The sequence below is a fragment of the Flavobacterium lindanitolerans genome (assembly GCF_002846575.1).
GTDB classification, from domain to species: Bacteria; Bacteroidota; Bacteroidia; order Flavobacteriales; family Flavobacteriaceae; genus Flavobacterium; species Flavobacterium lindanitolerans.
In genome coordinates this window covers 2073783-2131453 of record NZ_PJND01000007.1, presented here as the reverse complement: position 1 = coordinate 2131453, position 57671 = coordinate 2073783, and the positions used below count along the sequence as shown (strand labels likewise).

53 protein-coding genes and 1 tRNA gene (1 of these 54 only partly in view) are annotated in these 57671 nt (G+C 38.4%); 37 read left to right on the top strand and 17 right to left on the bottom strand.

Features of this window, described 5'->3' with window-relative positions; genetic code table 11:
* A protein-coding gene (locus tag B0G92_RS09510) for a hypothetical protein (RefSeq protein ID WP_101471925.1) crosses the window boundary here: on the top strand, positions 1-237 show its 3' portion. The gene continues 192 nt to the left of window position 1, outside the view; only the last 237 of its 429 coding nucleotides appear in the window; its start codon lies beyond the left edge, outside the window; it ends in the stop codon at positions 235-237.
* A gap of 302 nt (positions 238-539) precedes the next feature.
* On the opposite strand, the gene B0G92_RS09505 is transcribed toward B0G92_RS09510, so the two are convergent.
* From B0G92_RS09505 to B0G92_RS16685, 3 genes are read right to left on the bottom strand one after another with little or no spacing between them, the layout of a single operon-like run.
* On the bottom strand, positions 540-923 hold the full coding sequence (locus tag B0G92_RS09505) for a YchJ family protein (RefSeq protein WP_101471924.1): 384 nt from the start codon (positions 921-923) through the stop codon (positions 540-542).
* On the bottom strand, positions 913-1131 hold the full coding sequence (locus B0G92_RS09500; protein ID WP_056071190.1) for a hypothetical protein: 219 nt from the start codon (positions 1129-1131) through the stop codon (positions 913-915). The genes B0G92_RS09505 and B0G92_RS09500 overlap by 11 nt, the downstream gene beginning before the upstream one ends.
* 1 nt (position 1132) lies before the next feature.
* Positions 1133-1285: a hypothetical protein gene (locus B0G92_RS16685; RefSeq protein WP_180326420.1), complete on the bottom strand. Its 153-nt coding sequence runs from the start codon at positions 1283-1285 to the stop codon at positions 1133-1135.
* 146 nt (positions 1286-1431) lie between these two features.
* Here B0G92_RS16685 and B0G92_RS09495 point away from each other — a divergent pair, with 146 nt between their 5' ends.
* The 6 genes from B0G92_RS09495 (at position 1432) to B0G92_RS09470 (ending at position 6966) form a co-directional block, all read left to right on the top strand.
* Positions 1432-1953 carry a DinB family protein gene (locus tag B0G92_RS09495; protein WP_101471923.1) on the top strand — a complete coding sequence of 174 codons (522 nt, stop codon included), beginning with the start codon at positions 1432-1434 and terminating at the stop codon, positions 1951-1953.
* A gap of 100 nt (positions 1954-2053) precedes the next feature.
* Positions 2054-2344, top strand: a complete 291-nt coding sequence (locus B0G92_RS16785; protein WP_310793709.1) for a DoxX family protein — start codon at positions 2054-2056, stop codon at positions 2342-2344.
* A 97-nt stretch (positions 2345-2441) separates the two neighbouring features.
* A complete protein-coding gene (locus tag B0G92_RS09485) occupies positions 2442-3236 on the top strand; it encodes a HipA family kinase (protein ID WP_101472069.1) in 795 nt (264 codons plus the stop codon).
* Entirely contained in the window at positions 3214-3597 is a 384-nt protein-coding gene (locus tag B0G92_RS09480; RefSeq protein WP_101471922.1) for a DUF3037 domain-containing protein, read from the top strand. The genes B0G92_RS09485 and B0G92_RS09480 overlap by 23 nt, the downstream gene beginning before the upstream one ends.
* A 145-nt stretch (positions 3598-3742) precedes the next feature.
* Complete coding sequence (locus tag B0G92_RS09475) at positions 3743-6580, top strand: PAS domain S-box protein (protein ID WP_101471921.1); 2838 nt, start codon at positions 3743-3745, stop codon at positions 6578-6580.
* Positions 6577-6966, top strand: coding sequence for a response regulator (locus B0G92_RS09470; RefSeq protein ID WP_101471920.1), 390 nt, complete (start codon positions 6577-6579; stop codon positions 6964-6966). Before B0G92_RS09475 ends, B0G92_RS09470 begins: the two co-directional genes overlap by 4 nt.
* A gap of 41 nt (positions 6967-7007) precedes the next feature.
* On the opposite strand, the gene B0G92_RS09465 is transcribed toward B0G92_RS09470, so the two are convergent.
* Complete coding sequence (locus B0G92_RS09465) at positions 7008-8975, bottom strand: endonuclease (protein WP_101471919.1); 1968 nt, start codon at positions 8973-8975, stop codon at positions 7008-7010.
* Between the two features lie 168 nt (positions 8976-9143).
* Here B0G92_RS09465 and B0G92_RS09460 point away from each other — a divergent pair, with 168 nt between their 5' ends.
* The 5 genes from B0G92_RS09460 (at position 9144) to B0G92_RS09440 (ending at position 13423) form a co-directional block, all read left to right on the top strand.
* On the top strand, positions 9144-9929 hold the full coding sequence (locus B0G92_RS09460; protein WP_101471918.1) for a sulfite exporter TauE/SafE family protein: 786 nt from the start codon (positions 9144-9146) through the stop codon (positions 9927-9929).
* 20 nt (positions 9930-9949) lie between these two features.
* Complete coding sequence (locus B0G92_RS09455) at positions 9950-11362, top strand: MBL fold metallo-hydrolase (RefSeq protein WP_101471917.1); 1413 nt, start codon at positions 9950-9952, stop codon at positions 11360-11362.
* A gap of 82 nt (positions 11363-11444) precedes the next feature.
* On the top strand, positions 11445-12593 hold the full coding sequence (locus tag B0G92_RS09450) for a TlpA disulfide reductase family protein (RefSeq protein ID WP_180326419.1): 1149 nt from the start codon (positions 11445-11447) through the stop codon (positions 12591-12593).
* Positions 12594-12748: 155 nt separating this feature from the next.
* Positions 12749-12829, top strand: a tRNA-Tyr gene (locus B0G92_RS09445).
* Positions 12830-12949: 120 nt separating this feature from the next.
* Complete coding sequence (locus B0G92_RS09440; RefSeq protein ID WP_101471915.1) at positions 12950-13423, top strand: GNAT family N-acetyltransferase; 474 nt, start codon at positions 12950-12952, stop codon at positions 13421-13423.
* Positions 13424-13504: 81 nt separating this feature from the next.
* Here the strand turns inward: B0G92_RS09440 and B0G92_RS09435 are convergent, their stop codons facing one another.
* Complete coding sequence (locus tag B0G92_RS09435) at positions 13505-14191, bottom strand: SIMPL domain-containing protein (RefSeq protein WP_056071473.1); 687 nt, start codon at positions 14189-14191, stop codon at positions 13505-13507.
* Between the two features lie 202 nt (positions 14192-14393).
* Positions 14394-15017: a rhomboid family intramembrane serine protease gene (locus B0G92_RS09430; protein ID WP_101471914.1), complete on the bottom strand. Its 624-nt coding sequence runs from the start codon at positions 15015-15017 to the stop codon at positions 14394-14396.
* Between the two features lie 105 nt (positions 15018-15122).
* On the opposite strand from B0G92_RS09430, the gene B0G92_RS09425 reads away from it, so the two are divergent.
* Positions 15123-16004, top strand: coding sequence for a lysophospholipid acyltransferase family protein (locus B0G92_RS09425; RefSeq protein WP_101471913.1), 882 nt, complete (start codon positions 15123-15125; stop codon positions 16002-16004).
* Here B0G92_RS09425 and B0G92_RS09420 read toward each other — a convergent pair.
* Complete coding sequence (locus tag B0G92_RS09420) at positions 15997-17487, bottom strand: aminotransferase class V-fold PLP-dependent enzyme (RefSeq protein WP_101471912.1); 1491 nt, start codon at positions 17485-17487, stop codon at positions 15997-15999. The two genes, B0G92_RS09425 and B0G92_RS09420, sit on opposite strands and share 8 nt — an antisense overlap.
* A gap of 322 nt (positions 17488-17809) precedes the next feature.
* Here B0G92_RS09420 and B0G92_RS09415 point away from each other — a divergent pair, with 322 nt between their 5' ends.
* Together B0G92_RS09415 and B0G92_RS09410 are read left to right on the top strand one after the other, a co-directional pair.
* Complete coding sequence (locus tag B0G92_RS09415) at positions 17810-19111, top strand: cytochrome ubiquinol oxidase subunit I (protein WP_101471911.1); 1302 nt, start codon at positions 17810-17812, stop codon at positions 19109-19111.
* Positions 19112-19116: 5 nt separating this feature from the next.
* On the top strand, positions 19117-20145 hold the full coding sequence (locus B0G92_RS09410; protein ID WP_101471910.1) for a cytochrome d ubiquinol oxidase subunit II: 1029 nt from the start codon (positions 19117-19119) through the stop codon (positions 20143-20145).
* 94 nt (positions 20146-20239) lie between these two features.
* Here the strand turns inward: B0G92_RS09410 and B0G92_RS09405 are convergent, their stop codons facing one another.
* Positions 20240-21877: an NADP-dependent glyceraldehyde-3-phosphate dehydrogenase gene (locus B0G92_RS09405; RefSeq protein WP_218971851.1), complete on the bottom strand. Its 1638-nt coding sequence runs from the start codon at positions 21875-21877 to the stop codon at positions 20240-20242.
* 221 nt (positions 21878-22098) lie between these two features.
* Between B0G92_RS09405 and B0G92_RS09400 the strand changes: the two genes are divergently transcribed.
* From B0G92_RS09400 to B0G92_RS09355, 10 genes are all read left to right on the top strand, one after another.
* Complete coding sequence (locus tag B0G92_RS09400; protein ID WP_101471909.1) at positions 22099-22911, top strand: response regulator transcription factor; 813 nt, start codon at positions 22099-22101, stop codon at positions 22909-22911.
* A gap of 45 nt (positions 22912-22956) precedes the next feature.
* Positions 22957-23250: a c-type cytochrome gene (locus tag B0G92_RS09395; protein ID WP_101471908.1), complete on the top strand. Its 294-nt coding sequence runs from the start codon at positions 22957-22959 to the stop codon at positions 23248-23250.
* A gap of 11 nt (positions 23251-23261) precedes the next feature.
* The gene (locus B0G92_RS09390; protein WP_101471907.1) at positions 23262-23786 is read left to right on the top strand and encodes an anthrone oxygenase family protein; all 525 of its coding nucleotides are present in this window, start codon (positions 23262-23264) and stop codon (positions 23784-23786) included.
* A 14-nt stretch (positions 23787-23800) separates the two neighbouring features.
* Positions 23801-24901 (top strand): DNA alkylation repair protein, encoded by a 1101-nt coding sequence (locus B0G92_RS09385; protein ID WP_101471906.1) that lies wholly within the window; start codon positions 23801-23803, stop codon positions 24899-24901.
* Between the two features lie 223 nt (positions 24902-25124).
* The gene (locus tag B0G92_RS09380; RefSeq protein WP_180326418.1) at positions 25125-26642 is read left to right on the top strand and encodes a hypothetical protein; all 1518 of its coding nucleotides are present in this window, start codon (positions 25125-25127) and stop codon (positions 26640-26642) included.
* Positions 26643-26658: 16 nt separating this feature from the next.
* On the top strand, positions 26659-28491 hold the full coding sequence (locus B0G92_RS09375; RefSeq protein ID WP_101472067.1) for a T9SS type A sorting domain-containing protein: 1833 nt from the start codon (positions 26659-26661) through the stop codon (positions 28489-28491).
* Between the two features lie 75 nt (positions 28492-28566).
* On the top strand, positions 28567-29220 hold the full coding sequence (locus B0G92_RS09370; protein WP_101471905.1) for a DUF6624 domain-containing protein: 654 nt from the start codon (positions 28567-28569) through the stop codon (positions 29218-29220).
* 112 nt (positions 29221-29332) lie between these two features.
* Positions 29333-30292: a DUF6624 domain-containing protein gene (locus tag B0G92_RS09365; protein ID WP_101471904.1), complete on the top strand. Its 960-nt coding sequence runs from the start codon at positions 29333-29335 to the stop codon at positions 30290-30292.
* Between the two features lie 154 nt (positions 30293-30446).
* Positions 30447-31475: a serine hydrolase domain-containing protein gene (locus B0G92_RS09360; RefSeq protein ID WP_101471903.1), complete on the top strand. Its 1029-nt coding sequence runs from the start codon at positions 30447-30449 to the stop codon at positions 31473-31475.
* A gap of 89 nt (positions 31476-31564) precedes the next feature.
* Positions 31565-31756 carry a hypothetical protein gene (locus B0G92_RS09355; RefSeq protein ID WP_056071122.1) on the top strand — a complete coding sequence of 64 codons (192 nt, stop codon included), beginning with the start codon at positions 31565-31567 and terminating at the stop codon, positions 31754-31756.
* Positions 31757-31803: 47 nt separating this feature from the next.
* On the opposite strand, the gene B0G92_RS09350 is transcribed toward B0G92_RS09355, so the two are convergent.
* Entirely contained in the window at positions 31804-32706 is a 903-nt protein-coding gene (locus B0G92_RS09350) for a magnesium transporter CorA family protein (protein WP_147433812.1), read from the bottom strand.
* Positions 32707-32848: 142 nt separating this feature from the next.
* Here B0G92_RS09350 and B0G92_RS09345 point away from each other — a divergent pair, with 142 nt between their 5' ends.
* Complete coding sequence (locus B0G92_RS09345; protein ID WP_101471901.1) at positions 32849-34846, top strand: ATP-binding protein; 1998 nt, start codon at positions 32849-32851, stop codon at positions 34844-34846.
* On the opposite strand, the gene B0G92_RS09340 is transcribed toward B0G92_RS09345, so the two are convergent.
* Positions 34847-35809: a GlxA family transcriptional regulator gene (locus tag B0G92_RS09340; protein ID WP_056071112.1), complete on the bottom strand. Its 963-nt coding sequence runs from the start codon at positions 35807-35809 to the stop codon at positions 34847-34849.
* A gap of 161 nt (positions 35810-35970) precedes the next feature.
* Between B0G92_RS09340 and B0G92_RS09335 the strand changes: the two genes are divergently transcribed.
* Genes B0G92_RS09335 through B0G92_RS09320 form a run of 4 tightly spaced genes read left to right on the top strand, consistent with a single transcriptional unit; the run spans position 35971 to position 37752 of the window.
* Complete coding sequence (locus tag B0G92_RS09335; RefSeq protein ID WP_101471900.1) at positions 35971-36474, top strand: DinB family protein; 504 nt, start codon at positions 35971-35973, stop codon at positions 36472-36474.
* A 17-nt stretch (positions 36475-36491) separates the two neighbouring features.
* A complete protein-coding gene (locus B0G92_RS09330; protein WP_101471899.1) occupies positions 36492-36875 on the top strand; it encodes a VOC family protein in 384 nt (127 codons plus the stop codon).
* Positions 36876-36916: 41 nt separating this feature from the next.
* The gene (locus B0G92_RS09325; protein ID WP_056071103.1) at positions 36917-37336 is read left to right on the top strand and encodes a VOC family protein; all 420 of its coding nucleotides are present in this window, start codon (positions 36917-36919) and stop codon (positions 37334-37336) included.
* 11 nt (positions 37337-37347) lie between these two features.
* Entirely contained in the window at positions 37348-37752 is a 405-nt protein-coding gene (locus B0G92_RS09320; RefSeq protein WP_056071101.1) for a VOC family protein, read from the top strand.
* 393 nt (positions 37753-38145) lie between these two features.
* On the opposite strand, the gene B0G92_RS09315 is transcribed toward B0G92_RS09320, so the two are convergent.
* On the bottom strand, positions 38146-38589 hold the full coding sequence (locus B0G92_RS09315) for a hypothetical protein (RefSeq protein WP_101471898.1): 444 nt from the start codon (positions 38587-38589) through the stop codon (positions 38146-38148).
* Positions 38590-38885: 296 nt separating this feature from the next.
* Positions 38886-39560 (bottom strand): SRPBCC family protein, encoded by a 675-nt coding sequence (locus B0G92_RS09310; protein WP_056071095.1) that lies wholly within the window; start codon positions 39558-39560, stop codon positions 38886-38888.
* Positions 39561-39855: 295 nt separating this feature from the next.
* Here B0G92_RS09310 and B0G92_RS09305 point away from each other — a divergent pair, with 295 nt between their 5' ends.
* From B0G92_RS09305 to tamL, 7 genes are all read left to right on the top strand, one after another.
* Positions 39856-40371: a lipocalin family protein gene (locus tag B0G92_RS09305; RefSeq protein ID WP_143395013.1), complete on the top strand. Its 516-nt coding sequence runs from the start codon at positions 39856-39858 to the stop codon at positions 40369-40371.
* A 168-nt stretch (positions 40372-40539) separates the two neighbouring features.
* The gene (locus B0G92_RS09300; protein WP_101471897.1) at positions 40540-41175 is read left to right on the top strand and encodes a YciE/YciF ferroxidase family protein; all 636 of its coding nucleotides are present in this window, start codon (positions 40540-40542) and stop codon (positions 41173-41175) included.
* 16 nt (positions 41176-41191) lie between these two features.
* Positions 41192-41494, top strand: a complete 303-nt coding sequence (locus B0G92_RS09295) for a hypothetical protein (RefSeq protein WP_143395012.1) — start codon at positions 41192-41194, stop codon at positions 41492-41494.
* A 130-nt stretch (positions 41495-41624) separates the two neighbouring features.
* A complete protein-coding gene (ku, locus tag B0G92_RS09290; RefSeq protein WP_056071085.1) occupies positions 41625-42416 on the top strand; it encodes a non-homologous end joining protein Ku in 792 nt (263 codons plus the stop codon).
* Positions 42417-42458: 42 nt separating this feature from the next.
* Complete coding sequence (gene ligD / locus B0G92_RS09285; RefSeq protein WP_101471895.1) at positions 42459-45068, top strand: DNA ligase D; 2610 nt, start codon at positions 42459-42461, stop codon at positions 45066-45068.
* A 127-nt stretch (positions 45069-45195) separates the two neighbouring features.
* Positions 45196-50277: a translocation/assembly module TamB gene (locus tag B0G92_RS09280; protein WP_101472066.1), complete on the top strand. Its 5082-nt coding sequence runs from the start codon at positions 45196-45198 to the stop codon at positions 50275-50277.
* A complete protein-coding gene (gene tamL / locus B0G92_RS09275; RefSeq protein ID WP_101472065.1) occupies positions 50267-52576 on the top strand; it encodes a translocation and assembly module lipoprotein TamL in 2310 nt (769 codons plus the stop codon). Before B0G92_RS09280 ends, tamL begins: the two co-directional genes overlap by 11 nt.
* Before the next feature lie 69 nt (positions 52577-52645).
* Here tamL and B0G92_RS09270 read toward each other — a convergent pair whose 3' ends face one another.
* From B0G92_RS09270 to B0G92_RS09250, 5 genes are all read right to left on the bottom strand, one after another.
* Positions 52646-55147 (bottom strand): AsmA family protein, encoded by a 2502-nt coding sequence (locus B0G92_RS09270; RefSeq protein ID WP_218971850.1) that lies wholly within the window; start codon positions 55145-55147, stop codon positions 52646-52648.
* Between the two features lie 232 nt (positions 55148-55379).
* On the bottom strand, positions 55380-55886 hold the full coding sequence (locus tag B0G92_RS09265; protein ID WP_056071076.1) for a pyridoxamine 5'-phosphate oxidase family protein: 507 nt from the start codon (positions 55884-55886) through the stop codon (positions 55380-55382).
* A gap of 19 nt (positions 55887-55905) precedes the next feature.
* Positions 55906-56283, bottom strand: coding sequence for a SpoIIAA family protein (locus B0G92_RS09260; protein WP_101471894.1), 378 nt, complete (start codon positions 56281-56283; stop codon positions 55906-55908).
* 101 nt (positions 56284-56384) lie between these two features.
* Positions 56385-56876: a GNAT family N-acetyltransferase gene (locus B0G92_RS09255; protein ID WP_056071071.1), complete on the bottom strand. Its 492-nt coding sequence runs from the start codon at positions 56874-56876 to the stop codon at positions 56385-56387.
* A 5-nt stretch (positions 56877-56881) separates the two neighbouring features.
* On the bottom strand, positions 56882-57574 hold the full coding sequence (locus B0G92_RS09250) for a DUF421 domain-containing protein (RefSeq protein WP_101471893.1): 693 nt from the start codon (positions 57572-57574) through the stop codon (positions 56882-56884).
* Positions 57575-57671 lie beyond the last annotated feature (97 nt).

Below are 57671 nucleotides of genomic sequence, written 5' to 3'. Positions count from 1 at the left end.
GTTACTAAAGTGGATGGCAGCCATTTAAAAATTACTCCAAAAAGCGGGGAGCCATATTCAAACTATACTTCAAAAACAATGAAAGTATACAATAATAGTAATCAAGCTATCTTTGGTGATGGTAATATTCCTGAAGGTACATTTAGCTACACTATAAGCAGTAAAACACTATTAGTACAGACAAGACAACAATCTGCTACAGATCTCACTTATACCTTCCAGGGAACTAAACAATAATTCATATTTTTACTAGTTTATACATTGGCTCCTGAATTTATTATTGGGTTATAAACAGGAGCCCCTTTTTTTCAAAAAAAAGCACCCTAAGACCTTAAAATAAGAGGGGGTTATTTTGAGAGTTAGTAATGTCCTTCAACTTTTGAAGGGCATTTCTTTTTTAGCAAAAAACTTAAACAAATCTCGGGAAGTTTTTCGCCAATTAACAATATTTAAATCTCTTAGCGCCTCTGCGACTTTGCCTGAAAATAATTGCTCGCAAAGTCGCAGAGGCACTATATTTCTAACTTAATACAACTTTATTAAAAAAATTCACCATCTACATAAAACCAACTGTCTTTTTCTTTCCTGAAAAATGATTTTTCATGGTGCATTTGCGCTTTGAGGCGACTGTCTAAAAAATAAGCCTTAAACTCTACTGTATTTTCCGTGGCTTCCACTACTTCCAGTTTCAGCCAATGGTTGGATTTGGACCATTCCAGTATAGCTGATTTTGAATGATTCCTTCTTGTGGAAATATGTGTAGTAACGACAAGATAATCTACGGCCTGAACAACATAAGCGCTATATCGTGACCGCATTAGTTTTTCTGCAGTTGGAGGAGTGCTGTTACCTTTGATAAAAGGTTCGCAGCATTGGGCAAATAACAATCCCGAACCGCATGGACAGTTTAAATTATTCGGCATTGATTTTTTGGTGCAGCTGGTTCAACAATACCATATAACGTCCTAGTTCTACAAGCTCTTCATCTTCTTCAGCATGGTCTAATAGTTCGTCTAAAGTTTCGCTTACTTCAACCAGTTTGTTATTAGCTTCCTTATTCTGCTTGCCTGCTATCAGGTCAATGATTTCCTGTACGTCTTTTTTTAGTTCTTCGTAAACTTTACTGTCCATTTTATTCTGTTTGGGCTTCGTTGGAAGCATTATTCATTTTGATAATTTCTTTCAGTTTATTTTTCCTAAGCTTTTCAGCCTTTTGCTCCCGTTTCTTTTTCTGGTCTGTTTTCTTTTTATGTTCCAGCCTGTTTGTTTCATTGCGTCTTCCCATAAATAAAGGTTTTATGACCGTACAAAGATAACGAATTCAAAAAAACGACAGCTTGTCGCAATTTCCCCTTCCTATTGTCTTTTTCACACAGCATAAAATTGCAATACCAGAACTAATTTTGGATAAAATAATAAACAATAGAAACTATGACTAACAACTTTGATACTGCCGCACTCATTGCAGAAACCAATGCCACTTATGAAGGCATGGAACAACTGCTATTAACTATTGATAGCAGCTTGTGGGATAAAAATCCTGCTGAAAACAGCTGGTCTGTTGGCCAGGTAATGGAACACATCCTCAAAGCAAATTCCGGGCTCAAAAGCCTGTTTATAGAAAACATAGGTGAAACCAACCGACCAGTAGACGAAAAAGTACCCGTTATCAAATCGGTATTTTTAGATTTCAGCACCAAACTGGATGCACCTGGTTTTATTATCCCAACAGAAAAAACACATGACAAGCAACAGCAACTGGACAAAATGAAAGCCTTAAAAGATGGCACCTTACAGTTGATTGGCTCATCAGATTTGTCAAAAACCTGCAAGGGTTTTGAATTGCCTGTTTTTGGCTATCTGACACGTCTGGAATGGATTCTTTTTACACTATTCCACGCCCAAAGGCACACCAATCAAATCAAAAATATTATTACTGTTATCGATAAATAAAACCAAACATTAATCAAACAACTATGAAAAAACACAAAATCATCTTTTGGATTACTACTATCCTGATTTTTTTATTTGAAGGCGTAATGCCTGCACTCACATCACAGACCGAAATGGCCAAAGAAGGCATTCGCCACTAGGATATCCGGAATATTTTGGCGTTATCCTTACCGTCTTTAAAGTTTTAGGTGCCTTAGTGCTTATTATTCCTGCAGCCCCAAAACGGCTAAAGGAATGGGCCTATGCCGGATTTACTTTCGATTTCCTTGGTGCTTCTGCCAGCCATGCTGCAGTAGATGGCTTTGGATTTGAGGCTGTTTTTCCTCTTATTGTATTAGGAGTACTCCTGCTTTCTTATGTGAGTTATCACAAACTAAATTCACAAGATTAAACAGACAAACTGCTCTTTAACGGACAACTTAAAATATATTTTCAAAAAAAATGGCGCATCCGTTCCGATGCGCTATTTTTGTGTAAAAGAAAAACTCATGGATAATCCATTTTCGTTACGGACAGTTAACGTCACCCGATATATCGCTCCGTTGAGAGAAGGAGGTTCGCTTCCTGCTCTTGCCGATGCAGACGACGGTTTTAAATATGTATTGAAATTTAAAGGTGCCGGTCATGGCGTCAAAGCACTGATAGCCGAATTAATTGGAGGCGAAATTGCCAGGGCGCTTGGATTGGCAGTACCGGAATTAGTATTTGCAAATCTTGACGAGGCTTTTGGAAGAACTGAAGGCGATGAAGAAATCCAGGACCTGTTGCAGGGAAGTCAGGGACTGAATCTTGCCCTGCATTTTCTTTCCGGTGCCATTACTTTTGACCCGGTTGTGACAGAAACAGATGCCACTCTGGCTTCAAAAATAGTATGGTTGGATGCCTTCATTACGAATGTAGACCGCACATTCAGAAATACCAACATGCTCATCTGGCATAAAGAATTATGGCTTATTGACCATGGTGCCTGTCTGTATTTTCACCATTCCTGGAGCAATTGGGAAAACAGTGCCAAAAGTCCGTTTGCTTTGATTAAAGACCATGTTTTGCTCCCTAAAGCTTCCCGACTGGAAGAAACCGATAAAGAATTCAAATCACTCCTTACAGAAGATACGATTCTTTCGATTGTAAACCTGATTCCTGAAGAATGGCTACAATGGGAAGGTTCTGAAGAGACACCGGAACAGATACGAAATACCTACGCCTCTTTTTTGATTACGCGTTTAGCCCATTCAGAAATTTTTATAAAAGCTGCTCAAGATGCAAGACAAACACTTATATGAATATGCCATAATTCGTATCGTGCCCAAAGTTGAGCGCGAAGAATTTGTCAATACGGGAATCATTGTCTTCTGTAAAAAAGAGCAGTACATCAAAGTTCTTTACAAGATAGACAAAGCCAAGCTTCAACTCTATTCTGATGAACTTGATTATGACCAACTGGAACAAAATCTGCAGGCATTTGTAAAAATTGCCCAGGGAGCAAAAGAGGGAGGTCCAATTGCAGCATTCGATGTGCCTTCCCGCTTCCGTTGGATGACCGCTGTAAGAAGTTCCGTAATCCAAACCTCAAGGCCACATCCGGGTATGTGCAGTAATTTGGAAGAAATTTCTGAACGCTTGTTTTCAGAACTGGTTTTATAAAAAAAGCTAATTAACTTAGTAACAAAAAAATAGCCTCCGGGCTATTTTTTTATTGTCTTTCTATTAACAGAATTCCTGCTAATCGCTTCAAAATTAAATATTAATTTATATTTTAGTCACCGAAATAAACAGATTCCAGCCCAGAATGAAAATAGAGAACAAATGGTCAAAAATCACCGGCTGGTTTATATCAAGGCCTAGATTAAGCACCTTTATAGTATTCCTTGCGCTACTTGTTTTAATCTGTCCGCTTGTTTTGCAACGCTATGAAATTATCAAGGAAAACAGGGAGCAGGAAATGTCGAACATCCTCCATGTAGTTCAGCAAAATCTGAATCATTCTCTTAAAAACTGCTATACCACCACTATTTCCTTAGCCATGATTGTTAACGATAATGGCGAGCCTGAAAATTTTGATGCGCTGGCGAAAGTTCTGGTTGAATCGAATCCAACTATAGATGCCGTTCAATTAGTTCCTAACGGAATAATCAAATATACTTATCCAAATAATCCAGACTTAATTGATTTTGATATATTAAATACAAAATCTGTCAGGGAGGAAGCCCTTGAAACCATACAGAAAGGAAAAATCCATTTTGCGGGACCTTTAAAATTAAAACAGGGCGGACTCGGTGTCATAGGTCGGCTTCCTATATATAGAAAAGGTAAATTCTGGGGTTTTTCTGCGGTTATGGTGCGCCTTGAAACCTTATTCAAATCTTCGGGAATAAATTCAATCAAGGACTCCCGTTATTATTTTCAGTTTTCAAAAGAGAATCCAAAAACGGGCAGAACTGAATTTTTCCTTCCCAATAAAGAAAACTTTGCCGACAAATATTTTCAGGTCTTGTCAATTCCCGACGGTAACTGGAAAGTATATCTTATCAGCAAAAACAAATATGGGCTTATTTCTGAAATACGTCCTGCTTTGGTACTAACCGTATTATTCTGTTTTATCTTCTCGCTTTTTTTAACAAGCCTGCTCAAAAAGCCTGCAGAATTACAACTCCTGGTGCATGACCAGAAGAATAAAATCCTCAATGACGAAATAAAATTCAAATCTATATTTGACCATGCTGCCGTAGGCATTGCACATGTTGACTCTAGGACTGGATGCCTCATTGAAGTAAATGACCAATACTCACGTATGCTGGGCTATACGTTTGAGGAAATGAGAAATATGAGCTTCCGTGATATTACCTACAAAGACGATCTGGAAGAAAACCTGAAACAGCTCGAAAGGCTTAAAAGCGGCGAGATTAGAGAACTTACTATTGAAAAAAGATACATCCATAAAAACGGTAATCTTATTTGGGTAAATATCGCCTATTCCCCACTTTGGCAAGAAGGAGAAGAGCCAAGTTCCCATATTTCTATTGTTGAAGATATAACGTCAAAAAGGGAAGCTGAGGATGCTATCCGAAAAAGCGAAATACGTTTCAAAAGTCTTTTTGAAGATTCGCCAATTGCTTTGTGGGAAGAAGATTTTTCTTATTTGAAAAACTATCTGGAAGAAACGGGCCTGATTGGAAAAAACAGAGAAGAAGTAAAAGCTTTTTTTGATACCAATCCCGAAGTAGTCCAGAAATGCATTTCTCTTGTAAAAATTATCAATGTAAACAATGAGTGCCTGACATTGCATCATCCCAAAACGAAAGAAGACCTGATACAACGGTTGGGAGATGTGTTAAACAACGACTCCATGGATTCTTTCAAGGCACAGCTGGTCGCAATCACCCAAGGTGAAACACGACTAACTATCGATTCAAAAGTCAAAAAAACTGATGGCGAATATCGTGACATCAGCCTACGCTGGAGTGTCATGCCTGGTTATGAAGAAACGCTCGAACGGATAATTATATCAACAGAAGATATCACGGCACGAAAGATATCTGAAGAAATTGTCATACAGTCACAGAAAAAAATGGAATCGCTCATTAATACGATTGACGGAATCGTTTGGGAATGCGATTACAATACCTATATCTTTACCTATGTCAACCAAAAAGCCGAAGAAATTACGGGATATACCCGAGAAGAATGGTGCAGCGATGGTAATTTCTGGGCCAATACAATCCATCCGGACGACAAAACCCGGGCAGTAAATTATTGTGCAATTGAGTCTAAAAAAAGCCAACAATATGACTTTGAATACAGAATGATTGCCAAAAACGGTTCAGTATTATGGATTCGGGATATTGTGAATGTGATACATGAAAACGGCAAGCCGGTTTCTTTAAAAGGTATCATGATTGATATTACGAAAAGTAAAGAAGCAGAAAAAGACCTGAGCAACTCACTGGAACTCGTTACAGAACAAAATAAAAGGTTACTGAATTTTTCCTATATTGTTTCCCATAACCTTCGTTCACATACCAGCAACATACAATCCATTTCCACGCTGATTGAAACTGCAGAAACAGAAGAAGAACGTAACGAACTGGTCAAAATGCTGCAAAATGTTTCCAATACGCTAAACGAAACCATGCTCAATCTGAACGAAGTGATTAATATCCAGACCAATATCAACCTGATTATTGAAAATCTGAATATCAAAGACAATATCGACAGGATAATCAACATTGTTTCTGAACAGATAGCATTTAAAAAAGCCGTTATAAAAAATAACGTATCGCCGGAAATCTTTGTCAAATACAATCCCGCCTATCTTGAAAGCATACTGCTTAATTTTATTTCCAACGCTATCCGCTATTGCCACCCGGAGCGGAATCCTGTCATCATCCTGAGCAGTTATATCGAAAATGATAAAACCATTTTGGAAATTGCTGATAATGGCCTTGGAATAGACCTGACAAAATATGGCGATAAATTATTCGGGATGTACAAAACCTTCCACGAAAATCCGGATTCTAAAGGAATTGGACTTTTTATTACCAAAAACCAAATCGATGCTATGGGCGGAACCGTAACCGTTGAAAGCGAACCCAATATAGGAACTACCTTCAAAATCTACTTTAAATGAATCAGATAATTTGTCTTATCGATGATGACCCTATTTATCAGACGATAACCAAAAAAATCATCCATAAATCCGAAGCCGCAAGCAAAATCCTGTCATTTCCGAATGGCGCAGAAGCTATCGACGGATTAACAAAATTAGTACAGCAGCCTGAGGAATTTCCGGACATCATCATGCTGGATATTGAAATGCCTGTTATGGATGGATGGAATTTTATGGAACACTTCCAGAAAATAAAAACCATTTTCCCAAAAGAAGTATCGGTTTATATTGTGAGTTCTTCCATTGCCTGTTCAGATAAGGAAAGGTCGAAATCCTATAACGGAATTCTGGGTTATTTTACAAAGCCGGTTACGCTTCAGAATGTCCTGGAAATAGCAAAGAGCTAATGGTTTGTTTCCATTAGCTCTTTGCCTATACTTTTTTCCGCTTACTGGATTACTATTTTACGAACAGCCGTTTTTCCTTCAGAAAAGATTTTAGCAATATACAATCCCGAAGCAAGATTAATTTGCAGGGTTGATGTTCCTGAAAAGTCTTTCGTCAGAAGCTTTTGCCCTGAAATTGAAAACAGTTCGATAGTAGCCTGATTATTTAAACCGGCAATTGTAATATGGCTTTTTGCAGGATTGGGATAAATGGATACTTTAAGTTCTGAAAATTCCGGAGCCGAAAGAGAAAAGGTCTCTCCTGCCCTGCTTCCCCAGATATAATCCGCGAGGTAAGGATAATCAATAAACGGATTCCTGTTTTGCTGCCACGTATAAATATAATTGTTCCTGTTCATTTCAAAATCATCGGCAGGGTCATTAACGTTCCATTGCAATAATGTGGCAAGGTCTCCCAACTGTCCAACAGTAGAATCCGGCGGATTTCCGTTTACAACATTCAATCCGTTATATCGAACGCACATATAAAACACAGCACGGGCAACATCACCTTTCCAGCTTCCTGCATTTCCTGCAAATCCGTTATAATCTGTCAGTCCAAAATCTTTATTGTTACGGGAACTGTTTTCCGGGCCGTCTTCTGCTCTTAAATGGTGGGCGTCAGCATGACCATGGTTTAACATATTGGCATTGGAAGGTTCCCATACATTAATACCATCCGGAGTGTCAGAGGTTCCATTCGTAAATCCGCCTCTTGATTGCGGGTAAATATGCTCACGGTTCCATCTTCCAACACCACTTCCCGAATCCTGAAACAAATATTTGGAACGACTTACTTCTTTATACATCAACCAAACCTCATTGCTGTTCAGCGGATTTTGGTCGGCTGTTTTCAAAATAGTGGTAATATCGCCATAATTATGCGCCCTTACTACTGCCGGATTGGCAATAATGTCCTGAACAGCCTGTTTCAAAGCAGCGCCTGATTTTCCTTCAAGAGAATCATAATATCCCGGAGGAGCTGTACTTGCCACTGCTCCATGTGTCGGATTTAATGGTGTTCCCCACGGCGAGACTGTAAAATCATTATCTATAATCCTGACTTCAACATTGTCATTGAGCCTTACATAGCCGGCGGGTAACGTTCCAAACCTGATTTTCATCACTTCGTCTCCCTCATCTATCGCATCATCAATAAGCTGGATGGTAGTTGTAAAAGTTGAAGAACCGGCAGGAATCAACACATTGGTATTGGCTGTAAAATCAGAAGCATTAAAACTCCCATTTGCCAATGTATAGTTAAAAGCCAAATCACTGGTTACGGCTGTCCGTGTTGTAAAAGTAATGGGAAAGCTATCCCCTTCTGTATATAGCAGCGAAGGAACGCTTATGGATATTCCGTTAAAGATAATGCCACTTCCGTCGTTATTAGCTCCCGGAGTAGGCGCCTTAACTTCATATGTTCCGTCAGGTTTTCTTTGTATGGATTGGGTCGTTCCTAAACCATTTTCATCTTCATTAATCTGTATTGTCAGTCCCAATAATCCCATAAGCTGTGTAGCATCAGGGTCGCTGGTATCATAGGCCAAAGCATCAATTAAGTTAGTTGTTGTTGCCAAAGTACCATCAGGAAAATCTGCCGCAGAACCCAAATAAACAGCTACGGCATCGGCACCATTCTGGATTAGATTATCGGCAATAATCTTTTGCGGAACTGGAGAAACCGCATTGCTGCCAATCACAACCAATCCGTTGACATCAGTAACAAGACCGTTTAGCGAAATAGTGAGATAGCTTTTATTACCTGTACTCGCCGATTCAGCATTTCCATTGAAAAAGACAAGTACATAGCCATCAAGCAAAAAATTTGGCGTTGCCGATTTGAGCTCAACAAATTCCTTATCGTCAATACCGGGCGTATCAGAATCAAGTTCGTTAATAACTAACTGCCCATAAGAAAAGTAAGTTGAAAAGAGTAAGAATAAAACAGAAAAATATTTTTTTATCATGCTAAAAATGGATTAAACAATCAAAATTAAGCATTTAATATTATGAAATCTCCTATTTAACACTAAATACGACCAATGCCTACTAATTAAAACAGTGTAAAATTTAGGTTCTGTAAAGAAATACAGAATAGTTTTGATATATTTACGGGATAGTTTCAATCTTTTGTAATGGACGCATTTTTTGGCTATTTGGGAGCGCTCGTCATTGGGCTGGTCCTTGGCCTGACAGGTGGAGGCGGTTCTATCCTCACAGTTCCTGTACTCGTTTATCTTTTAGGAATTAATCCCGTTACGGCTACTGCCTATTCTCTTTTTATTGTGGGAACTACTTCCGCTTTTGGAACCATACAGAATTACAGAAAAGGATTCGTGGATGTAAAAACCGGATTAAAATTTGCGCTTCCCTCCTTAACTGCTATCTACCTCACCCGAAAACTCATCGTTCCGAAAATTCCTGAAATTTTATTTTCGATTGGTGAAATTGCCATCACAAAAAATCTGTTTATCATGATTTTGTTTGCCATAGTAATGCTGATGGCAGCACTTTCTATGATTCAAAATAAAAAATCTGAAAAATCAAACATTCCTCCCAATCCTGCCATAACCATCATACAGATTTTTATGGTTGGCGTTGTTATAGGATTGGTGGGTGCCGGTGGCGGCTTTTTAATCATTCCGGCTTTGGTCTATCTTGCCAGGCTGCCAATGAAAAAAGCTGTTGGCACGTCAATATTTATTATTGCTATTAATTCACTTATCGGATTTACGGGCGATATTGGCAACATTGCTATTGATTGGAGGTTCCTATTTATTTTCTCTTTTATTTCAATTTTAGGTATCTTTGCAGGGATATACCTCAATAAGTTCATCAACGAAAAAAATCTGAAAAAAGGCTTTGGGTGGTTTGTACTAACCATGTCAATACTAATACTGACTAAAGAGCTGTTATTTTAGATTCTCAAATAATAAAAATTATGAAATTAGAACAAATTTATACCGGCTGTATTGCCCAGGCGGCCTACTATCTGGAAAGTAACGGCGAAGCTGCTATTTTCGACCCTTTACGTGAAGTACAGCCCTATATTGACCGTGCAACTAAGGATAATGCTAAAATAAAATACATTTTCGAAACCCATTTCCATGCTGATTTCGTTTCGGGCCATTTGGACCTTGCAAAAAAATCAGGTGGTCAGATTGTGTATGGTCCTACAGCAAAACCTAATTTTGAAGCCATCATCGCTGAAGACGGACAGGAATTTAAAGTGGGAGCCTATACCATAAAGGCAATCCATACACCGGGACACACGATGGAAAGTACCTGTTATCTGCTTACGGACGAAAACGGAAAGCAACACGGCATCATTACCGGTGACACCCTGTTTATTGGTGATGTGGGGCGTCCTGATTTGGCACAAAAGATGTCAAGCGACCTGACCCAGGAAAAACTGGCTTCCCATTTATACGATTCGCTTCGAAACAAAATCATGATACTTCCTGATGACTTGATTGTTTATCCAAGCCATGGAGCCGGCAGTGCCTGCGGAAAAAACATGAGCAAGGAAACTACAGACACGTTAGGGAACCAGAAAAAAACAAATTATGCTTTAAGGGCAGACATGACCCGTGAAGAATTTACAGCCGAGCTTCTTGACGGATTGGGAATTCCACCGGCTTATTTTCCTCAAAATGTAATGATGAATATTCAGGGTTATGAAAGTCTTGACAACATATTGGAAAAATCATTCAAGCCACTAACTCCGAGAGAGTTTGAAGCTATTGCCAACCAGTCCGAGGCGCTGATATTGGACGTTCGCCATGAAGATGATTTTGTAAAAAGCCATATCCCCGGTTCTATATTCATTGGCATCCAGGGAGGATTTGCACCGTGGGTTGGTGCTTTGATTCGGGATGTAAAACAACCGTTGCTGCTAATCACCCCGGAAGGAAGAGAAGAAGAAACCATTACCCGACTTTCCAGGGTTGGTTTTGACAATTCATTGGGATACCTGAAAGGTGGCATTGCCGCCTGGAAAGAAGCCGGCTTTGAAACAGACAGTATTGAATCAATTTCTCCGGAACAATTTGAATCCGAAGTAAACGAGAAAAGCATTATTGTTGATGCCCGCAAACCGGGAGAGTTCAATGCAGAACACGTTGAGAATGCCTTAAATATTCCTTTGGATTTTGTCAACGAGCAATTAGCTGAAGTGCCAAAAGATGAAAACTTCTATTTGCACTGTGCCGGAGGTTATCGTTCAGTTATTATGGCATCCATACTAAAAGCAAGAGGCTACCACAACATGATTAATGTGGAAAAAGGAATAGCCGGTATTAGAAAAACAGGCCTGCCAATGACCGCATTTGTCTGTCCGTCAACCAATAAATAATTCTTAAAATTTAGGCAGTTTGCCATAATCCGATTATAATTTTAAATACTTTTGCTAACTAAATTCAAAAATGAAATTAAAAATGAAAAAAATCCTTTTATTGCTTTCTGTTACGGCATTCATGGTTTCCTGTAACAAAACAGGTGATGGCGAATATATCATTACAGGTACAGTAACCGGTGTCGAAAATGGAAAAACCGTAATTCTTCAAAAACAGGATGAAGAAATCATGGGAAAAATGATTCCTGTTGATACTGTAAAAGTTGAAAATGGAAAATTTGAACTTAAAGGTACCGCTACAGAACCATCTATCCACTCTTTAAGAATAGAAACAAAACAAGGAGAAATTGATTTCGTTCTTGAAAATGGTAAAATTAATATTGCTGTTGACAAAGATACGCTTGGAAAATCAAAAGTTACCGGAACGTATAACAACGAAGAATTAACGAAGTTCAAGACAGATACTCAGGCTATCCAAAAAGATATTCAGAAAAAAGCTATGGCTTTCCAACAGATGAATATGGAAAAAATGACGGCTGCACAACAAGCAAAAGATACTGCGGTAATCAACCAGTTGATGAAAGAATACGGAAAAATTCAGGAGCCGCTTATCGAGAAGTATTACTCTTATTCTGAGAAAAATCCAAAATCATTCATCAGTGCACTGATTACGCAAAGCCTTTTCAATACACCTGAGCCTGATTTCGCAAGAATCCAGAAAATATACGATGGCCTTACTTCTGAATTAAAAAACACGAAGCCGGGAAAAGCAATCAAGGAAAAATTAGAGAACCGTCTGGCAGTTGAAATTGGTAAAAAAGCACCTGATTTCTCAGCTAAAAACCCGGAAGGAAAAACAGTTTCCCTTAAAGAATCTTTAGGAAAAGTAACCATCATTGATTTTTGGGCTTCATGGTGTGGACCTTGCCGTCAGGAAAATCCAAACGTTGTGGCATTATACAATGAATTCCACGATAAAGGATTAAACATCATTGGAGTATCTCTTGACAGAGAAGGTGAAGCAGAAAGCTGGAAAAAAGCTATTGAGGCTGATAAATTGACCTGGACACACGTTTCAAACCTGAAATTCTGGCAAGACCCTATTGCTAAGAAATACAACATTACTTCAATTCCTGCAACTTTCATCCTTGATGCTTCAGGAAAAATTGTAGCAAAAGACCTTCGTGGAGAAGAATTGAGAGCAAAAGTAAAAGAACTTTTAGGCGCTTAATTCATATTCCGAAACAAATCATAAAAATCTCCCTTGTGGAGATTTTTTTATTTTATTCATTACCAATACATTAAAATTTTGTTGTAAAATATCTACAAAAAAGACTTGCATAAACTAAAAACAGTGCTATATTTGCAACCGCAATAAGCAAGGCGGGGGGGATACTCAAGCGGCCAACGAGGACGGACTGTAAATCCGTTGGGAAACCTTCGCAGGTTCGAATCCTGCTCCCCCCACAACAAATACAAAACCTGTAAATTTAGATTTACAGGTTTTTTTGTTTTGTAGCAAATTTAAAATACTACCTGACTTAGTTCGCGCCAAAACAACATCAATCATCATCAACTAATATAGAGATGCAAAATCATTATACAATCAGGAAAGGAAGTTTAAACGACTTAGCTGAACTACAAAGATTGTTTGTTGAAACTATAACCACAGTTTGCACTGCAAACTATGACGAACAGCAAATCAAGGTATGGGCTTCAAGCGTTGATAACAAAAAACGCTGGCACGAAGTCATGACAAAACAATTTGTTATAGTTGCCCAATACGGAAATAAAATTACTGGCTTTGCTACACTAGATAACGGAAACTACCTCGATTTTTTATATGTTCATAAAGATCATCAACGGCAAGGCGTTGCACAGCTACTGCTCGATACAATTGAAGCCGAAGCAAAACGATTAAATCAAAACATTATAAGATCTGATATTAGCAAAACCGCAAAACCTTTTTTCGAAAGAAATGGATTTAAAACACTTAAAGAGCAGACAAACGTAAGACAAGGAATTGAAATCATAAATTATAAAATGACTAAACAACTATAGTCGTAAAACTATCTATGTTAACTGACACTTATAAAAAAGCCCGGAGAAATCCCCAGGCTTTTTTATTAATTTTTTCAGCTATTATTCCAAAGAGAAGCTTATTGTTACGTTGGCCGTAATTTCTATTTCTCCAATTGCCAAAGTTTCTCTTGACATTGCATCACCGGCAGCTTCTGCTTTCATTGCATACATTACCGGAACCGGATAGTGTGTTTGAGAGTTGTCAGAAACCATGATAGCCTTACCTACTTTCTGGTTCAATGCAGAGGCATAATCCATCGCTTTAGTTTTTGCATCGGCTACAGCTGCTCTTCTGGCTTCAGATTCAAGCTGTGCTACTTTTGTAGACTTGAATTCTACTCCATTAATGTTGTTGATTCCGGTATCAACCAATCCCATCATTAAAGTATCATACTTAGACAGGTCCTTAAGTGTCACCGTAATCTGTTGTGATGCTACAAAAGTGTTTTTCTTTTTGTTATAATCGTAGCTTTTGTGCAGGTACACCTGTTTTGTCTGGTAGTCTGATGCAGGCAATTTAAAGCCTTTTAAGTATTTGATTACTGCATCAACTGTTGCATCATTTTTCTTTTTAACTTCTGCTGCATCAGCCCCTGTGTTTTCAACACCAATCGAAATGATAGCATAGTCTGGTGTTACTTTAATTTTTCCTTCCCCAGAAACGTTAATCTGTGGAACTTGCTTAATTTCTTGCGCCTGTGCGGCTGTTGCGAAAATGGTCATCAGGATAAAAATTGTTTTTTTCATAGTGTTTGTATTTATTTTTTTTTGAGTATTTCCAAATTACGTGCCAATATCAGAATTGCCTTCTTTTTTTGGTCATGTTTTTTGCAAAACCAGTATAAAAATACAGGTTTTTTAAATAAATAACTAATTATTTTTAACACTAAAATACTGAAAGCTAAGCCTTATAAATTACAGGCCGCTGTAAAAAACATTTTTTTAAAAATTACAATTTTCCTGTCTTAGCCATGATAAAAAGTATGACAATAGGAACAGCAAGTATGATTACCGTAAAAGTGTTTTCGGAAATAATAACAGGCGCACGTGACAGAGTAATGATATAGCCACCAATAGCCCCTCCAAAATGTGCCGTATGCCCAATATTATCACTTTTGGATTTCATTCCGTAAATCGAATATAAAAGATAGATAATTCCAAAAATATAACCCGGCATAAAATAAATTTCTAACGCGGGCTGTACCAGAATAGCAGCATAAACCACTCCTATTACCGCTCCTGATGCTCCCACTGCCCTGTAGCTATAATCATTTTTATGTAAAGCCATAGTCAACAGATTACCTAAAATAAGACTTCCGGCATAAATCATAAGGAAAGTAAACGAACCCAATCCTGCAATTACATAAGGAGCAAACAAATAAAGCGTCAGCATATTAAATGCCAGATGCGCAATATCTACATGAAGAAATCCTGAAGAAAACATACGAATCTGTTCACCGGCACGAATGCTGCCTACATGGAATTCGTATTTTCTGAAAAAAGACAAATCGTTGAATCCTTTGAAACTAACAATCAAATTCATGGCAATAATAACGATAAGAAAAATATTCATAAGAGGTAATTTGAGCGTAAAAATACAAACCCTTTCCTTATCAATTGTAAAAGCACTATACTATTTAACAGCATTAGCCTTATATTTGCATAAAATATTCCTCGAATGCAGTTACTACTTTTTATTATTCTTTATCCGTTCTTGTGGCTGATGTCAATATTGCCTTTTAGAGTACTTTATTTTTTCTCTGATTGTGTTTATATTCTGGTTTATTACATTATCGGTTATAGAAAAAAGACGGTTAGGGAGAATCTTGATATTGCCCTTCCCCATCTTTCCAAACAGGAAAAACGCATTGTTGAAAAGAAATTCTACCATCATTTCTGCGATAATTTTGTCGAAATGATAAAAACAATGACCATTTCGGATTCGGAAATTGAAAAGCGTTTCAAGTTTACCAACCTCGAAGTATATCTTGAAATGGAAAAAAGAGGAAAAAGCATAGCCCTGTTCTGTTCTCATTACGGAAGTTATGAATGGCTGATTTCAATGAATCGAAAAATTACTTTTAAAGGCTATGCCATCTATAAAACAATTCGCAACAAATATTTTGACAAACTGGTAAGAAACATCCGTGCCAAATTCCATGCACATCTTATCGATACGAAAGAAACCATCAATGTTATCCATGAAAATCAAAAAAATGGTATAAAAGGCGTCTATGGCTTTGCCAGTGACCAATCTCCAAAAGCATCCAAAGCTTTTCATTGGGGAGATTTTTTTGGCGTAAGGGTACCTATGCATACAGGAGCCGAAATGATTGCCAAACGAATGGACCTGAATGTAATTTTTGTGGATGTGGTCAAAACCAAACGCGGTTATTATGAAGCCACTTTTGCCGAAATGGTGGACCATCCGAAAGAAATTCCAAACTACCAGATTTCTGATATGTTTCTTCGCATGGTAGAACAACAAATCTTAAAAGCTCCGGAATATTATCTGTGGACGCACAAACGTTGGAAATTCCGCGACAAATCTCCTAAATAGCGCTAAACCACTGTTTCACCAACTCTTTTTCGGGGTTTGAAGCATTTTTATGGGTAAACTCGTTGGAGTTTTTATGGTATTCATATTCGCTACCCCACTCCTCGTGGTTTTGGGCTACGGCTTTGATACTTTCACAGACAAACTGAATCTCTGCATTGGTAGTGGTAGGATGAATTGACATTCGAATCCATCCCGGTTTTCTAATCAGGTCACCTGCTGTAATAGAATTCGTCAGGTCGTGCGAAGTTTCTTCATCAACATGCAGTAAATAATGTCCGTAAGTTCCGGCACAACTGCAACCTCCTCGGGTCTGTATTCCGAATTTATCATTCAGCAGTTTTACTCCCAGATTGAAATGCAAACCGTCAATATAAAAGGAAATCACGCCCAATCTGTCTTTATGCTGGTCTGCCAAAATAGTGATATTGGGAATAGCGCCCAGTTCAGAAAAAACGTAATCGATTATTTCGTGTTCTCTTTTTAGTATGTTCTTCACACCCATCTTTTCTTTGAGCTGTATAGCCAAAGCGGTTTTGATGGCCTGAAGAAAACCCGGAGTACCACCATCTTCACGTTCCTCTATATTATCAAGATATTTATGTTCACCCCACGGGTTTGTCCACGATACAGTTCCACCACCCGGATGGTCCGGAATCATGTTTTTATACAGCTTTTTGTTGAAAATTAAAATTCCCGAAGTACCAGGTCCGCCGAGAAATTTATGCGGTGAAAAGAAGATAGCATCCAAATAGGCTTCCTTATCTTCCGGATGCATATTAATATCAACATACGGAGCCGAACAGGCAAAATCTACAAAACAGACACCATTGTTCTGATGCATCAGTTTTGCCACTTCATAATACGGCGTTCTGATACCTGTAACATTTGAGCAGGAAGTTATGGAAGCAATCTTTAGCGTATGGTCTTTGTATTTCTCCAAAAGCGCCTTAAAACTATCCATACAAAGTAATCCTTTTTCACAGGCCGGAATCACTTCTACTTTAGCAATAGTTTCCAGCCATGAAGTCTGGTTGGAGTGGTGCTCCATATGCGAAACAAAAACAACAGGTCGTTTTTCGTCCGGAATAGCAGTAAATTCGCGAAGGTTTTCCGGAATTTTCAAACCAAGGATTCTTTGGAATTTATTAATCACTCCCGTCATACCCGTCCCGTCTGCTATCAGTATATCATCTTCATTGGCATTAACATGCTTTTTAATAATATGTCGTGCTTCGTGATAGGCCATAGTCATTGCCGTTCCCGAAACCGTAGTTTCCGTATGCGTATTGGCTACAAACGGGCCAAAATCATTCATAAGCTTTTCCTCTATCGGGCGATAAAGGCGGCCACTCGCTGTCCAATCCGTATAAATGATTTTCTTTTTCCCAAAAGGAGAAATAAATTCCTGGTCAATCCCAATAATATTATTTCGGAATTGCTGGAAATACTGTTCAAGTTCGGTAGACATTTCAGTTGTGGTCATTATGCTATTTATTTGCTCCAAAGATACTATTTTTTGCCGATTCCAAATCAAATCAAAAAACAGAAATATCAAAAATTGTTATTTTTCACTATTAACAAAAACGCTAAATCCTTCCATAAAATTGGCTCTTTTATGATTTTTTTGATACAAAGTATTTTTTTCTTCGGGCTTCAATCCTAAAGCTATCTTTTTGTTAAAGAAACGGTTTTATTTCACTTTATATTTTACAGCCAAAATCTTCATTTTTAATCAATTTAAGTCAGAAAAAACAAGGATTCCTGCCTTTTCTGAACTATCTTTGTTAGGCTAAATTGAAACTCTTATGGATAATTTAGATGCTGCAAGAATGCAGATGGCATTTACCCTCATTTTCCATATTGTCTTTGCCTGTATTGGAATGGTAATGCCTTTCTTTATGGTGCTTTCACATTACAAATGGCTAAAGACAAGAAAACCTGTTTTTCTCAAACTGACAAAATCCTGGCAAAAAGGCGTCGCTATCTTCTTTGTGACGGGTGCCGTTTCGGGCACGGCCTTATCGTTTGAATTGGGATTATTATGGCCCGAATTCATGAAACACGCCGGGCCAATAATCGGAATGCCTTTCTCACTCGAAGGAGCCGCTTTTTTTGTAGAAGCACTGGCTCTGGGATTTTATCTGTACGGCTGGAACAAACTACCGGAAAAATTCCATTTGCTAACAGGAATCATTGTGGGGCTTTCCGGGGTTGCTTCCGGAATATTGGTGGTTTCGGCCAACAGCTGGATGAATGCTCCTTCCGGTTTTGATTATGTAAATGGTGAATTTCTCAATATCGACCCTTTAAAAGCTTTTCTTAATCCGGCATGGTTTACACAAGCCTTACACATGACATTGGCCGCCTTTGTCGCTACTTCTTTTGCTGTAGCGGGAATTCATGCCTGGCAGATTTATAAAAACAGAAACGTAGCACTACACCTGGAGGCTTTCAAAATAGCCATCGTTTTTGGAGCTGTCGCAGCACTGTTACAACCTTTGAGCGGTGACCTTTCTGCCAAAGACATTGCCCAAAGACAGCCGGTAAAGCTGGCGGCTATGGAAGCCCATTATGAAACCGAAAAAGGGGCACCACTCTATATTGGCGGGATTGTAGACGAAGAAGCCCAAACGGTTAGTTATAAACTTGAAATCCCGAAAGCACTTTCATTCTTGTCTTTTGGTGATTTTAATGCCGAGGTTAAAGGCCTGAACGACTTCCCAAAAGAAGACCATCCTCCGGTTGCTATCACCCATTACGCTTTTCAGGTTATGGTAGGACTTGGAACACTGCTCATGTTTTCGGGACTGCTTTATTTTATAAGCCTTAAAAAGAAAAAATGGCAAGCCTCCAAGAAGTACTGGCTGTTTTTTGCCTGTCTGGCGCCTGTCGGTTTTCTGGCTCTGGAAGCCGGATGGATTGTTACGGAAGTAGGGAGACAACCCTGGATTATCCATAATGTGATGCGTACCAAAGATGCGGTTACGCCAATGCCGGGAATGATTTATAGCTTTTACCTTTATGTAATCCTATATGCCGTCCTTTCCGTTGCGGTAACCTGGCTGATGATACGTCAGATTAAAGTACTCAATAACTCTGAAAATTAAAGATTATGCTATACGTTGTCTTATTCTTTACATTGTTTTCATTATTCCTTTATGCCTTGCTGGGTGGTGCTGATTTTGGTGCCGGAATATTGGAACTTTTTTCATCAAAAGACCACCGGGTCTCTATCAAGAAAAGGGTTTATAGCGTTATGGGCCCCGTCTGGGAAGCCAACCATATCTGGATTATTATCCTGATTGTAATTCTTTGGATTGCTTTTCCCGGATTTTACAACGTTATCATTATTTACCTCCACATTCCGCTGACCTTAATTTTACTGGGCATTACACTTCGCGGTGTTGCATTTGTTTTCCGCCATTATGATGCCGTAAAAGACAAATCACAGTTGTTATACGACCGCATGTTTGAATTTTCATGTCTTGTTACTCCAATTTTTCTGGGCATGACATACGGAGCTTTGATTAGCGGCAATATCGTTCTTCTTGAAAACACTCCTAATGCCGATTTTGTCTCCGTTTATATAAAACCATGGTTACAGCCGTTTCCTATCCTCACCGGATTTTTCTTCAGTGCGCTATGCGTATTCCTTTCTGCTACTTTCTTGATTGGAGAAGCGACAGAATATGAAAGGAGAATGTATATCCGTAAAGCAGGAATAGCTACGTGGATAGTGGTTATTTTAGGATTTGTGACACTTGCCGTAGCCTACTTTGAAGAAAATAAATTTGTTCTCGACGTACTCAAAAATTATTACGCCATTGGCGCAGTAGCAGTATCGGGATTGTTACTGGTTCCGCTTTGGAAAAGCATCCGAAAAGGGAAAATAGTATGGTGCCGGTTTTTAGCAGGACTTCAGGTATTGCTGATTCTTTCTGCCGCCGTAGGCGCCCATTTCCCTAAACTTATCATTACCAAAACAGGACAAATCAGCTTACTGGACAATATGGCCCCGGAAAGTACGATAACCATCCTGGGCATTTCCCTTATCATTGGTGGACTGATAATTCTACCCGGACTTTTTCATTTGCTGAAATCCTTCAAGATGATTAAAATTCTTGAAAACGAAGAAAACTAAAAAAGGCCCACCCAAAGGCAGACCTTTTCAACTATCGACTATCGATTTTCCACTATCGACTTTCGACTTTTGACTATCAACTTTCGACTATCAACTAAAATATAAATTTAGTACTTAGGAAATTAGATTTATCCGAATTCACAATCTCATTAATGAGTTCCTTATTGGCATCATTCATTTTAAAAGCCACTAACGAACGGATAGAAAAAGAACGGATGGCATCCGGAATAGACAAAGTTCCCTCTGCACTGTCTTTTCTTCCCGTAAAAGGAAAAATATCGGGTCCACGTTGCGACTGGCTGTTGATATTGACACGGCTTACCTGATTGACTAACGGGTCGATAAGTGCCCCTACTTCAGAAGCATCCGTACTAAAAATACTTACCTGCTGTCCGTATTGAGCATCTATCAGATATTGGATTACTTCTTCGACATCATCAAAAGGAACCACCGGAATAATAGGCCCGAATTGTTCTTCGTGATAAAGCTTCATCTTTTCATTTACCGGATAAACCACGGCCGGATAGAAAAAGGACGCTTTTGATACGCCTCCATTTTCATTGACTACCTTGGCACCATGTTCTTCAGCATCCTTAATGCAATCATTTAGATAATCTATTTTATAAGGTTCAGGTAGTGGTGTTAAAGATACTCCTTCTTCCCATGGGAGGCCAAATTTCAAATTGCTCACCGCTTTGCTGAATTCACTTAAAAACTGGTCAGCTATACTGCGATGAACCCATACTATTTTCAAAGCCGTGCAACGCTGTCCGTTAAATGATAATGAACCCGTAATGGTTTCTTTAACAGCTAAACCAATATCCGCTTTTGAAGTAATGATTGAAGCATTTTTTGCATCCAATCCCAATACGGCACGAAGACGGTTTACTTTTGGGTGCTGCTTTTTCAACTCATTGGCTACTTTGCTGGAACCTATGAGCGTCAGTACATTAATTTTCCCTGAATGCATTAATCCCGGAATAATATCACTGCCTCTGCCATAAATGACATTGATGACACCTTTTGGAAAACTTTCCTGAAAAGCTTCCTGCAAAGGATAATGCAGCAGGGTTCCAAATTTGGGTGGTTTAAAGAGAATAGTATTTCCCATTATCAGTGCAGGAATCAATGTTGTAAAAGTTTCATTTAACGGATAATTAAATGGTCCCATACAAAGTACTACTCCAAGTGGTGAACGACGAATCTGCGCGGCTATACCTTCGGCAATTTCAAAGCGTGAAGAATCCCTGTCCAGGTTTTTTAGCGAATCGATTGTGGCATAAATATACTCCACCGTCCTGTCAAACTCTTTTACAGAATCAGCATAGGATTTTCCAATTTCCCACATAATGAGCCTGACTACCATTTCCTTTTTAGCAATCATCCTGCCCGTAAACTGCTCCACATGATGTATTCTTTCAGATACGCTCATGGTTGGCCACTCTCCTCTCCCATCATTATAAGCCTCTACAGCGGCATCAAGCGATGCCTGTGCTTCTTTTGGGGTTCCAACCGGATAGCTCCCTATCAGTTTTGGCTGCAACCCGCTGGCTGTTTTTATATAAACAGGCGAATAGACTTCATGGACTTCTCCGTTCCATTTTTTCATTTCACCATTGCTCAGGTATTCTTTTTGGTGGATTTCCCCGATTCGGAACTGTTCCGGAATAGCACTTTCTTCAACAAAAAGCCTCTCCAGAGATTCCTCAAAAGGTATTTTATTATTATCCATAAATTCTAATTTAAAGGAATTAATGATACGTTTTACTTTACGTAAATATAATCAGATTTAACGAGAAGAAAGTTTAGGCTTATATTATAATTTGTTATAATCCTATAGAAATTCTCAGTTGCAATTAACAAAGGCATAATTCTGTATGCTAATACAGCCTCACTTTTTATTTTCTCCAAAACACATTTAGTATATTTGTATGAACTACAGACAGAAACGCGATGAATTTTAATTCCATAGCGCCAACATTACAGCTATCGGCATTTGTAAAACATATTGAGGTAATTACCTCTGGCGCTTCCCTGCAGTCTGAAAGTTACCTGCGTTTTTTTGCAGACGGCTGTCCGGGTATTCTATTCAGCCAATCCAATCATGGCTTTTTTACGGATTCCTGTAACGAAAAACTTTCCAGCTTTTATCTTTACGGACAGACCATAAAACCAATTAATCTTTTTTCTTTCGGACAATTTACCAAAATTATCTTTTACCTAAAACCGCATGTATTGGGTTCTCTTTTTAGAATCAATGCGAGCGAAATTACAGATACCTGCCTGGATATATCATTGCTACAGCCAAAGGAAACGCCCATTTTGCTGGAAAAATTATCCGAAGCCGCTTCTGTCGAAAATCAAATCAGGCTTATTTCCGATTTTCTTCTAACGATTGCTTCAAAAGACAACTCCGACCTCATATTGCAGCAGGCCACAGAAACCATTATCCGTTACAACGGTGAGGTTATCCTGACCGATTTGCATAAAAAATTCAGTCTGTCAGAACGCACATTTGAAAGACGATTCGAAAACTCCATTGGCATATCTCCCCGCCTTTTTGCAAGAGTCTGCCGGTTTCGTTCCGCTCTGACACAGCTGCATACATATGATTATACCAAACTTTCTGACATTGCCTATGAAAATGGCTTTTCAGACCAGTCACATTTCATACGCACTTTTAAAGAATTTACCGGCGTGACCCCAAAACTGTATCTGTCAGAATTTGAAAATAATTTTGCAGCACAACCCATTGTGTCGGTTTGATTCTATTTTCTTTCTGTTTTTCCAGGCAACTTTGCTGAAAAAAACATGAAAACATTTCTATACATTGGCCTTCTGACCGCAAGCATTCACCAGACTAAAGCGCAAAATAATACCGCCGAAGGCAAATCTATTTTTGAGCACAAATGCCAAAGATGCCATGGAAGTGATGGCACAAAAGGGCTTTTTGGAGCAAAAAATCTGCAACTAAGCCGTTTGGAAAATACTGAACTTATTTTGGTAATCTCTAAAGGCAGGAGAGGCATGCCCCGTTGGGAAAAGAGACTATCGCAAACAGAAATTGAATCTGTGGCAACCTATATAAAATCATTACGAAAATAAAACCACTAATCATGAAAAAAACAACTATGGCAACACTGACACTCATTATTTCAACCCTGATGCTGGCCCTGATAGCAGGGTTATTTTACAGCTACTCCTGCTCTGTAAATCCCGGACTAAAACAACTGGATGATTCCGGTTATCTTGCAGCAATGCAGTCCATCAACAGGGCCATATTAAATCCTTTGTTCTTTTTGAGCTTTATGGGAACATTACTGTTTTTTCCCGTGAGCCTTTTCTTCAATTTTACCACATGGGATTCACCAAAATTCCTGCTTTTGCTTGCCGCTTTTGTACTTTATGCCTGCGGTACTTTTGGTGTCACCATTTTTGGAAATGTGCCCTTGAATGAAGCACTCGACGCTTTCCCCTTAAAAACCGCAACACTTGAAGAAATCAGCAGGGCCCGTAGAGATTTTGAAATTCCCTGGAATAATCTTCACAGCATCCGTACCGTTGCTTCTGTAATTTCTTTACTTTTGGTAATCATAAGTATCACGTTACCTTTAAAGGCTACAGAATTAATCACACCATAAAATAACCCTTTTGCATGAGCGCCCTCAAAGACATTTACTCACCTGTTTTTTACGACCGGCTAGCCAATATTTTACAACAAACTGTTCCTTCTTTTGATAAGAAAACTTTCGTTGCTCAAATCTTTGACGATTCATTTTCGCAAAAAGAATTGAAAGACAGAATGCGCCATACGACAAAAGTACTGCGCAATTTTATGCCCGATGATTTTGGAGCAGCTTCCGGCATTTTAGAAAAGACAATCCATCTTCTCCGCGAAAACCAACATGGAGAAGACAGTCTTGCCTATATCTTTTTTCCGGATTATATTGAAACCTATGGCCTGGATGATTATAGTAACGCCGTAAAATCAATCGAGTTTGTAACACAATTTATATCCTGCGAATTTGCCGTAAGGCCATTTATTGTCAGATATGGCAACCAGATGATTGAACAGATGGAAAAATGGTCATTACACAAAAGTCATAAGGTAAGGAGATTGGCGAGCGAAGGAAGCCGTCCAAGGCTACCGTGGGCTATGGCATTACCGGAATTAAAAAAAGACCCGACAGCTATATTGCCAATTTTAGAAAACCTGAAAAACGACCCGTCAGAATATGTTCGTCGCAGTGTCGCTAACAACCTTAATGATATTGCAAAAGACCACCCGCATATCATATTGTCTATTGCCCGGCAATGGAAAGGACACAGCAAAGAAACCGATGCTATTATTAAACACGGCAGCCGGACATTACTCAAGCAAGGACATCCCGAAATACTAAGCCATTACGGACTTGACAGCAAAGGTTTGGAGACTTCCGGTTTTCATATTAACACGCCACAAATAAAGTTACCCCAAAGTCTTGAGTTTGAATTTACAGTTAACAATACCAATAAGGAACCAAAACACATCCGTCTGGAATATGCCGTTTATTACAACAAAGCAAACGGACAGTTATCTAAAAAAGTTTTTAAGATAAGCGAAAGGACTTATTTTGCCGGACAAAAAGAAACCATCAAAAGAAAGCAATCATTCAAACCTATTACGACACGTAAATTTTATCCAGGCCTGCACAAGCTTTCCATCATTGTAAACGGAGAAGAAAGCAATCCGGAACTATTTCATCTTCTTGGCTAAAAAAAATTTTATTATATTTCTTAAAGACCCTTACATGGGTCTTTTTTATTTGTATAATTTTTCGCATTAAAAGATTGTAAATCACAAAAAAATCACCAAATGTGAATTATCATTTCATCAGCAAAATCAACATAAAAAGCAATATTCATTTGTTAATTATTTATTTAATAATAAATCTTCAATAATTTTTATTTAAATTTGAAATACCTCAAATCATATTGCTATGACGACAATTACTAAAACCATTGCGATGGTGCTTTTCCTATTGGTAAGCATGACCGGATATTCGCAAATTGGGATTGGCACTACCACACCAGAACCAACAGCCGCACTTCATGTAGAATCTACCACACAGGGATTCGTAACTCCAAGAATGACAACCGCCCAAAGGACAGCGATTACAACTCCTGCCAATGGAATGATTGTTTATGACACTACTTTGGCATCTTTTTATTTCTACGACACTCCAACAACTTCCTGGATAAAAATCAACAATGGCAAAGACGGAAGACTGAAATACAAACTTATCAGGTCGACAGACGTGCTGGCTACTGTACTCGCAGCTGAAAAAACAGCGGGTTCAAATACAAAATACCTGCTGGACGCTGCAACCTTATATGAAATTAACGGAACAATTAACGTAGACCTTCCTATAGAACTGAATAATGCTTATATTACCGGGGAAGATTCATCCGAAGACAAGCTTGTTAGAGCAACAGGCGACCTCTTTACAGGAACAACTGGAGGTTCAATGCGCGTATTGACGCTGCAGGCAACAGCTGGGAACGTATTTAATATTACCGGAACGGGCTCCATAGGAGGTGGTACACAAACTCAAAGTATGATTATAAGAGATTGTATCATAAGCTCATCCGCAAATGTAGGAAAATTGGAAAACTTTGCACTGGTATTTACCAGTATCGTACAATATGTCAACAATACTACCGGTATTATTTATAAAGACATCAGCCGTTTACTGATAAGCAATGTCGGGTGGTTTTCAAATAACTCCGGAACCTATGAAACCTTGCAGGGCACTTTCGGGTTGGTTACCAAACAAGGCGGTTTTAGTGAAGTAACCGGAACAAAAATAGGGCTTGACGTTTCTGCCAATCCAACTATCACTGGCGATGCCGTAATGGAAACCGTCGTTTTTACCGGAACGCTTACAACGGGAAAATATATTAATCCTTATACGGTGGGAAGTTATACCGGTTTTAATTTCAACAATAATTGGTCGGTACGTTGCACAGGCATTCCTAATGAAGGTGATTCGCAATCCAGTGGAACCGTTTATCTCGACAGAACCGGAACAGCCCAAAGCCAAACTCCGGTAGGAACACTTGCTGCCAATGTTAAACTCACTATTGCTGCGGGACTTAGTTCTAATCTTTACAGGACAACCTCAGCTCAAACCAACCGTATTACCTACTCCGGCAAGAAAGGAAGGGTATTTCAGGTAAACTGTTCCATATCTTTTGGAAATGTCTCCGGTGTAAACAATACTGAATATGCGTTTTTTATCATGAGAATACCGGCCGCCGGTGGAACCGATCCGCAAGTAGCCACAGAAACCATAATCGATACCAATGCAGGTTATATACAGTCTTTTCCCGTACAAGGCTCTGTCTATCTTAACACAGGCGACTCTGTAGAATTATGGATAAGAAGACTCAACCAGGGTACCGGTACCACAGCACAAAGCTTTCTGGTTCGATCATTCAACATGAGTGTTAAATAACCCAAATCTAAAAATCATGAAAAAGCTCCTATACTTACTACCGTTACTGTTATCATCTGCAGTTCAGGCACAGCTCTATGTCAGTACAAACAGTTACATGTATGCTAAAGACCAGGTTCTGTATGTAAAACAAGACATTAATCTGCAAAATAATGGGAATATCTATCTGAGAAACGAATCGCAGTTATTGCAAGGAACAACAACAGCTTCTGCAAACAAAGGACTCGGTAAAGTTTCTGTTTTTCAGGAAGGAACTTCAGATAATTTCGACTATAACTATTGGTGCTCACCTGTTGGCAATGCCTCGGCTGCTTCAGGAAATGAAAATTTCGGAATTTCAATGATTCACAGGCCAACAACTTCAACGGCCAGTACTCCGGCAACAATACTTCCATCTAGTAATTCTAACGGCACGGCCAATCCATTGGCTATATCGTCCCGATGGATTTATAAGTTCCTCTCTTCCATTTCCTATTCGCAATGGATATATGTTGGCGGCGCTTCTACCCTCGCTCCCGGCGAAGGATTCTCCATGAAAGGAACTTCGGGTAGCGACCCGATTATAGTCGAAGCTAATGGCATACAAAACAATCCGGGAGGAACCGGCGCGCAACGTTACGATTTCAGGGGCAAACCGAATGACGGAAATATATCGGTAACTGTTGCAACAAATAACCTGACACTCACCGGAAATCCTTATCCGTCAGCCCTAAATGTAAATGCATTTCTTCTGGACGCAACAAACAATGCCGCCACAGGAATTGCCTATTACTGGGAACAGGACAAAACTGTCAATTCACACAACGTAGGACTCTATAAAGGCGGTTATGGTGCTTATTCCCCTATCAGTCTTGGTTCAAACGGCGTATATGTACCCGCTACTTTTAATTCCTATAACTCTGATGGTTCACTGAATGGTGTTGGAACATCTTCCGGTTTGGTCATAGAAAGAAAATATGCTCCTGTTGGGCAAGGATTTATGATTAAGGGAGCTTCTAACGGTACTGTAACCCTAAAAAATTCACATCGTTCCTATTATAAAGAAAGCGGACCGCTGTCACAGTTTGAGCGCCCTGACAAACCGAAGATTTCAAAAAACAGTAACGAAACAACAAATTCAGGTGAGACAAATGCAACGGAAAGTGAAACAACAATTACTGAAGCACAGTTCAAACTCAACATTATCCTGAATAACGAATTTACCCGACAAATTGCCCTGGTATTTCTTCCTGAAGCTACAGACGGTGTCGACATTGGTATTGATGCTTTAAGCATCGCTCCGGACGAATTGCCCAGTGACGCTTATTTCTTTCTTGACAATAATAAATATGTAATTCAGGGAATAAGCTTTGATGTGGGTAAAAGAATTCCTGTGGGAGTAAAAGCAACCAACAATGCATCCATCAAATTTTATGTGCCGGAAGTAACCAGTTTTGATCCGGATCAGATGATTTATATTTATGATGCGGCTGATGGTTCTTATCACGACATAAAAAACAGCAGTTATCAGGTAAACCTGCCAACCGGAATTTATAACGACCGGTTCTTCGTTACTTTTGTTAATTCTGTTTTAGGTGTAGGTGAAGTTACCAAAAGCAATTTTGGCATCACACAAAACAATACAAATCAAACCCTTATACTGCAAAATCCAAATTTAGCAGACATCCGTTCTGTCATCTTATTTGACATTACGGGCAAAAGTATTTTCAAGAAAAACAATCTGGGAATTAATGACAAATACTCGTTTTCAACAAGCGGATTAAGCAAAGGAGTCTATATAATCGATCTGGTGACCTCAGACAACCAGAAATTCAGCCAGAAAATAATCATCAACAATCATAAAGAATAAGCCTTTTTTAAAGGCTTTTCTTTTTTAATACATTTTTTTCATAGTTTAGAACTCAATAAATCATCATCAAAAATTATGAAATTAAAATTATTTGCGGTCTTCTTCATCACTTGCCCGCTTACCACATTTGGACAAGACATCGTCTACAAAGACATTGCGCAACAATTGTTATCAATTGATGAATCAGACCAGAAATACCGAAACCAGATTGACGAAACAATCAGCCGTTTTGGAAACAACTCAAAAGAGGCAAAGGAACTTTTCAAAAACATGAAAACTACTGACTCACTGAATCTGATTCAGGTTGAAAAAATACTCAGCAAATACGGTTGGCTGGGTGCTGACAAAATTGGCAGCCAGGCCAATACCACACTGTTTATGGTGATACAGCATGCTGATTTACCGGCACAGCTAAAATACCTTCCCGTAATGAGAACCGCCGTAAAACAAGGAAATGCAAAAGCCGCATCGCTGGCATTACTCGAAGACCGTGCCGCTTTAAAACAAGGAAAAAAACAGATTTACGGCAGCCAGGTTAGCTGGAATATGGAAACCAATGTCAGTTTTGTAGCTCCGCTCGAAGATCCGGACAATGTAGACAAACGCAGGGCTGCAGTAGGACTTCCAACACTAGCCGATTATCTGTTGGAAATTGGGCTGGACTGGAATGTCGAGCAATACAAAAAAGAACTGCCCGAACTTGAAAAAACTTTCTTTAAAAAGAAATAGCAGTCATTAGACCTACTTGCAGAGCAAACTGCCTCTAAAGTACTTTTCTTTAATCATCTGCCCTATTTTTTCTTAACTTCGTTTGCATTAACAATCATCAATCATCAAACTAATGAAATCAAAATTATTCCTGCTTTTGCTATTAACCTGTTTCTATGCTTTTGGACAAGATTACCGTTCCACAATTGCCCAAGCCGAACAACTCTACAACATTAAAAACTATGCAAAATCAACCTCTAAATATAAGGAGGCCTTTACAATTGAACAGAAAAACAGTAATGATTATTACAATGCAGCCTGCTCAGCTGCACTTTCGGGTAAAAAGGATTTGGCTTTTGAATGGCTGAATCAGGCTCTCAAAAATGGCTGGACCAACTTACAGCACATGAAATCAGATACCGATCTGAAAACGCTTCATACCGATAAAAAATGGGATAAACTTATAGCTGCAATACAGCAAGAAATAGATAAAGGAGCAGTAGGCATAGATAAGCCGCTTCAGGCAGAATTGATTGCTATTTATAATGATGACCAAACAATACGCCAACATTATATGACCGCACTAAAAGAATTTGGCAACCAAAGCAAACAGGCTGACAGTATAGCTAAAATTATGGGATATAAAGACAGCATTAACCTTATTAAAGTAAAAGACATTTTGGACAAAAGAGGCTGGGTTGGTCCGAATAAAGTAGGCGCTCAGGCAAATATGACATTGTTTCTTGTAATACAGCATTCAGATTTAGAAACACAGCAAAAATACCTTCCTATGATGCGGGAAGCAGTCAAAAATAAAAACGCCCAAAGTAGCGCGCTTGCTCTTTTGGAAGACAGGGTTGCTTTAGGAGAGGGAAAAAAACAGATTTACGGCAGTCAGATTGGATACGACAGTAAAACCACAAAAAACTATGTACTGCCACTGGAAGATCCTGACAATGTGGACCACCGAAGAGAAGAGGTTGGACTGGGACCAATTTCTGAATATGTAAAGACCTGGGACATAGTCTGGAATGTAGAAGAGTATAAACTAATGCTTTCCGAAATAGAAAAACAAAAGAAAAAAACGAACTAACATACTATGATCAGACATTCCGGACATCTATCCTGACTTTAGGGATCTGTTTCTCTGTATTTTCTATTTCAGAATAAATTTTAATGGGATTATCTAACACAATTACTACCCTATTAGCCAGGTCACAATTGGTCCTGACAGAAAATAAATAAACATGAAACATTTCTTTCTTCTGGTTCTCTCAGTAATTGTATTCATATCGTGTAAAAATACACCTGAAAACAACATTAAAGAAATAGCTAGCAGCTATAATAAAAAAGGAGCTTTCAATGGTGCGCTTTTAGTTGCCAAAAATGGAAAGATCCTTTACGACACTGTTTTAGGCTATAGCAATTTCAAGACAAAAGAGCCTTTAAACAGTAATACTGCTTTTTATATCGCTTCGCTTGCCAAGCCATTTACAGCTTTGGCTATTATGCAATTGAAAGAGCAGAAAAAATTATCATACGATAATCCAATTTCACTATATATCCCAAATATCCCGGAGTTTACACAAAAAGTTACCATACGCCAATTACTCAATCATACAGCAGGAATTCCCGATTATGAAAAGGAAATGCCTAATGTAAAAAATCTTATGAATGAGCAGGTTATGCAATGGCTTGCTACAAAAAACAGCCTGAACTTTTCGCCTGGTGAAAAATTCGAGTACAGTAATACCGGCTACATTATTTTAGCCGCAATTATTGAAAAAATAAGCGGTAAATCATATGCCGGTTTTTGCAAGGAAGCCATTTTCAAGCCTTTAAATTTAAATCGGACTATTGTCTACGATACTACAAAACCCACAATTACAAACAGAGCCATTGGTTACAACAAAAACAAAGAACCCGACGATTATTCGATTTTAACTACTGGCGATGGGAGTATTTTCTCAACGACAAAAGATTTGTTTATATGGGAACAGGCTCTTTATGGGCAAAAGCTGCTTAGCAGAAAAGAAATGGAAAATGCCTATAAAACCGCAACGCTAAATGATGGAAGCATTTCTAATTATGGTTTTGGCTGGAATATAAAAGAAGAAAATGGTCAGAAAATCGTAAGCCATACCGGTGGATTAAATGGTTATAGAGCCTGTATTTGGAGAAATCTCCACGAAAAAACCGTTGTAATCGTACTAACAAACCAGGGCGACGCTTTTCCTTTACAGGAATTTATGGAAGCAATTGAAAAAGAACTTTAATCGCATGTTTCAATTACATAACCTTTTACACGAATGATATAACACATAAAACATCTATAGCTGCTAACTTTGATAAAAAACATAACGCCATGGAAAATCGGGAAAAAAATCGAAAGGATACAACTGGCGAAAAATACATTCACGTTTCAGAAATCCCAGTCCAAAAGTTGGATAAAGATGCCAACTTTAAGGATGATAAGAATAATCCAGTAACTAATCCAGGCCTAAAAGAAGTCCGGCAGCCAAAGGCTGAAAACAATGAAACCATGGGAATACCATAAACAAATTTGAGTTTAGTTAGGGGCGGAAGTAGTACTTCCGCCTTTTTTTATAGCCACTTCTTTCTTCTAAACCAGATAAAAATAATGACCGATACAATTACCATAGCCAGCAAAGCAAGCGGATAGCCCCATTTCTCATCCAGCTCGGGCATGAACTTGAAATTCATCCCATAAATACCGGCGATAAAAGTCAGTGGCATAAAAAAGACCGAAAATATGGTGAGAATCTTCATCACATCATTTGTTTTTCTGGCTGACAGCGACAAGTAGATATTCAGCAAATTGTTGGCATCATCCTGAACCTGGCCGTACAGGGTTAGTAATTTCAGATGGAGGTCCCGAACATCCTGTAAGGCAGGCAAATCTTTCTCCTCCACCTTAACCGAATTAACAACTTCGTTGGTAAGTAGCAATAATTTTTTACAAAGCCCTGCTTTTCTTTTCAGATAATACATTCCTTCAATCATATCTGCCGGAATATTTTTTTTCAGAAAAACTTTCGATTCATAATAATCAATCTTATCCGAAAGTTTTATAGCCGGAAGCTCATAAGAATGCAGCATTTCCCAAATAATCTTTATGGCCATTCCTCCTGTTGTTTCCAGTTTTCCGTTCTTTATACAATTTTTGCGTATTTCCTGCATGATGGGCTGCGCGGTCCTGTGAATGGTAATAATAAAATCCGAATTGTAAAAAACAGCTATTTTACTACTTAGTTCCCTCACCGTTTGCTCATGTTCATGAGAATGTTGCAGAATTCTGACAATAAAAAAATGTGTCTTGTTATGCTCTTCATATTTGGGAAGGTGGTCCGGATCCAGACTATCAATCAACGTATAGGAGCTCAAATTATATGTTTTACTGACTTTCTCAAGCTCTTCTTTGGTCGGATTGGTAATATCGGTCCAAACAATAGCACTATCTGAAAAATTACAGGTTTCTATAGCCATAGCATCATTATTTTCATTTCTATCAAATTTAAGCGAATATTTCACAAGGTGTTCTGAAAGAATAGCAAAATTTTCACGATTTAAGCACCAATATTTTAAGATTTCATTAACTTTGTTAGTACCCTAAATACCACAATCAATTATGTCCGTATCAAAGACATCAACTATTGAAAGGATTATTGCTTTGGCAAACGAACCAATGGTTCTGTTAGACAAAGATTTTGCTATCCTATATGCCAATGCCTCGTTCCATATAAAATTCAACCTGCCGGAATTGGCCTCTAAAAACAGAAATTTTCTTGAGGTCATAGAGAGTTCTTTTGATACCCATCCGCTAAAACTTCTTTTTTGGGATGTGTTGAAAACAAAAAGCATAGTTAAGGAATACGAAATCAACTCTAAAAATTCGGAAAACAATAAAATTTCATTCAATGTTGAGGCTATAGAGGCAGACGGTGAAACATTCCTGCTTCTGGCTTTTAATACCAATAAAGAAACAGAACAGTTGCAGTCCTTTCTGCAGTCAGTGCTAAATTCAACAAATTACGGTATTGCAAGCTATGAGGCGATGTACAATAACCATGGCATGATTAATGACTTCAGAATTACCTATACAAATCCTGAAGTCCCTAGAAATTTTGGACTTGAACCCAAGGATGTCATCGGGAAAACCTGTCGGGAAGTATACCCCGGGATTTTTAAAAATGGGATTTTCGAAAAAATGGTTAAGTGTGTGGAAACCGGGCTACCTGACAGTTATGAAATTGCAGCAATCCATAACAATAAGACCTTGTGGTTAAATGCAACAATTGAAAAGGCCGGCAATGCGGTTGCAGTAACTTCAAAAAACATAACTCATGAAAAAACAGCCGCCTTAGAAATTGAGGCCATCAATGCATTACTTCTCAACAAAAACAAAGAACTCGAACAGCAATTACTTAAGGAATTTTCTGAAAGTTTCTATTCGTATGGAAATGGCGAAGAATTTTTTAGTTCCCTATTACTTGAAATAGCCACAAAAACAAAGATGGACTATGTCCTTTTGGGCGAGGTACAACTAAACGAATTGGGAGAAGAAATTATAAAAAGTATTTCGGTGATAGCTTTTGGAGAAATTGCGGATAATTTCAAATACCCGATAAAAGACGGCCCTTGTGATGAAGTCATTAAAGGTCATTATGCCTGTCATCCGCGTGACAGCCAAAAACTTTTCCCGGAAAGCAAAACGCTTTCGGATTTGAATGTAGAAGGCTATATTGCCTATCCGCTTGTAGGTTCTTCAGGAAAAGTAATCGGGCTTATTTCTGTACTGCACCAAAGTGAAATACACGATATTGCCTACATAGAATCCTTGCTTAGAATTGCTGCAAAAAGAAGCGAAATAGAATTTGAGCGCTTGCAAAATGAAAAACTTTTAGAGATGAAAAACAAGGAATTGGAAAGGCAAAATGTCGAGCTTGCCTCATTTGCCTATATTTCCTCTCATGACCTTCAGGAACCGCTCCGCAAAATACAACTCTTCGCCAGCCGTATACTTTTTAAAGAAAAGGCAAATTTTAGCGACTCTTCCCTGGCCTATTTCCAGAGTATTACAAATGCAGCCAACCGTATGCAGAACCTGATTGAATCCTTACTCAACTATTCCAGTATGGATGCTTCAGAAATTCATTTTGTACCTACAGATCTCAATACAGCAATAGATGACATTAAAAATAATATGACGGACATTCTTGAAAAAAAGAATGCCCGCGTTGAAGTTGGAAAACTGCCTACGCTTTCTGTCATTCCGATTCAATTTCAGCAGCTGCTCACCAACCTGATTTCAAATGGACTGAAATACAGCAAACCAGATGTTCCTCCGGTTATAAAAATAGATGCCGAGCTTGTCACTTCGGAAGAACTCGTCGGAAAACAATTCTGGAAACTGGATATTGCCGATAACGGAATTGGATTTCCACAGGAATACGAACAGCAAATCTTCGAATTATTCAAAAGGCTTCATGGCAAGTCAGACTATGAAGGCACAGGAATAGGCCTTGCCATCTGCAAAAAAATAGTGCAGAAACATGACGGCTTTATACGTGCCCAGGGCATACCCGGTGTAGGTTCTATATTTTCAATATATCTTCCTGTTGTATAATCAGGCAACAAGATTATTGAATTTTTCCCTGTAGGCTGTCGGTGTCATTCCAACATTTTTTTTGAACAGGCTTCGGAATGATTTCAAGTCGTTATAACCCGACTCAAACATCACCTCCATTACGCTCTGTCTCGAATGCTCCAGCATCTGTTTGGCTGCTTCAATCCTTGTTTTCTGCAAATATTCTATAGGAGTAATCCCGGTTACCTGCTTAAAACGCCTTACCAGATTTCGTCTGCTTGCCGGAACATCCGTAATAATTTCTTCAATAGTATTGGCTTCCCTGAAATTCTTCTTAATAACTTCCTGCGTCTGCTTAACCAAATCATCACCATGATCTTCGGCCGGAGCAAACGTACCGAAATAAGTCTGCTGATTTCTATCCAAATCGACAGAAAACACCTTTGCCGTTTTTACTGCCATTTTTCGGCTGCAAAAATTCTCAATAAGACGCAACATCAAATGGAAACTATTGGTAGCACCTCCACTCGTGTAGACTCTTTGTTCTTCTGTAACCACCGCATCTACTTTTAAATTTACGGCAGGAAAAGCTTGTGCAAAGGCATATTCGGCATTAATATGGGTGGTCGCAGGCTTGTTGTCAAGCAAACCGGTAGAAGCTAAAAGAAAAGCTCCCGTACAAAAACTTGCAACCGAAGCTCCCCTTTCATATTGTTGCCGCAACCATTGTATCCATCTCATATTGAGCGAAACTGCTTTTGGTACAACATCATGCTTAAAAGCCGGGATAAGCAAAATATCATATGTTTTTTCGGAATCAGGTCGCATCAGATTATATTCAGAATAGGTCTGCGATACCTCATCCATATGCAAAAGAGTAATATCAAAAAAAGGGGCCTTCCCTTCCTCTGCATAAAACTTATTCACGGTCTCAAATACGTCAAGCATAGCTGCAACGCTTAGAAGCCTGTGTTCTTGTGTAAGCAAAATACCTAATTTCATAGCTAATTTTTTTAGGAGAAACAAATATAAAATTTTTTGTCTTAAATCCCCCCTTATAATGACTTTAAACCACTCCGTTTAAGCATTTTTTTTGAATTAATTTTATCAAACAATATAAAAGACAAAATTTAATTCAATTTTTAACGCTAAATATTAACGATATGAAAATCACAACCACAAGCAACAGAATGTTTTCCCTGCTTGTCTTATATGATATGCAGACGCTCTATTTTGAACGGGCACTGGAAAAAATTTCTGATGAAGATGCCCACAAAAGATTAGACACAAAAGCAAACCATATAGCATGGCTCACCGGAAGTTTAGTCCAGCAACGCTACGAAATTGCAAACCTGCTGGGGTATTCCGAAAAACAGAAGGCATCTGAATTGTTTCAGGATGGAAAAGGCATACAGGATGGCCTGAAATATCCATCGCTATCACAATTTAGAGACGATTGGAAAAAAATTAGTCCGGTATTGAAAGATCTCCTGGCTAAGATAACGGATCAAAAACTGGATGAAAAATTTGAGATGATGCCCGGCATGTCACTTACTTATTATGAACTGATAACTTTTATCATTTACCGTGAAGCCAACTGCATTGGTCAGATAGCCTTATGGAGACGACTTTTAGGCTATGAAGCCTTACGATATGACGATATGTAAATCCAAAATACAGAATCATGTTAAACAACAGTAAAGCATTTAGTGGATTTTCTGTAGATGATAGCCAAAAAGCTAAAAAATTCTACGGAGAAATATTAGGTCTGGATATAGAAGAAGACGCAGAAATGGAAGGAATACTAACCTTAAAACCCGCCGGAGGAAATTCAATAATTATCTATACCAAAGAAAATCACGAACCGGCTACCTACACCATTCTCAACTTTCCCGTCAAAGATATTGAACAGGCAGTAGATGAACTCACGAAACGAGGCATAGTTTTCGAACAATATGGCGGAAACATAAAAACCGACAAAAAAGGGATTTTTAGAGGTGGAGGCCCGCTTATTGCCTGGTTCAAAGACCCGGCAGGAAACATTCTCTCTGTACTTCAGGAAGAATAACACAAAATCAATTCAAATACGAACAATTAATCAAAATCAAAATGGCAACAATCAACACTTATCTGAATTTTAATGGCAATACAGAAGAAGCCTTTAATTTTTACAAAGCTGCTTTTGGCGGCGAATTTGCAGTCGTGATGCGATTCGGGGATACTCCGGGATGCGAGGAAATGCCCGCTACAGACAAAAACAAAATCATGCATATTGCTTTGCCAATTGGCGGAAATATGCTGATGGGAACCGATGTTCCGGAAACAATGGAACAGGTAAAAAACGGAACCAGTGTGTCCATTTCAGTCAATACCGATTCAGAACAGCAAACCAGAGATCTATTCGAAAAGCTTTCCGCAGGAGGCGATGTCAAAATGCCTTTAGATAATATGTTCTGGGGTGCCTTATATGGTATGTTTACTGATAAATTTGGTATTCAGTGGATGCTCAATTATGAATATGAAAAATAATAATAAACACTATGGCAACACAAATTTTTGTAAACCTTCCCGTAAAGAACCTTAACCGCTCTATTGAATTTTTCAGAAAACTAGGTTACACTTTCAATCCTCAGTTCACAGATGAAAATGCTACATGCATGATTATTAGCGATACTATTTTCGTGATGTTGGTAGTCGAACCTTTGTTCCTGAACTTTACCAAAAATGAGCTTTGTGATACACGCAAGTATACGGAGAGCATCATTTGCCTTTCGGCAGAAAGCCGTGATGCCGTAGACGAAATGGTGAAAAAAGCCATCGCTGCCGGTGCTACAACACCGGTTGACAAACAGGATCATGGCTGGATGTACGGACACGGGTTTCAGGACCTGGACGGACACCTCTGGGAAATTGCCTATATGGATATAAGCGCAATGCCACAATAAAAAACACGGCTTTGGCCGTGTTTTTTTTATTTAAGATGCTAAATTGCTGAGGTTCTAAGATGCTAAGATTGTAAACTTCTCAAATCTGCACTACTTTCTCTAACTCGTATTAATCCGCATTCTAAAAAAGACGCTAAGATATTAAGATTCTAAAGCGGTAAGTTTCACAAATCCGCGCTAATTTCTGTAATCCGTGTTAATCCGCGTTCTAAAAAAGGCGCTAAGATATTAAGATTCTAAAGCGGTAAGTTTCACAAATTCGCGGTAATTTCTTCTAATCCGTTAAATCCACGTTCTAAAAAAGATATTAAAATACTAAGGTTTCTGAGTTGCTTAGTTTATATCCTTACATATGTAAAAGTACTTTATGGATAACGAGAGTTTTTTACCGTTTTATTCAAAAAGAGCAAAAACGCGATATACTACAATCACCGTCATGGCAAACAAAATATAAGCAGCTACCAACGGAAGATAATAATCCTGAAAACGAGCTTTTGAAACAGAAGAAACACGGAAAAGAAAAAACCAGTAAAAAATGGCTCCCAGTCCGGTAATAATGCCAAAAATAAGACCGCAGAACCAGGTTGGATCAATATCCGTGTGCGTCCAGATATAATGATAGCAAAGTACTACAAACAATCCTGCAAGATAACGGACACCTTGCTCCCATGTCGATATATGATTCAGGGATTTGTTGTGGGCCAGTTTTGATAAAACCAGGCTCAAAACTACCGGTTCTTTAAAAATATGCTGAAACCGATTGGATACATAACCGCTAAAAACCGTCATAACATAGGTTCCCGCCAAAGCTGCAAGGCAAATTTTCACAAGTTCCATACTAAATTGATTTTAATTAAAGTTTACAATTAAAATCGATTTTGGTTTTATATAATTTACAGAAAAAATTATACCCTTTTTATGCTTTTCAAATGATATAAAAATTAATCACAATTATATAACCTCTTTGAAATATGCGGTCGTAACTTTGATACTATAAAATTGAAGAACTATAATAAAAACCGATAATAAAAATCACAATTAAAATTTCAATTTCAAGATCTCTTGAGTTTGTATTTATTTTTGAGGTTTATTATTTGTTTGAAATCCCCATCTAACGATGGGGATTTTTATATCTATGCTAATCCGCTCTCAAAATGCAGCTTGCATCTTTTAATATCTTCTTCAATAGTATTCTCTAAAATTGGGGCCAATACTTTACCAATTGTTTCTCCTATAGTACCAAAAGGAAGATAATAAGCAATTATAACATATAATCTTGTTCTTCCATCACCGTTATCAAAAAACTGGACACTTCCTATATTATGAATCAAAGCATCTGAAAAGGAACGCCAACGAATTTCTTTATCTTTTTCATCTTTGATAATAGCTGCTTTCCATGGAATAGTTCCAAGATTTCCCGGGATTTTCATCCTCCATTCCGAAGTTTCATCATCAAGAACATCAACACTTTCCAGATGTTTCATAAACAATGGCAGATTTTCAAAATTGCGCCAAAAATCATATACTGCTGAAACCGGCTTATCAATAATTATCTGAGTCTTAATCAGTATATTTTTGGATTTTTCGACTTTTGGTTTGTCTTTCAGTAATGCATATCCAAAACAATGACCACTGGTTCCCCTAAAAATCATAAATCCGGCTAACAATGCGCCCGGCAGGTTTTTTGGCTTTTTAACTAAGGCATCATAAAGCAGTACTGAACCTGATAAAACAGAAAGTAGCCTTTCTGTATTCCCAACATTGACCTCCAGGTCAGACAATCGGGAAATTACCTCTTGTGCTTTCATATTCAACAATTTAATTTCTATTAAATGTAGAACTAAAAATTCAAATCTATTTTACTGCATATTGGCATTAACCAAGTTTTAACGTCAATGAGCTTTTCAACCATATATCCAAATCACATCATAAGAGTTTTGAATTATTACTAATTATTCTTTAAAATTTTAACTTTTTTTAACATTTAAAAAGAATTATATAAACATCATTGAAAATAATATAAAGAATTAACACGTCTTACTATTGAAATTTGTAAAAACAGCTAGTAAACTAGTACAAATAACTAACCTAAAAAACAGTGTTATGAAAAAAGTAAAAATTTTAGCTATGGCTATTTTAGCCATCAGTTTTGGGGCTTGTTCAAGTGATGACGATTCATCAAACAACAACATGGGAAGTATCGCAGGAAGATATAACCTGACAGAATTCAACACCGGAGCAGCAACGGATTTTAATCAAGACGGAACAGCATCCACCAATCAAATGGATGAAAGCAGTTGTTATGATGCAAGAAGAATCGACTTCAATTCAGACAATACTTTCACCTATGATATGGATTATATCCTGATTGATACCAGTACAGGTGTTGCAGTTTGTGCAGATAATACGGTAAGTGGCACATGGACTGCTACCAATAGCGTTATAACCGCTACGTACGAACAGGAAAATGGCACAGAAGTAACCTTAAACTTTGTAAGGTCTAACAACGGCAGAACGCTAACCCAAACAACAACCTTGACAACCTATCCTGACAGAAATTCGGAAGGTGTGGCATACAATAGGGTTGGTAGCGTTACAACGGTATTTACCAAACAATAACCAATAAGTATTTACAAAAACTGCTTCTCTAAGGGAAGCAGTTTTTTTATGTCCAATTCCCGCTTTTGTAACCTATCCAAACATATAAAAATTTTATCCAATTGTATAAGTAAAAAAGCGCTTTCAAGTTAGAACTTTGAAATAAATCAACTTAAAAACCAAACTGTTATGAAAAATTCCAATTCTTCTGCAACACCAAAAAGCAGAACTACCACAACAAAAACCGGTAATAAAAATTCTCAGTCAAAAACAGCATCAGCTTCGCGTTCGCAAACTGTAAAACCAAAATCGAATGCTGCCGAAGGTTTAAGAGAATTGTTCATTGACCAGCTAAAAGATATTTTCTGGGCAGAAAAAGCGCTTTCTAAAGCACTTCCTAAAATGGCTAAAAATGCCACAGCAGAAAATTTAAAAACAACAATCGAAGACCATCTGGAAGTAACCCTCGAGCAAATAACAAGACTTGAACAGGTATTTGAAAGCATCGGGAAAAAAGCCACTGCAAAAAAATGCGATGCAATGGAAGGACTCATTAAAGAAGGAGAAAGCATATTAGAAGAAACAGAACCGGGAGCCGTGCGTGATGCCGGTATCATAGCCGCTGCGCAAAAAATAGAACACTATGAAATTGCCAGTTATGGAACACTCTGCACTTTTGCCAAAATATTAGGAGAAGACGAAGTGGCAAAGCTTTTGGAAATAACATTAAATGAAGAAAAAGAAGCAGATGTTATGCTCACTCAGGATGCTAACAACACCATCAACTTTGATGCCGCCGATGACATTGACGAAAACGAAGAATAACCTAAAAAAAGACAGTATGAAACCAGTATATGACAGTCCGGAAGAAGATGTATATCCTGATCAGAACAGCCCGGATTCAAATACCCTCAAAGCAGAAAATGATAAAAGAGATATCGATAATCCGAAACTGAACAGGGATAATAATAATCCACACGACAAAGACAGGGATTTTGACGATGAAGATGAAGATAATGATGACTTTCTCGATGATGGCTTTGAGGACGATGACGATTCTTTAACCGATGATGAAGAATATGATGACGATCCGCAAGAGACAAAACGGAATCAGAAACGCACCGGAACCGACACCAACCCATAACCATAATTCCTAAGGATGACGGAGGCTTTTGCCTCCGTTCTTATTTCAGACAGGACGTGAAAAGCATGTTAAAGCAATTCCGTTTCTTACCATAAATTGATAAATTTAAGTACATATAAAAAGAAATACTATGAAAGCAATCTGGAAAGGAGGTATCAGTTTTGGCCTGATTAATATACCTGTACGACTCTTCAGCGGTTCGGTCACACATAGAATTGATTTGGATATGATTCGAAAAAAAGACCACTGTGCTATCGAATTTGTCCGGGTATGTAAAAAAGACGGAAAAGAAGTTCCCTGGGAAGATATTGCCAAAGGTTACAAAAAAGAAAACGGAGATTATATTGTACTTGATCAATCCGATTTTGCTAAAGCAATGCCTGAAAAGACACAGACAATAGACGTTTTTGAATTTGTGATGGAAGAGGAAATCCCGGCACAATATCTCGAAAAACCTTACATAGTTGAACCGGCAAAAGAAGCCAAAAAAACATATGTCTTATTGCGCGAAGCATTAAAAAAGTCGGGGAAAGTTGGACTGGCGAAATTTGTACTCAGAAACACGGAACATTTAGGCATCCTCAAAATTGAAGACAATGCTATCCTGCTAATCCAAATCCGTTTTGACCAGGACCTCAGAAATCCTTCCGAAGCCAAAATTCCAGATGATGTCAAAATCTCCAAAAAAGAACTTGATATGGCAATAAACATTATAGACCAGCTTACTGACAAATTTGAACCTGAAAAATATAAAGACACCTATAAAGACGAGCTTCTGAAAATCATCAGGAAAAAAACCAAAGAGAAAGGGAAGCCGGCAAAAAAAGAAACTGAAACTGAAACCAAACCGAAAGCCAAAAAAGAAGCTGCCGACGATTTATTGGAACAATTAAAAGCAAGCCTCGAAGCAATAAAGAATTAATTACCGCTTAATCATTCCTATTTGGCTTAAAAGAATAAAATCATGGGACTTGAAAAATATAATAAGAAACGAGACTTTTCCAAAACCCGGGAACCTAAAGGAATTAAAAAAACTTCCAAAGGCAAATTGTCGTTCGTCATTCAAAAACACGCTGCCTCTCGCCTGCACTATGATTTCCGATTAGAAATTGATGGCGTTCTGGTTAGCTGGGCCGTGCCAAAAGGTCCTTCTGCCAATCCATCAGACAAACGTCTGGCAGTTCAAACCGAAGACCATCCCATGGATTATTTTGACTTTGAAGGAACTATTCCAAAAGGAGAATATGGCGGTGGCACCGTAATGGTATGGGATTATGGAACCTATCGTCCGGAAAATCCCGAAAAGATTATTAGTCAGGATAATAAAATAATGAAGAAACAACTGGCAGAAGGTGCTATCAAAATCATAATTGAAGGTAAAAAATTATCCGGCGCCTGGCATTTGGTCGAAATGAAAGGCAAAGATAACCTCTGGCTATTAATGAAATCAAAAGACGAATTTTCAGGAGCCAATGTGAAGTTCGACGAAAACTCAGCCATTTCAGGATTGGATTTTAAAGGAATAGAAAAAAACGGAGCCGTATACAGTTCTGAAAAAGGCAAAAAACTTTCAAAAACCGAAATAGAAAAAGAAGAAAAAAAAGACCCGGAAAAGAAAAAGCCCAGGCAAACCTTAATCCGAAATGAAGCCGACTTTTCTGCCGAAGACCTCGTCGATGCAGAAAAAATAAAATCTTTCCCAAAAGATTGGCGACCACAACTTGCCACGCTTGCCGAAGAACCTTTTGATAATGAAAACTGGCTTTTCGAAAATAAGTTTGACGGCTATCGTGCTTTGGCACAGATCCAAAAAAACAAGGTCAATCTCATTTCCAGAAACGGTATTTCTTTTAATACAAAATACGAAGCCGTTGCCAAAACCTTAGAGAACATAAAGGACGATGTAATATTAGATGGTGAAGTCGTTGTAGAAGACACCAAGGGAAAAAGTCATTTCCAATGGTTGCAGCATTTTGACGAAAATCCTGAAAAAGGCAAATTGAAATTTTATGTCTTTGACCTACTTTACTTCAACGGCTATGATTTGAGACAACTTGAACTCCAACTGCGAAAAAAAATCCTAAAAGCCATCCTGCCGAAATCAGACACTATTGTATTTTCATCCCACACCGTAGGTCGGGGAAAGGAAACCTTTGAAGCCATACAAAAATTAGGAGGAGAAGGAATCATTGCCAAAAAAATTACTTCAAAATACCATCAGAACCAACGAACCAAAGACTGGCTCAAAAACAAAACCATCAAACAACAGGAAATGGTAATTGGCGGTTTTACAGAACCTCAGGGAAGCCGAAACGGATTGGGTGCACTACTCTGCGGTTATTTCGATGGTAATGAATTTATATATTCAGGTAAGGTTGGAACCGGTTTCGATGATGCCACTTTAAAAAAACTTCGCTCAAAACTTGATAAAATGAAGCGGAAAACGAGTCCTTTCAAAACTGCGCCAAAATTTCCCGCAACACATTGGGTCACTCCTGAACTGGTAGCCCAATTAAAATTTACGGAATGGACAGACTCCGGCAGTATGCGCCATCCCGTTTTTCTGGGATTAAGGGAAGATAAAAAAGCCCATGAAGTGAGCAGAGAAAAAGAAACACCAACAAAAGAAGCTGTAAAAGAACTACAATCAAAAGCAGCAAAAACTGATAAACCCGAAAAGACCAAAACTATGGATATTCCCGAAAGCAAGACCGAATTTTCTAATCTGGATAAAATATTCTGGCCCAAAGAAAAATATACCAAAGGTGATGTCATAGCTTATTACGATACGGTGGCAGAATACATACTTCCCTATCTTAAAGACCGTCCGGAATCTTTAAGACGAACTCCAAACGGAATTACCAAAGACGGTTTTTTTCAGAAAAATGTAGAAGGACAGGTTCCGGATTGGATTAAAACCAGAAAGCTGAAATCAAAATCAACCGATGAAACCATAACCTACCTGCTCTGCCAGGACAAAGACACCTTGCTCTTTTTGGCCAATTGGGGTTGTATTGAAATCAATCCGTGGAGCAGCCGTGTGGGTACGCTCAACAATCCGGATTATATTATTTTTGACCTGGACCCAAACGAAGCCGGTATGGAAAAAATCATCAAAACAGCGCTCACTTTAAAAGAAATATTAGATTCACTGCAAGTGCCAGCCTATTTAAAAACCTCCGGCGGAAAAGGACTGCATGTTTTTATCCCCATACTCCCAAAATACACTTATAACCAGACACGCACTTTTTCACATATTGTCAGCCAGATGGTACTCAAAAAACTTCCGGATATTGTGAGTCTCGAAAGAAGTCCTTCCAAAAGAAAAGGAAAAGTCTATCTTGACTACCTGCAAAACGGAAAAGGAAAAACTATGGCCGGTATCTATTCGTTACGTCCCAGAGAAAATGCAACAGTAAGTACTCCTTTAGAATGGGAAGAAATCGATTCAAAATTGGATTTCAGTAATTTTAATATCAAAACGGTTCCAGTACGTCTGAAAGAAAAAGGTGATTTGTGGAAGAACTTTTTTAAGGAAAGTATTGATTTAAAATCAATTTTGGATAAGATTTAAAAAGTCACTCAAAATTACATCAAGTTCAAAACTAAATTTGTTAGTTTTTTTCTGTCATTTTGGGAAGTATTTAATAAAAGTAAACTTTTAAATTCTTAAATTTAGAGTGAATAAAAACAAAATACGCTTGAATAAGTACGTCAAAAAAGGACTCAAAATTATTGGTTGGACCCTGGGAGGAATTCTCGGTCTACTTCTACTAATTATAATTTTAATACAAATTCCTTATTTCCAAAACCTTATTAAAGACAAAGCCGTTTCCTATCTTGAAGAAAAAATTAAGACGCCGGTTGAAATTAAACGAATCGAGATTGGGTTTCCTAAAAAAGTAATTGTCGAAGGTATTTATTTTGAAAGCCGGGAAGGCGATACGCTTTTGGCTGGCGAAAAGCTGAAAGTAGACATCAGCCTGTTTAAATTATTGCGAAACAAGGTAGAAATCAATTCTATTGACCTGCAAGGAATCACAACAACTATAAAAAGAGACAAAGATTCCGTATTCAATTTCGACTATATCATCAAAGCCTTTGCTTCCGAAGAACCCAAAAAAGAAGATTCGGAACCGATGCAGTTTTCTATAAAAAAAATAAACCTTGATAAAATCAGGGTTCGCTTTGACGATCAGATTTCAAAAAACGACCTGACCGCCTACCTGCAGCATTTTGATACGAAAATCACAAAATTCGACCTTGAAAAAATGGATTTTGAAGTGCCGAAAATCAATCTGGATGGCTTTAAATTAGTGTTGAAACAAGGCGAAATTGTAGAAGAAGTTGCACAAAATACAGTTGAGGTTGCGGATGAAGCCGTGCGAAGTCCCGAACTCAATCTGAAGCTGGGAGAAATCAACCTTGCCAACATCAATATTGGCTTTGATAATGCAGGAACCCGCCTGAATACAGGCGTAAATCTGAAAAAATTACTTGTTGAATTTAATGCGATAGACCTCAAAAAGCAATACATTGACCTTAAAAATTTCGAAATTGATGGTATAAAAGGCGGGCTCACATTTGGCAAACTCGACAAAAAAATTGCGGTCAAGACACCCGATTCTTTAAAAGCAACCGCACCAAACTGGAAAGTAAAATTAGAGACGACCTCTCTAAAAAATATTGCGTTCCGTTTTGACGATGAAAATGCAGTAAGGGCTAAAAAGGGAATTGATTACAAGCACCTCAATCTTGACAATGTAGAGCTTCAGGGTGAAAAACTCTATTACAGCGCCGATACTATTTCAGGAAATATACAGTCATTTAGCATGAATGACCACAGTGGTGTGGCTATCGAATCCTTTCGAACCGATTTTTTCTATGGTACAAAAAGAGCCACGCTTAAAAAATTATACCTGAAAACGCCTCAGACTGAAATCAAAGACGAAATCAACATTACCTATGACAACATTGCTACCATTGCAGACAATTTAGGCAACCTCGGAATCAAGGCCTCACTTAAAGACAGCCGTGTTGGTTTTAAAGACATATTGCTGTTTGTACCTACTCTTGAAAATACAAACCCATTTAAAACCAATCCGAATGCGGTAATGTATATTAATAGTGAAGTCTACGGAAAAGTTAGCGACATCACCATTCCTAACCTTGAAATCAGCGGTATTGGAACAACAGTCGTCGCAGCCAGTGGCAGAATTACAGGACTTCCTGATGTAGAAAAAACCTACTTCGATTTAAAAATCCGCGAACTCAAAACCTCTTCAAAAGACATCAATACCTTTGTTCCGGAAGGCACAATTCCCTCCAATATCCAACTTCCGGCACAACTGTCATTGAACGGTTTTTTCAAAGGCTCTGTCTCTAATTTTAATACAGACATGGCCCTGGCAAGCAGTTTCGGAAAAGCCAAAATAAAAGCCACATTCGACCAGAGAAGAAAAAACCATGAAAAATACAATGCCGATGCCACAATCGACAATTTTGATATTGGCAAGCTGCTCAAAAACGACTCGCTCGGAAAAATAAGCCTTAGGGCTAAAGTCAACGGAACAGGACTGAATCCTAAAACAGCAAATGCAACTGTTGACGGCAGGCTGGTAAAAGCAGAATTTAATAGATATGTTTATCGTGACCTGAAACTAAAAGGTGCCATACAAAACGGACAATTTAACGTCAAGGCCGGAATGGATGATGCCAACCTGACATTCGTTTTGGATGCGGAAGGAAACTTTAAGGACAAATATCCGGCTGTTAAACTAAAACTCAATACTGATATTGCCGATTTGGAAAAACTCAACCTGCATGCCGGTCCTCTAAAAATTCGTGGTAATGTATATGCAGATATCACCAGCTCTGACCCTGCTTTTCTAAACGGAAGAATCGACATTCATAATGTGCTGGTTGCAGATGCGAAAGAAACCTATGCCCTGGATTCTATAAAAATAGCGGCCATATCTACTGCAGAAAGTGATACCATCACGTTAAAATCGCAATTTATTGATGCTTCACTTACCGGAAAATTCCAAATTGACCAGGCTCCAACGGCATTAACCAATTCAATTGCCAAATATTACGATACCAACCCAAAAGGAAAAAAACTGGCAACCAAACCACAACAATTTGACCTTAAAGTAGGAATCAAAGATGACCCTATTCTGCTAAAGCTTGTACCGGAACTCACCAGTATTTCTCCTATTCAAATCACCGGAAGATACAATAGCGAAGGCGACAGCATTACTGTAAACGGAAAAATTCCAAAAATTATATACGGTGCGAATACTATCACAAATGGTGAATTGGATATCGAAACCGCAGATAGTGCATTAGTATACAGCCTGGTTATAGACGACATCAAAAACTCACAGATTAATCTGCCTTATACCAGCCTTTCCGGTGAAGTAAAAAACAACAAGATCAACTATACGCTACTTGTGAGAGATAAAAAAGATGAAGACCACTATCTGATAGCCGGAAACCTGATGTCTGCCGAAGGTTATACGCAAATTTCCCTGGAACCTGATGGTCTGGTATTAAACTATGAGCCTTGGGATATTGAAAGAGACAACATTATACGGTTTGAAGACAAGGGTATCTATGCGGATAATTTCGAATTAAGCAATGATGGAAGCTCCATAAAACTCCAATCCCAATCCGAAAAGCCAAATGCACCGGTAGACGTGACTTTCAACGATTTCAAAATTGAAACCATTACCAGTGCTATCCAAAAAGACACGCTTCTGGCAGGTGGAAAAATTGATGGAAACGTATTGCTTAAAAACCTGACCGGAAATGCCACTTTCACTGCCGACCTGAATATTGAAGATTTCAGTTTCAAAAAAGACACTATAGGAAACATCAGCATTAAGGTAGATAATGAAACAGCCAATACACTCGATGCCCATGTCGCTATTACCGGAGATGGCAATCAGGTAAACCTTGATGGAATTTACAAAACAGACAACAGTACTTTCGATATGACACTGGATATCGAAAAACTCAACATGAAAGCCATCCAGGGATTTACAATGGGCAATCTTACAGAAAGTACCGGATTCCTGACAGGAGATTTTAAAATCACCGGAAGCACAAAACAACCAAGTGTTATTGGGGAATTGCAGTTTAATGAAGTTGGATTCAAAGTAAAACAGCTTGCTTCCAAATTCAAATCCATAAACGATAAGATTTCGTTTACCAATACCGGAATTGGCTTCAATAATTTTTCAATATCTGATGCCGAAGACAATCTTTTGACGGTTAACGGACGCATACTTACAACCAATTACAGTGATTTCGGTTTTGACCTAAAAATCAAGGCAGACAATTTCAAGGCACTCAACTCCAAAGAAAAAGACAATGACCTTTATTATGGCGTTTTGGTACTCGATACAAATCTTAGCGTAAAAGGAGACCTGAACAAACCCGTAGTTGACGGTACACTCAAAATAAACAAAGACACGGACCTTACAATCGTACTGCCCCAATCCGACCCGTCTTTGGCCGATCGTGAGGGAATTGTAGAATTTATCGACCAGGATGAAGTACAAATTGACAAGCGTTTTACAGCTCCTACCGAGGCACTGACACAAACCCAATTTAAAGGTATGGACGTTTCCGTAAACATCGAAATCGTAAAAGAAGCTGAGCTGACAATGATTATCGACAAAGGAAACGGAGACTACTTAAACCTGAAAGGCGAAGCCCAGCTCACCGGCGGTATCGATGAATCCGGAAAAACAACACTCACCGGAAGATACGAATTCAACGAAGGTGCTTATCAAATGAACTATAACCTCATTAAAAGAAAATTCGATATCAAGGAAGGCAGTTATATACTTTGGACGGGAGAACCTACTTCGGCAGATGTCAACATTACTGCCGTTTATGAAATAGAAACCGCTCCTATTGATTTGCTGGACAATCAGCTGGGCAATGCCGCACCAGCCGTTCGGAACACCTACAAACAAAAAATTCCGTTCCAGACGTTATTGAAAATGAATGGAGAATTACTGAAACCGGAAATTACTTTTGATATTGTACTTCCGGATGGAAATTATGGCGTAGCTACTGAAATCATTTCTGCGTCAAAAACAAAACTGGCACAGCTTCGCCAGGAGCCGGGCGAACTTAACAAACAGGTCTTTGCACTCTTGCTGTTAGGCCGTTTTATTGGTGAAAATCCTTTTGCCAGTGATGCGGGAGGAACAAGCGCTGGAGCAATTGCCAGACAAAGTGTGAGCAAAATCCTGTCACAGCAACTGAATAATCTCGCCAGCGACCTGATTCAGGGCGTAGAACTTGACTTTGACCTGCAATCCAGAGAAGACTATACTACAGGTTCAAGAGAAGACAGAACCGACCTTAATGTAGGCCTGTCAAAACGATTGCTGAATGACCGGCTAAAAGTAACCGTAGGAAGCAGCTTTGGCATTGAAGGTCCTCAACAGGCCAATGAAGAAACTACAAACATTGCAGGAGACGTTTCTGCCGATTACCAATTGACCAAAGATGGACGCTATATGGTTCGTGCCTACAGAAAAAATCAATACCAGGTTGCCTTACAGGGACAAGTTGTTGAAACCGGAGTAGCTTTTATCATTACAATGGACTACAATAAATTCCGGGAACTTTTTCACAGAACCGAAGAAGAAAAAAGAATGATCAAAGAAACCCGAAAACGAGAAAAAGAACTGCGGGAAAAACAAAAAGAAAAAGAAAGATTAGCCAAAGAAAAAGAAGAAAATGAAACAGACAATGAAAACTAGCCTGAAATATACGCTCTTTTTTACCTTACTTTTCTTGTATGGCTGTAGCAATCTGAAATATCTTGAAGAAGGCGAAGCACTCTATGTAGGCGGTAAGGTAAAAGTAGAAGACTCACTCCTATCCCGAAAAGAAAGAAAAAATCTGGAAAAAGAACTGGAGCCACTGTTACGCCCGTTGCCTAATAAAAAATTCTTAGGGCTCCGCCCTAAACTTTATTTCTATAACATTGCCGGCGAGCCTAAAAAAGACAAAGGTTTTAGGTATTGGCTCCGCAATAAGGTAGGAGAACCGCCTGTGCTTTTCAGTCAGGTCGATTTGGAATACAACGAAAGCATACTTCAAAATTATGCCGAAAACAAAGGCTATTTTAAAGTAAGAACAGAATCCGATTCAACCAGAACAAGCCGTAACAGAAAAGTCACGGCAGAATATACCGTACGCCCTGGCAAGCAGTACAAAATCAAAAGCGTTACGTTTCCTTCCGATTCTTCAGAACTATCAAAAAATATTGCCCGATTACAGCGTCGAAGCAGGTTAAAAGTAGGCGATGCTTATAGTCTTGACAATATTAAAGATGAAAGAGAACGCATCGATACCCGCCTAAAAGAAAAAGGCTACTATTATTTCAGTCCTGATTTTATTTTGGTACAGGTCGATAGTACGGTAGGAAAACAGGAAGTAGATTTAATTGTTAAGGTAAAAAATGAAACGCCGGAACGTTCCAAAAAAATTTACAAGATTAATGAAACCTATATTTATCCGAATTATTCCCTGACAGCAGACAGTATTTCTGAAGATAAGTCGTATGCTGAAAAATATAAGGACCTTACCATTATTGACACGACAAAAACATTTAATCCGCGTATTTATGACAGGACTTTATATTTCAAAAAAGGCGATGTCTACAACAGAACAGACCATAACCTTTCGCTCAATCGTCTGGTCAATCTGGGAACCTTCAAGTTTGTAAAAAATGAATTCCGTGTTTCAGATTCTATTGATGATGCACTGGATGCCTATTATTATCTCACGCCACTTCCTAAAAAATCCATCCGTGTAGAAGTATTGGGTAAGACAAACTCTGCCAACTACACCGGAACAGAGCTAAACGTCAACTGGCTCAACAGAAATACTTTCAAAGGAGCCGAACTACTCACGATTACTGCTTTTGGCGGTATGGAAGTACAGGTTTCCGGCCAGAATAAAGGCTATAATGTTTTCCGTTTTGGAGGTGAAACCAGCCTGATATGGCCGCGTTTTATTGCGCCTTTCAAATTTGAATCCGGTAGCGGATTTGTACCCAAAACCAGGGCATTAATAGGCTATGAACATCAGGAACGCCAACGTCTTTATACTCTAAATACTTTTAAAGGTTCTTTTGGTTATTTATGGAAAGAAAATGCCCGAAAGGAACACCAGCTGAATCTTACTGAAGTTACCTATGTAAGTTCCGGTAATGTTTCAGCAGAATACCAGGCACAAATTGACGGAACAGAGGAAACGCCCGGAAATCCTTCCTTAGCGCGCGTTATTGAAAAGCAGCTGATTTTTGGTCCTACTTATTCCTATACCTATACCAATACGATGCGAAGAAGACGCACAAATACTTTCTATTACAAAGGCAGCATAGACCTTTCAGCTACGGCAACGGGATTAATTATGGGAGGCAATTCAGACAATCCGAAACAGATTTTGGGTGTTCCGTTCAGCCAGTTTGTAAAATTGGAAAATGAATTCCGCCATTACCTAAAACTTGGAAGCGATTCACAACTGGCCAGCAGAATTATTGTGGGTGTAGGAATACCTTACGGAAACTCAAGAGAACTTCCTTTTATCAAGCAATTTTTCATAGGCGGAACTAACAGTATCAGGGCATTCAGGGCCCGCTCTATTGGTCCCGGAACTTATAACCCGAATGTAGAAGAAAGTTCCTTCCTGCCCGACCAATCCGGAGATTTGAAACTGGAACTGAACACAGAATACCGCGCCAAATTATTTAGCATTGTTCATGGTGCCTTATTTGTAGATGCCGGAAATATCTGGCTGATGAATGATAATGAAAACAAAGCAGGTGCCCGTTTTTCGAGTAAATTTATAGATGAGCTTGCTGTTGGTGCAGGTGCCGGTCTGCGATTTGACCTTTCATTTTTGGTCTTACGTTTGGATTTGGCTTTTCCTCTCCGCAAGCCTTATCTTCCTGAAGGCGATCGTTGGGTAATTGATAAAGTAAGATTTGGTGACCCGGATTGGAGAAAAGAAAATCTGGTTTTTAACCTGGCGATTGGCTATCCATTCTAATACTTTTCGTCCTTGCGCCTTTGCGTGAAATAATTGCTCGCAAAAACTCGCAAGCATAAAGCTTATTGCCTATTGCTTATCGCCTAAATCGACTTCCTCATTTCGTTTTTTCTTACTAACGAGTCTGATTTTTATTTTTCCGTCATCACCGTCTGATGCCAGGAGATGCAGTACTATACCTCTGTTTCTCCTTTCTTCCAGCTTTTCCTTATCGGTTATATCCTTATCATTTTTAGGATTCCGGAGTGGTACGTCAAGCGCTATATTCGTGCCTTTCCCAAAAGAATAGATTCCGGCAATATCCATATTCAGTACGCTTGAATTAATCTGCATTGGGTGAATCGTTACCTTTTCTCCACTTATGTCGAAATTACCTTTCAGGTTGCTGAATGTAATATTATCCAAATCGCGAAAAGGAAAGGCAAATTTTCCGGCACTTTTAATTGGTTGAAAGCTAATGAGGGCACCATTTTTAAGGGCGAAACCAACCGTTCCGTTCATAGAATTGGGCACCAACTTACCTTCATTTGAAATAGTTCCGGAAATGGTTGCGGAAGTCGTCAGATAACCTTTCAGGTTTTTTGATTTCAGAGATTGCATATCAAAATCATTAAACGCATAGAAAAATTTTTCTATCGCCACATTAGACACATTGGCCTTCATCGAAAAATTATTTTTTGTTTTTCCCTGCTGTACAGAACCGCTGAGATTTACCTGACCTCCTGCGTGATGTACAACTGCATTTTGTATTGTAATTCCGGAGTCCGAAAGCAGTATGGCCGCTTTTGTATTGGTCGCGGTAAATTTATTATAGTAGAATTTGTCTATCTGGACATTCAGGGCGACATTGCTCTTTTCAAAAAGAAAATCCAATTTATCGTTCACATTCCCTTTTTTTGTTTTTACCGGAGCACGCTTCACTGTTTTACGATTATCCAAAAAACCTAGAAATTCTCCCAAATACAGTTGAGGACTTGTTACTTTCCAATTCAACACCAGTTTTTCAGGCTCCGTATAATACAGGTTAAGGAAATTTTGAATACTTCCTTCCATATTGACAATACTTTTACCACTTTGTAATCTGATATTACTGATAAATAAATCCTTATCTGTAAAATTCAGAGCTACATTCGTGTTTTTGAATGCCAGATTTCTTGGCACGTAACGCATATCTCCGTTTTTAATGGCAACCAACCCTGAAACAAAAGGCTTCGTAATTTCAAAATCAACAATATCGGCTTTAAATTGAAATTCAACATCTGCATTGCCTTTGGAAAATACCATCAGATTCCTGTCAACAGCATTATTTAATTTTTCAAGGGGAAATTTCGCCTTAAAAACACCCGAGGCAATAGGCTTGCTGAAATCATTAATTATGGCAGAATCCATCACAAAAGGAATCTCTTTATAATCGCCTTTGAATCCCATAAGCTTAACGACAGAATTAGGGTCGTTAAATCCTTTGCCTTTAACCAATTCATTGGTATACATTCCGTTGAAGCTGCAATTATCAATAATTCCGTCAGGAATATGAAGGCGATTATTTTTGACAACCGCTTTTACCAAAAATAACGGGTCGCCTTCAGCATTCAAATCACCAATAATATCACAATTGACATCGATGGGTTTTTCCAAATCAAACCGGTTCAATTGCCGGCTGATATTGTTTGAAAGCAGATTGGAAGCATTTTTCCATAAAATATTATCTGCCCTGATATGCAGTGAAAAGCCGGAATTGTTTTTACCAACATTAAATTTTCCTCCAATATTGAAGACATCACTGCCTATTTCCAAATCATTTGGGTCAAAAACAATCGTTTCTGCTTTTTCATTATAAGCAATATCAAATTTGCCATTTAATGTTTTGTCCTTAATAAAACTTCCGTGCACCGTATTAAAAGCCAGACTTTGGGCAGAAGCATCTAATTTTACAGCCGCTTTCCAGCCTTCCGAGTTATAATCCAATCGTCCTTTCAGGTCATTGATTGAAAATTTAAAAAGTTTTTTCCCTTTGAGATTTTCAGAGATAAAAACAACATTGTGCAATTCAAAAGCCTTTATTTCTGCAAAAGAGCTGCCTTCACCAGAAGCTTCCTTTTCTTGCTTTGGTTTAAAAATCGCCGTATTACTATAACCGTTTTCGGCAACAAACAAATGAATCTTTGCCTCATTGATAGCTATCTTCTTAATCTCTAATGTTCCTCTTAGAAAAGCCAGCACATTAATCGAAACATTAAAATCTTCGGCCTGCAGCAGTGTATTTTTATGGGAGTTCCAAAGGCTGTCTTTTAAAACCGCATTTTTTATCCTTAATGAAACACGCGGAAATCCTTGCAAAAAAGTAGGCTCCATACTTTCTGCTGTAAATTTACCATTGATATTTTCGTTGATTTTTTGATTGATTGAGGCTAAGATTTCTTCCTTATGGGTATTGACATAAAAAGCAAGTCCTATGTACAGTATAATGATTAGCAGAAATACCCCTGACAAAACCCTAAATGAAATCCTAACCCAACGAGGCAGGCCGCTTATTTTTTCAAGGAATCTGGAAATTACAGCTTTTATTTGCATGGGCTATCATCTATTGACAGGCGTCAGTATCTAAATTTACAATAAATCATTGAAGATTGGCATAAAAATAAAAAAAGCTTCCGTTTTTAGAAGCCTTTGCTTTTTCGTGGTAAGATTAAATGTCAGAAACTTTGCGGCTCTGCGCCTTTGCGAGCAATAATTTCACGCAAAGACGCAAGGGCGCAAAGCATTGAATATTCAAATGCATATTCCGGTAATTACTGAAAATCAATTATACCGAAAGTTTTCCTTCTATACTGTCGTCTAGTGGTTTTCCAATAATGGCACCTACAGCTATTTTCAATAGCGATACCATCTTGCCGCTTTTGGTATCCCAATAATAAACATAATCAGGCTGAACGCGGATTACGGTAACATTCGGGTCATCTTTACCTTTTGAAAACCATGCTTTTGCAATGGGACTCCATTTGTCTTCGATGGTCGATTTATCCCGGTAGATAAATGCTTTTCCGTATACATTCAGATACTCTGAACTTGAATTCTTTGCAAAAAGCAATTGTACATTTTCGTCTTGTTTTATCTCGAAATTCTTATCGCTATCGGCACCGCTCAAAAACCATATGTTTCCTGATTCATCTACTTCCTGTACGCTCATTGGCCGTGTTGAAAACGGCGCATGCGTCAAATCCGTGCAAAACATACAAACTCTGATATCTTCTGCCAGTTTTTTCAATTTCGAGACAGCATCTTCGCTGCTTAAGTTTTTATAATCTCCCATGACGTTATTTTTTAGTTGGTTATTCTTTGATATCAATTTTTTCCGAAGTCCAGTCAACAGCACGTGCCATATCGTCCTTTCGGAAAACCTTAAATTCTCCAGGCATAATTTTGCTGAAAAAAGAAGTGAATTTGTCGACCGTTTCGGAATCGGAAATAATAGCGGCCCGGTTCCATTTGGTAATATTTTTGATACCCAGCAAGGCATCCTGTATCCAGGCCCCAAAAGTAAAATCGGCCGGAGAATTATCTAAAAAAAGCAAATAATTGAGCTTGCCTGTTGTTTCGACAAGCTCAGAAACTTTTTTATTTACGAGTTTAAAATCGTCCTGTGTAACCTCGCCACTGGAGCGAAAACCGACCATATTTTGTGGCAGGTTGTGGATTTGTTCTATCATAACAGTGAGTATTTTGGTTAGGGTCTTACTCAAAGTTACGCCATATAAAACGGGAGCTATGTTATTGATATCATAATGTTTGCCAACAAAATCCTAAATAACTATAGTTGTTTTTCCATGATATAATCTTCCATCAGGTAGCCATTTCCAATATTTATATCTTCTTCCCCTTTTTTCTCAAATCCGATTTTGACATAAAACTCATAGGCAGAATTGTAACGATTCACATTTAAGGAAAGTATCGTATTTTTATTTTCTTTGGCTTTTTCTACTATGTAATCAAGTAGTTTTTTTCCAATTCCTTTGCCCTGTGTTTCGGGAAGGATATAAATTTTATGGATTTTGGTCTTTGGTTCTCCTTTATAGTTAAATTCATAAGAAGCAAAACCCAAAGGTATTCCGTCCTCTTCTGCAAGAATAAAATGGTGTCCTTTACTGTCTGCCTGTTCTTTTAGCGCATCAATGCTATACATCATAGCAAACATATAGTCAATCTGTTCTGGTGAAAGAATATGCCCATAGGTTTTAGGCCAGGTTTGTTCCGCAATCTTTCGTACGGCATTATAATCGGTAGTTTTGGTAATCGTAATCATTTATTTTATGCTTTTCGTATAGTGTTGATTGCTTCGACCCATTCGGTTTTATGGCAAACTTCACAATGTGCTTTTCCTGCCTCGACTTCTTTCGTATGTCCACAAAAAGTACATGAATAGAAACCTGCTCCGGGAATGGTCTGGCTCTTTTTTTCAAATAACTGCGGCAAGATAGGCAATCCGTATTTTACATCCTTGTCTTCATAGAAAAAAATACTCACCTCTCCGGATGTTTCAAGATAGGCATTCCTCACCTGTCCAAGATGTTCAATTGAACGAAGTCTTAATTCCGAAAAAAATTCATCCTGCGCCAATCCCTCTCTTTCAAAACTGGCTATAGAAAATTTCCCGTTTTCAATCAGGCATTCCGTTTTTCCTTCGACCAGATTTTCAAACCATTTAAACTTACCAGTTAGCATGGTCACAAACCGATACAGCAAAATGATAACAATAAAAACCGTAATGGCCGGAATCAATCCTACATCTTCATAGAACATAGGGTCGCCGGCTGCAGAACCTAAAGCAATAATGATAACAGTCTCAAAAATCGAAAGCTGCTTCACTCCTCTTTTTCCGGTAAACCGCAATGTAATCAACAGGACAATAAACATAATGACCGACCTGAAAATTACCTCGAAAAGAAACTCGAAAGGATGATTGTTTATAAGCAGCCTTTCCCATTCAAAAATAGAATACATCTTTTAACCCTTTTTTTTATTTGAATTTACTAATTATGCCTTGCTCTTAGTGAATTTTTAAGAGAAATTTAATAGTTTTTTAAAAACAAAAAATCGA

Bases quoted from the DNA above. Each gene is read 5' to 3' on its own strand.
- B0G92_RS16685 (WP_180326420.1), bottom strand. From the start codon at position 1,285: ATGGGAAGACGCAATGAAACAAACAGGCTGGAACATAAAAAGAAAACA.
- B0G92_RS09420 (WP_101471912.1), bottom strand. From the start codon at position 17,487: ATGACCACAACTGAAATGTCTACCGAACTTGAACAGTATTTCCAGCAA.
- B0G92_RS09350 (WP_147433812.1), bottom strand. From the start codon at position 32,706: ATGGCTATAGAAACCTGTAATTTTTCAGATAGTGCTATTGTTTGGACC.
- B0G92_RS09370 (WP_101471905.1), top strand. From the start codon at position 28,567: ATGAAATTAAAATTATTTGCGGTCTTCTTCATCACTTGCCCGCTTACC.
- ligD (WP_101471895.1), top strand. From the start codon at position 42,459: ATGGGACTTGAAAAATATAATAAGAAACGAGACTTTTCCAAAACCCGG.
- B0G92_RS09365 (WP_101471904.1), top strand. From the start codon at position 29,333: ATGAAATCAAAATTATTCCTGCTTTTGCTATTAACCTGTTTCTATGCT.
- B0G92_RS09410 (WP_101471910.1), top strand. From the start codon at position 19,117: ATGCTATACGTTGTCTTATTCTTTACATTGTTTTCATTATTCCTTTAT.
- B0G92_RS09335 (WP_101471900.1), top strand. From the start codon at position 35,971: ATGAAAATCACAACCACAAGCAACAGAATGTTTTCCCTGCTTGTCTTA.
- B0G92_RS09315 (WP_101471898.1), bottom strand. From the start codon at position 38,589: ATGGAACTTGTGAAAATTTGCCTTGCAGCTTTGGCGGGAACCTATGTT.
- B0G92_RS09435 (WP_056071473.1), bottom strand. From the start codon at position 14,191: ATGAAAAAAACAATTTTTATCCTGATGACCATTTTCGCAACAGCCGCA.
- B0G92_RS09500 (WP_056071190.1), bottom strand. From the start codon at position 1,131: ATGGACAGTAAAGTTTACGAAGAACTAAAAAAAGACGTACAGGAAATC.
- B0G92_RS09505 (WP_101471924.1), bottom strand. From the start codon at position 923: ATGCCGAATAATTTAAACTGTCCATGCGGTTCGGGATTGTTATTTGCC.
- B0G92_RS09440 (WP_101471915.1), top strand. From the start codon at position 12,950: ATGCAAAATCATTATACAATCAGGAAAGGAAGTTTAAACGACTTAGCT.
- B0G92_RS09300 (WP_101471897.1), top strand. From the start codon at position 40,540: ATGAAAAATTCCAATTCTTCTGCAACACCAAAAAGCAGAACTACCACA.
- B0G92_RS09345 (WP_101471901.1), top strand. From the start codon at position 32,849: ATGTCCGTATCAAAGACATCAACTATTGAAAGGATTATTGCTTTGGCA.
- B0G92_RS09310 (WP_056071095.1), bottom strand. From the start codon at position 39,560: ATGAAAGCACAAGAGGTAATTTCCCGATTGTCTGACCTGGAGGTCAAT.
- B0G92_RS09400 (WP_101471909.1), top strand. From the start codon at position 22,099: ATGAATTTTAATTCCATAGCGCCAACATTACAGCTATCGGCATTTGTA.
- B0G92_RS09265 (WP_056071076.1), bottom strand. From the start codon at position 55,886: ATGGGAGATTATAAAAACTTAAGCAGCGAAGATGCTGTCTCGAAATTG.
- B0G92_RS09355 (WP_056071122.1), top strand. From the start codon at position 31,565: ATGGAAAATCGGGAAAAAAATCGAAAGGATACAACTGGCGAAAAATAC.
- B0G92_RS09320 (WP_056071101.1), top strand. From the start codon at position 37,348: ATGGCAACACAAATTTTTGTAAACCTTCCCGTAAAGAACCTTAACCGC.
- ku (WP_056071085.1), top strand. From the start codon at position 41,625: ATGAAAGCAATCTGGAAAGGAGGTATCAGTTTTGGCCTGATTAATATA.
- B0G92_RS09475 (WP_101471921.1), top strand. From the start codon at position 3,743: ATGAAAATAGAGAACAAATGGTCAAAAATCACCGGCTGGTTTATATCA.
- B0G92_RS09425 (WP_101471913.1), top strand. From the start codon at position 15,123: ATGCAGTTACTACTTTTTATTATTCTTTATCCGTTCTTGTGGCTGATG.
- B0G92_RS09405 (WP_218971851.1), bottom strand. From the start codon at position 21,877: ATGGATAATAATAAAATACCTTTTGAGGAATCTCTGGAGAGGCTTTTT.
- B0G92_RS09325 (WP_056071103.1), top strand. From the start codon at position 36,917: ATGGCAACAATCAACACTTATCTGAATTTTAATGGCAATACAGAAGAA.
- B0G92_RS09480 (WP_101471922.1), top strand. From the start codon at position 3,214: ATGCAAGACAAACACTTATATGAATATGCCATAATTCGTATCGTGCCC.
- B0G92_RS09305 (WP_143395013.1), top strand. From the start codon at position 39,856: ATGAAAAAAGTAAAAATTTTAGCTATGGCTATTTTAGCCATCAGTTTT.
- B0G92_RS09390 (WP_101471907.1), top strand. From the start codon at position 23,262: ATGAAAAAAACAACTATGGCAACACTGACACTCATTATTTCAACCCTG.
- B0G92_RS09380 (WP_180326418.1), top strand. From the start codon at position 25,125: ATGACGACAATTACTAAAACCATTGCGATGGTGCTTTTCCTATTGGTA.
- B0G92_RS09450 (WP_180326419.1), top strand. From the start codon at position 11,445: ATGAAAAAAATCCTTTTATTGCTTTCTGTTACGGCATTCATGGTTTCC.
- B0G92_RS09465 (WP_101471919.1), bottom strand. From the start codon at position 8,975: ATGATAAAAAAATATTTTTCTGTTTTATTCTTACTCTTTTCAACTTAC.
- B0G92_RS09395 (WP_101471908.1), top strand. From the start codon at position 22,957: ATGAAAACATTTCTATACATTGGCCTTCTGACCGCAAGCATTCACCAG.
- B0G92_RS09460 (WP_101471918.1), top strand. From the start codon at position 9,144: ATGGACGCATTTTTTGGCTATTTGGGAGCGCTCGTCATTGGGCTGGTC.
- tamL (WP_101472065.1), top strand. From the start codon at position 50,267: ATGAAAACTAGCCTGAAATATACGCTCTTTTTTACCTTACTTTTCTTG.
- B0G92_RS09330 (WP_101471899.1), top strand. From the start codon at position 36,492: ATGTTAAACAACAGTAAAGCATTTAGTGGATTTTCTGTAGATGATAGC.
- B0G92_RS09295 (WP_143395012.1), top strand. From the start codon at position 41,192: ATGAAACCAGTATATGACAGTCCGGAAGAAGATGTATATCCTGATCAG.
- B0G92_RS09385 (WP_101471906.1), top strand. From the start codon at position 23,801: ATGAGCGCCCTCAAAGACATTTACTCACCTGTTTTTTACGACCGGCTA.
- B0G92_RS09470 (WP_101471920.1), top strand. From the start codon at position 6,577: ATGAATCAGATAATTTGTCTTATCGATGATGACCCTATTTATCAGACG.
- B0G92_RS09375 (WP_101472067.1), top strand. From the start codon at position 26,659: ATGAAAAAGCTCCTATACTTACTACCGTTACTGTTATCATCTGCAGTT.
- B0G92_RS09415 (WP_101471911.1), top strand. From the start codon at position 17,810: ATGGATAATTTAGATGCTGCAAGAATGCAGATGGCATTTACCCTCATT.
- B0G92_RS09260 (WP_101471894.1), bottom strand. From the start codon at position 56,283: ATGATAGAACAAATCCACAACCTGCCACAAAATATGGTCGGTTTTCGC.
- B0G92_RS09495 (WP_101471923.1), top strand. From the start codon at position 1,432: ATGACTAACAACTTTGATACTGCCGCACTCATTGCAGAAACCAATGCC.
- B0G92_RS09250 (WP_101471893.1), bottom strand. From the start codon at position 57,574: ATGTATTCTATTTTTGAATGGGAAAGGCTGCTTATAAACAATCATCCT.
- B0G92_RS09360 (WP_101471903.1), top strand. From the start codon at position 30,447: ATGAAACATTTCTTTCTTCTGGTTCTCTCAGTAATTGTATTCATATCG.
- B0G92_RS09485 (WP_101472069.1), top strand. From the start codon at position 2,442: ATGGATAATCCATTTTCGTTACGGACAGTTAACGTCACCCGATATATC.
- B0G92_RS09270 (WP_218971850.1), bottom strand. From the start codon at position 55,147: ATGCAAATAAAAGCTGTAATTTCCAGATTCCTTGAAAAAATAAGCGGC.
- B0G92_RS09455 (WP_101471917.1), top strand. From the start codon at position 9,950: ATGAAATTAGAACAAATTTATACCGGCTGTATTGCCCAGGCGGCCTAC.
- B0G92_RS09340 (WP_056071112.1), bottom strand. From the start codon at position 35,809: ATGAAATTAGGTATTTTGCTTACACAAGAACACAGGCTTCTAAGCGTT.
- B0G92_RS09255 (WP_056071071.1), bottom strand. From the start codon at position 56,876: ATGATTACGATTACCAAAACTACCGATTATAATGCCGTACGAAAGATT.
- B0G92_RS09430 (WP_101471914.1), bottom strand. From the start codon at position 15,017: ATGAATATTTTTCTTATCGTTATTATTGCCATGAATTTGATTGTTAGT.